The organism is Pseudomonas sp. WS 5027, from assembly GCF_012985695.1.
GTDB classification, from domain to species: domain Bacteria; phylum Pseudomonadota; class Gammaproteobacteria; order Pseudomonadales; family Pseudomonadaceae; genus Aquipseudomonas; species Aquipseudomonas hygromyciniae.
In genome coordinates this window covers 115,343-171,450 of the sequence record NZ_JAAQWU010000011.1, presented here as the reverse complement: position 1 = coordinate 171,450, position 56,108 = coordinate 115,343, and the positions used below count along the sequence as shown (strand labels likewise).

The 56,108-nt window shown below is 60.5% G+C and carries 55 protein-coding genes (2 of these 55 running past the window's edge); 31 read left to right on the top strand and 24 right to left on the bottom strand.

Features of this window, described 5'->3' with window-relative positions:
* The 5 genes from HBO09_RS15410 to HBO09_RS15390 form a co-directional block, all read left to right on the top strand.
* On the top strand, nt 1-446 hold the 3' portion of the coding sequence (locus tag HBO09_RS15410; protein WP_169993478.1) for a class I SAM-dependent methyltransferase. 211 nt of this gene lie to the left of the window's left edge; only the last 446 of its 657 coding nucleotides appear in the window; its start codon lies off the left edge, out of view; it ends in the stop codon at nt 444-446.
* A gap of 122 nt (nt 447-568) precedes the next feature.
* Entirely contained in the window at nt 569-1,702 is a 1,134-nt protein-coding gene (gene rnd / locus HBO09_RS15405) for a ribonuclease D (RefSeq protein ID WP_169993476.1), read from the top strand.
* The gene (locus tag HBO09_RS15400) at nt 1,699-1,992 is read left to right on the top strand and encodes a YcgL domain-containing protein (protein ID WP_169993474.1); all 294 of its coding nucleotides are present in this window, start codon (nt 1,699-1,701) and stop codon (nt 1,990-1,992) included. The genes rnd and HBO09_RS15400 overlap by 4 nt, the downstream gene beginning before the upstream one ends.
* A gap of 113 nt (nt 1,993-2,105) precedes the next feature.
* A complete protein-coding gene (locus HBO09_RS15395) occupies nt 2,106-3,038 on the top strand; it encodes a D-2-hydroxyacid dehydrogenase (protein WP_169993472.1) in 933 nt (310 codons plus the stop codon).
* Nucleotides 3,039-3,256: 218 nt separating this feature from the next.
* On the top strand, nt 3,257-6,568 hold the full coding sequence (locus tag HBO09_RS15390; RefSeq protein ID WP_169993470.1) for a hypothetical protein: 3,312 nt from the start codon (nt 3,257-3,259) through the stop codon (nt 6,566-6,568).
* 23 nt (nt 6,569-6,591) lie between these two features.
* On the opposite strand, the gene HBO09_RS15385 is transcribed toward HBO09_RS15390, so the two are convergent.
* Complete coding sequence (locus tag HBO09_RS15385; protein ID WP_169993468.1) at nt 6,592-7,191, bottom strand: nitroreductase family protein; 600 nt, start codon at nt 7,189-7,191, stop codon at nt 6,592-6,594.
* A 153-nt stretch (nt 7,192-7,344) separates the two neighbouring features.
* Here HBO09_RS15385 and HBO09_RS15380 point away from each other — a divergent pair, with 153 nt between their 5' ends.
* Both HBO09_RS15380 and HBO09_RS15375 read left to right on the top strand, forming a co-directional pair.
* Nucleotides 7,345-7,794, top strand: coding sequence for a YcgN family cysteine cluster protein (locus HBO09_RS15380; RefSeq protein WP_029292333.1), 450 nt, complete (start codon nt 7,345-7,347; stop codon nt 7,792-7,794).
* A 12-nt stretch (nt 7,795-7,806) separates the two neighbouring features.
* On the top strand, nt 7,807-9,039 hold the full coding sequence (locus HBO09_RS15375) for a hypothetical protein (protein ID WP_169993466.1): 1,233 nt from the start codon (nt 7,807-7,809) through the stop codon (nt 9,037-9,039).
* A gap of 109 nt (nt 9,040-9,148) precedes the next feature.
* Here HBO09_RS15375 and HBO09_RS15370 read toward each other — a convergent pair whose 3' ends face one another.
* From HBO09_RS15370 to HBO09_RS15355, 4 genes are all read right to left on the bottom strand, one after another.
* Nucleotides 9,149-9,490: a DUF2892 domain-containing protein gene (locus HBO09_RS15370; protein WP_169993464.1), complete on the bottom strand. Its 342-nt coding sequence runs from the start codon at nt 9,488-9,490 to the stop codon at nt 9,149-9,151.
* 69 nt (nt 9,491-9,559) lie between these two features.
* Nucleotides 9,560-10,027 carry an RNA methyltransferase gene (locus HBO09_RS15365; RefSeq protein ID WP_003210674.1) on the bottom strand — a complete coding sequence of 156 codons (468 nt, stop codon included), beginning with the start codon at nt 10,025-10,027 and terminating at the stop codon, nt 9,560-9,562.
* Nucleotides 10,028-10,259: 232 nt separating this feature from the next.
* Nucleotides 10,260-10,634 carry a YajD family HNH nuclease gene (locus HBO09_RS15360; protein ID WP_003210675.1) on the bottom strand — a complete coding sequence of 125 codons (375 nt, stop codon included), beginning with the start codon at nt 10,632-10,634 and terminating at the stop codon, nt 10,260-10,262.
* 71 nt (nt 10,635-10,705) lie between these two features.
* Nucleotides 10,706-11,392, bottom strand: coding sequence for a hypothetical protein (locus HBO09_RS15355; protein WP_070995103.1), 687 nt, complete (start codon nt 11,390-11,392; stop codon nt 10,706-10,708).
* Nucleotides 11,393-11,473: 81 nt separating this feature from the next.
* Between HBO09_RS15355 and HBO09_RS15350 the strand changes: the two genes are divergently transcribed.
* Entirely contained in the window at nt 11,474-11,764 is a 291-nt protein-coding gene (locus tag HBO09_RS15350; RefSeq protein ID WP_169993462.1) for a hypothetical protein, read from the top strand.
* On the opposite strand, the gene HBO09_RS15345 is transcribed toward HBO09_RS15350, so the two are convergent.
* Nucleotides 11,761-13,815: a S9 family peptidase gene (locus HBO09_RS15345; protein WP_169993460.1), complete on the bottom strand. Its 2,055-nt coding sequence runs from the start codon at nt 13,813-13,815 to the stop codon at nt 11,761-11,763. The genes HBO09_RS15350 and HBO09_RS15345 overlap by 4 nt on opposite strands.
* A gap of 90 nt (nt 13,816-13,905) precedes the next feature.
* Between HBO09_RS15345 and HBO09_RS15340 the strand changes: the two genes are divergently transcribed.
* Genes HBO09_RS15340 through HBO09_RS15330 form a run of 3 tightly spaced genes read left to right on the top strand, consistent with a single transcriptional unit; the run spans nt 13,906 to nt 15,731 of the window.
* Nucleotides 13,906-14,370: an MFS transporter gene (locus HBO09_RS15340; protein WP_262381238.1), complete on the top strand. Its 465-nt coding sequence runs from the start codon at nt 13,906-13,908 to the stop codon at nt 14,368-14,370.
* 30 nt (nt 14,371-14,400) lie between these two features.
* Complete coding sequence (locus tag HBO09_RS15335) at nt 14,401-15,177, top strand: class II glutamine amidotransferase (protein ID WP_029292340.1); 777 nt, start codon at nt 14,401-14,403, stop codon at nt 15,175-15,177.
* A gap of 11 nt (nt 15,178-15,188) precedes the next feature.
* Complete coding sequence (locus HBO09_RS15330; RefSeq protein ID WP_029292341.1) at nt 15,189-15,731, top strand: DUF2937 family protein; 543 nt, start codon at nt 15,189-15,191, stop codon at nt 15,729-15,731.
* Between the two features lie 268 nt (nt 15,732-15,999).
* On the opposite strand, the gene HBO09_RS15325 is transcribed toward HBO09_RS15330, so the two are convergent.
* On the bottom strand, nt 16,000-16,938 hold the full coding sequence (locus HBO09_RS15325; RefSeq protein WP_169993458.1) for a LysR family transcriptional regulator: 939 nt from the start codon (nt 16,936-16,938) through the stop codon (nt 16,000-16,002).
* Between the two features lie 178 nt (nt 16,939-17,116).
* On the opposite strand from HBO09_RS15325, the gene HBO09_RS15320 reads away from it, so the two are divergent.
* From HBO09_RS15320 to HBO09_RS15310, 3 genes are read left to right on the top strand one after another with little or no spacing between them, the layout of a single operon-like run.
* Nucleotides 17,117-17,860 (top strand): 5-oxoprolinase subunit PxpA, encoded by a 744-nt coding sequence (locus tag HBO09_RS15320; protein ID WP_169993456.1) that lies wholly within the window; start codon nt 17,117-17,119, stop codon nt 17,858-17,860.
* Complete coding sequence (locus tag HBO09_RS15315) at nt 17,857-18,561, top strand: allophanate hydrolase subunit 1 (protein WP_169993454.1); 705 nt, start codon at nt 17,857-17,859, stop codon at nt 18,559-18,561. The genes HBO09_RS15320 and HBO09_RS15315 overlap by 4 nt, the downstream gene beginning before the upstream one ends.
* Nucleotides 18,558-19,472, top strand: coding sequence for a biotin-dependent carboxyltransferase family protein (locus HBO09_RS15310; protein ID WP_169993452.1), 915 nt, complete (start codon nt 18,558-18,560; stop codon nt 19,470-19,472). The genes HBO09_RS15315 and HBO09_RS15310 overlap by 4 nt, the downstream gene beginning before the upstream one ends.
* Before the next feature lie 137 nt (nt 19,473-19,609).
* Here HBO09_RS15310 and HBO09_RS15305 read toward each other — a convergent pair whose 3' ends face one another.
* From HBO09_RS15305 to HBO09_RS15295, 3 genes are all read right to left on the bottom strand, one after another.
* Complete coding sequence (locus HBO09_RS15305) at nt 19,610-20,788, bottom strand: VWA domain-containing protein (protein ID WP_057441266.1); 1,179 nt, start codon at nt 20,786-20,788, stop codon at nt 19,610-19,612.
* A gap of 11 nt (nt 20,789-20,799) precedes the next feature.
* Entirely contained in the window at nt 20,800-21,645 is an 846-nt protein-coding gene (locus HBO09_RS15300) for a MoxR family ATPase (RefSeq protein WP_003189627.1), read from the bottom strand.
* A gap of 117 nt (nt 21,646-21,762) precedes the next feature.
* Nucleotides 21,763-22,839, bottom strand: a complete 1,077-nt coding sequence (locus tag HBO09_RS15295) for a DUF748 domain-containing protein (RefSeq protein WP_169993450.1) — start codon at nt 22,837-22,839, stop codon at nt 21,763-21,765.
* Nucleotides 22,840-22,962: 123 nt separating this feature from the next.
* Here HBO09_RS15295 and cysK point away from each other — a divergent pair, with 123 nt between their 5' ends.
* Both cysK and HBO09_RS15285 read left to right on the top strand, forming a co-directional pair.
* A complete protein-coding gene (cysK, locus tag HBO09_RS15290) occupies nt 22,963-23,937 on the top strand; it encodes a cysteine synthase A (protein WP_169993448.1) in 975 nt (324 codons plus the stop codon).
* Between the two features lie 302 nt (nt 23,938-24,239).
* The gene (locus tag HBO09_RS15285) at nt 24,240-25,178 is read left to right on the top strand and encodes an aspartyl/asparaginyl beta-hydroxylase domain-containing protein (protein ID WP_029292350.1); all 939 of its coding nucleotides are present in this window, start codon (nt 24,240-24,242) and stop codon (nt 25,176-25,178) included.
* 44 nt (nt 25,179-25,222) lie between these two features.
* On the opposite strand, the gene HBO09_RS15280 is transcribed toward HBO09_RS15285, so the two are convergent.
* Together HBO09_RS15280 and HBO09_RS15275 are read right to left on the bottom strand one after the other, a co-directional pair.
* Nucleotides 25,223-25,387 carry a hypothetical protein gene (locus HBO09_RS15280; RefSeq protein WP_169993446.1) on the bottom strand — a complete coding sequence of 55 codons (165 nt, stop codon included), beginning with the start codon at nt 25,385-25,387 and terminating at the stop codon, nt 25,223-25,225.
* 42 nt (nt 25,388-25,429) lie between these two features.
* The gene (locus tag HBO09_RS15275) at nt 25,430-25,978 is read right to left on the bottom strand and encodes a hypothetical protein (RefSeq protein ID WP_169993444.1); all 549 of its coding nucleotides are present in this window, start codon (nt 25,976-25,978) and stop codon (nt 25,430-25,432) included.
* Between the two features lie 445 nt (nt 25,979-26,423).
* Between HBO09_RS15275 and HBO09_RS15270 the strand changes: the two genes are divergently transcribed.
* The gene (locus tag HBO09_RS15270; RefSeq protein ID WP_169993442.1) at nt 26,424-27,284 is read left to right on the top strand and encodes a DMT family transporter; all 861 of its coding nucleotides are present in this window, start codon (nt 26,424-26,426) and stop codon (nt 27,282-27,284) included.
* A 30-nt stretch (nt 27,285-27,314) separates the two neighbouring features.
* Here HBO09_RS15270 and HBO09_RS15265 read toward each other — a convergent pair whose 3' ends face one another.
* Together HBO09_RS15265 and HBO09_RS15260 are read right to left on the bottom strand one after the other, a co-directional pair.
* The gene (locus HBO09_RS15265; protein ID WP_169993440.1) at nt 27,315-28,211 is read right to left on the bottom strand and encodes a DMT family transporter; all 897 of its coding nucleotides are present in this window, start codon (nt 28,209-28,211) and stop codon (nt 27,315-27,317) included.
* A gap of 71 nt (nt 28,212-28,282) precedes the next feature.
* Nucleotides 28,283-29,908 carry a methyl-accepting chemotaxis protein gene (locus tag HBO09_RS15260; protein WP_169993438.1) on the bottom strand — a complete coding sequence of 542 codons (1,626 nt, stop codon included), beginning with the start codon at nt 29,906-29,908 and terminating at the stop codon, nt 28,283-28,285.
* Nucleotides 29,909-30,308: 400 nt separating this feature from the next.
* Here HBO09_RS15260 and aceK point away from each other — a divergent pair, with 400 nt between their 5' ends.
* The 7 genes from aceK to HBO09_RS15225 all read left to right on the top strand — a co-directional run bounded on the left by aceK (nt 30,309) and on the right by HBO09_RS15225 (nt 41,523).
* Complete coding sequence (gene aceK, locus HBO09_RS15255; RefSeq protein ID WP_169993436.1) at nt 30,309-32,042, top strand: bifunctional isocitrate dehydrogenase kinase/phosphatase; 1,734 nt, start codon at nt 30,309-30,311, stop codon at nt 32,040-32,042.
* A 207-nt stretch (nt 32,043-32,249) separates the two neighbouring features.
* Complete coding sequence (gene hrpA, locus HBO09_RS15250) at nt 32,250-36,161, top strand: ATP-dependent RNA helicase HrpA (RefSeq protein WP_169993434.1); 3,912 nt, start codon at nt 32,250-32,252, stop codon at nt 36,159-36,161.
* Nucleotides 36,162-36,387: 226 nt separating this feature from the next.
* Entirely contained in the window at nt 36,388-37,509 is a 1,122-nt protein-coding gene (locus HBO09_RS15245) for a beta-ketoacyl-ACP synthase III (protein WP_029292357.1), read from the top strand.
* A gap of 212 nt (nt 37,510-37,721) precedes the next feature.
* Nucleotides 37,722-38,336, top strand: coding sequence for an RNA polymerase sigma factor (locus HBO09_RS15240; protein WP_169993432.1), 615 nt, complete (start codon nt 37,722-37,724; stop codon nt 38,334-38,336).
* Nucleotides 38,330-38,563 carry a zf-HC2 domain-containing protein gene (locus HBO09_RS15235; protein ID WP_169993430.1) on the top strand — a complete coding sequence of 78 codons (234 nt, stop codon included), beginning with the start codon at nt 38,330-38,332 and terminating at the stop codon, nt 38,561-38,563. Before HBO09_RS15240 ends, HBO09_RS15235 begins: the two co-directional genes overlap by 7 nt.
* 335 nt (nt 38,564-38,898) lie before the next feature.
* A complete protein-coding gene (locus tag HBO09_RS15230) occupies nt 38,899-40,233 on the top strand; it encodes an OprO/OprP family phosphate-selective porin (RefSeq protein ID WP_169993428.1) in 1,335 nt (444 codons plus the stop codon).
* A gap of 165 nt (nt 40,234-40,398) precedes the next feature.
* The gene (locus HBO09_RS15225) at nt 40,399-41,523 is read left to right on the top strand and encodes a GNAT family N-acetyltransferase (RefSeq protein WP_169993426.1); all 1,125 of its coding nucleotides are present in this window, start codon (nt 40,399-40,401) and stop codon (nt 41,521-41,523) included.
* Between the two features lie 147 nt (nt 41,524-41,670).
* Here HBO09_RS15225 and aqpZ read toward each other — a convergent pair whose 3' ends face one another.
* From aqpZ to HBO09_RS15200, 5 genes are all read right to left on the bottom strand, one after another.
* Nucleotides 41,671-42,372 (bottom strand): aquaporin Z, encoded by a 702-nt coding sequence (gene aqpZ, locus HBO09_RS15220; RefSeq protein WP_169993424.1) that lies wholly within the window; start codon nt 42,370-42,372, stop codon nt 41,671-41,673.
* A gap of 167 nt (nt 42,373-42,539) precedes the next feature.
* Nucleotides 42,540-44,372, bottom strand: a complete 1,833-nt coding sequence (locus HBO09_RS15215; RefSeq protein WP_169993422.1) for an ABC transporter ATP-binding protein — start codon at nt 44,370-44,372, stop codon at nt 42,540-42,542.
* Between the two features lie 83 nt (nt 44,373-44,455).
* Nucleotides 44,456-45,019: a peptidylprolyl isomerase gene (locus HBO09_RS15210; protein WP_169993420.1), complete on the bottom strand. Its 564-nt coding sequence runs from the start codon at nt 45,017-45,019 to the stop codon at nt 44,456-44,458.
* Nucleotides 45,020-45,022: 3 nt separating this feature from the next.
* Nucleotides 45,023-45,826 carry an alpha/beta hydrolase gene (locus tag HBO09_RS15205; protein WP_169993418.1) on the bottom strand — a complete coding sequence of 268 codons (804 nt, stop codon included), beginning with the start codon at nt 45,824-45,826 and terminating at the stop codon, nt 45,023-45,025.
* A 14-nt stretch (nt 45,827-45,840) separates the two neighbouring features.
* A complete protein-coding gene (locus tag HBO09_RS15200; protein WP_169993416.1) occupies nt 45,841-46,764 on the bottom strand; it encodes a LysR family transcriptional regulator in 924 nt (307 codons plus the stop codon).
* 49 nt (nt 46,765-46,813) lie between these two features.
* On the opposite strand from HBO09_RS15200, the gene HBO09_RS15195 reads away from it, so the two are divergent.
* The 3 genes from HBO09_RS15195 (at nt 46,814) to HBO09_RS15185 (ending at nt 48,955) form a co-directional block, all read left to right on the top strand.
* Nucleotides 46,814-47,128 (top strand): 3-phosphoglycerate kinase, encoded by a 315-nt coding sequence (locus tag HBO09_RS15195; protein WP_169993414.1) that lies wholly within the window; start codon nt 46,814-46,816, stop codon nt 47,126-47,128.
* Between the two features lie 151 nt (nt 47,129-47,279).
* A complete protein-coding gene (locus HBO09_RS15190; RefSeq protein WP_169993412.1) occupies nt 47,280-47,879 on the top strand; it encodes an FMN-dependent NADH-azoreductase in 600 nt (199 codons plus the stop codon).
* Nucleotides 47,880-48,082: 203 nt separating this feature from the next.
* Nucleotides 48,083-48,955, top strand: a complete 873-nt coding sequence (locus HBO09_RS15185) for a carboxylate/amino acid/amine transporter (RefSeq protein WP_169993634.1) — start codon at nt 48,083-48,085, stop codon at nt 48,953-48,955.
* Nucleotides 48,956-49,061: 106 nt separating this feature from the next.
* Here the strand turns inward: HBO09_RS15185 and HBO09_RS15180 are convergent, their stop codons facing one another.
* The gene (locus tag HBO09_RS15180; RefSeq protein WP_169993411.1) at nt 49,062-50,360 is read right to left on the bottom strand and encodes a mechanosensitive ion channel family protein; all 1,299 of its coding nucleotides are present in this window, start codon (nt 50,358-50,360) and stop codon (nt 49,062-49,064) included.
* Nucleotides 50,361-50,553: 193 nt separating this feature from the next.
* On the opposite strand from HBO09_RS15180, the gene HBO09_RS15175 reads away from it, so the two are divergent.
* The gene (locus tag HBO09_RS15175; RefSeq protein WP_029292371.1) at nt 50,554-51,900 is read left to right on the top strand and encodes a DEAD/DEAH box helicase; all 1,347 of its coding nucleotides are present in this window, start codon (nt 50,554-50,556) and stop codon (nt 51,898-51,900) included.
* 47 nt (nt 51,901-51,947) lie between these two features.
* Here the strand turns inward: HBO09_RS15175 and HBO09_RS15170 are convergent, their stop codons facing one another.
* Nucleotides 51,948-52,223 carry a hypothetical protein gene (locus tag HBO09_RS15170; RefSeq protein WP_169993409.1) on the bottom strand — a complete coding sequence of 92 codons (276 nt, stop codon included), beginning with the start codon at nt 52,221-52,223 and terminating at the stop codon, nt 51,948-51,950.
* 155 nt (nt 52,224-52,378) lie between these two features.
* Between HBO09_RS15170 and HBO09_RS15165 the strand changes: the two genes are divergently transcribed.
* On the top strand, nt 52,379-52,768 hold the full coding sequence (locus HBO09_RS15165; RefSeq protein ID WP_169993407.1) for a transcriptional regulator: 390 nt from the start codon (nt 52,379-52,381) through the stop codon (nt 52,766-52,768).
* A 27-nt stretch (nt 52,769-52,795) separates the two neighbouring features.
* Here the strand turns inward: HBO09_RS15165 and HBO09_RS15160 are convergent, their stop codons facing one another.
* The 3 genes from HBO09_RS15160 to HBO09_RS15150 form a co-directional block, all read right to left on the bottom strand.
* Nucleotides 52,796-53,662, bottom strand: a complete 867-nt coding sequence (locus HBO09_RS15160; RefSeq protein ID WP_169993632.1) for a DUF6279 family lipoprotein — start codon at nt 53,660-53,662, stop codon at nt 52,796-52,798.
* 66 nt (nt 53,663-53,728) lie between these two features.
* A complete protein-coding gene (locus HBO09_RS15155; protein WP_169993405.1) occupies nt 53,729-54,451 on the bottom strand; it encodes a TorF family putative porin in 723 nt (240 codons plus the stop codon).
* Nucleotides 54,452-54,668: 217 nt separating this feature from the next.
* Nucleotides 54,669-54,848, bottom strand: a complete 180-nt coding sequence (locus HBO09_RS15150; protein WP_007946007.1) for a hypothetical protein — start codon at nt 54,846-54,848, stop codon at nt 54,669-54,671.
* 333 nt (nt 54,849-55,181) lie between these two features.
* On the opposite strand from HBO09_RS15150, the gene HBO09_RS15145 reads away from it, so the two are divergent.
* Both HBO09_RS15145 and HBO09_RS15140 read left to right on the top strand, forming a co-directional pair.
* Complete coding sequence (locus tag HBO09_RS15145) at nt 55,182-56,018, top strand: S1-like domain-containing RNA-binding protein (RefSeq protein WP_029292380.1); 837 nt, start codon at nt 55,182-55,184, stop codon at nt 56,016-56,018.
* Between the two features lie 65 nt (nt 56,019-56,083).
* A protein-coding gene (locus HBO09_RS15140; protein WP_169993403.1) for a DUF2177 family protein crosses the window boundary here: on the top strand, nt 56,084-56,108 show its 5' end (the start). 383 nt of this gene lie beyond the right edge of the window; only the first 25 of its 408 coding nucleotides appear in the window; its start codon is at nt 56,084-56,086; its stop codon lies off the right edge, out of view.

The window sequence follows — 56,108 nt, the reverse complement described above, 5'->3', positions numbered from 1 at the left end:
CGGTGCTGGCCGAACACAGCAACCGCGTGATCCTCGCCTCGGACGCTTCCCAGGCCATGCTCGATCATGCGCAGAGCCATCATGGCGCGGCATTTTTGCGGCGGATCAAGACCTTTCAGGGCTCGGCATTTTCCATCGGCCTGTCGGCCAATGCGGTGGACTGCATTTTTTGCCTGGAATTGTTTCGCCACGTCCCCACAGCTGACGCGCGACTGGCGCTGTTACGCGAGTTTCACCGTGTCAGCCGCGACACGGTGATTGTCTCGGTAGACAGCGACAGCCGCCATCGTGAACGCCACCCGGCAGTCGCGGGGCAACCTTTACCGGCCCATCGCAGCGAGGTGGAAGCAGAGTTCCGCCAGGCGGGCTTCACTGTGCTTAGCCAGCAAGAGTTCATGCCCGGCTCGGCCTTGTGGCGGGTTTATGTGCTGCGTAAAAGAGGATAAGCCGCAACCGTCGGACTATTCTTTGTCTCCTGTCAGAGTTTTCATGATGGCTGGCACTCTGCGGGTGCTCGAAAGACCCTCAGGCGATATATACTGCGCGCCATTCTTCAAGGGAGAGCCGTGTGGCCATCGATATTCACTGGATCTGCGACAACGATAGCCTCGGCCAGCATTGCGCCGAATGGCAGCAGTTGCCATTCGTCGCCCTCGACACCGAATTCATGCGGGTCGACACCTTCTATCCCATCGCCGGGTTGATCCAGATCGGAGACGGTGTACGCGCTTATCTGATCGATCCCCTGACCATTGATAACTGGCAACCCCTGGCCGCGCTGCTGGAAAATCCAGCGGTGATCAAGGTGGTGCACGCCTGCAGCGAAGACCTGGAAGTGTTGCTGCGCCTGACCGGCAGCCTGCCAGTGCCATTGTTCGACACGCAACTGGCGGCGGCCTACTTGAACCTCGGCTTCTCCATGGGCTACTCGCGCCTGGTGCAAGCGGTGCTGGATATCGAGTTGCCCAAGGGCGAGACCCGTTCGGACTGGCTGCAGCGGCCATTATCCGAGACCCAGGTCAGTTACGCCGCCGAAGACGCGGTGCACCTGGCGCAAGTCTATACACGCCTGCGTCCGCGGCTGTCCGACGATAAGTACGCCTGGGTCCTGGAAGATGGCGCCGAACTGGTGGCCAACCTGCGCCGGGAAATCGACCCCTACGAGGTCTACCGCGACGCCAAGCTGGCTTGGAAACTGTCCCGGGCCCAGCTCGCCGTGTTGCGCGAACTGTGCGCCTGGCGCGAGCAGCAGGCCCGTGCCCGTGACCTGCCACGCAACCGCATCATCCGCGAACACTCGCTATGGCCCCTGGCCAAGTCGCAGCCGGATAACCTCGCTGCCCTGGGCAAAATCGAAGACATGCACCCGCGCACCGTGCGCCAGGACGGCGAGTTCCTGCTGGGCCTGATCAAGCGTGCCGCCAGTGTGCCGATGGACCAATGGCCGCCGGCCGTGCCAGAGCCGTTGCCGGTGGATGCCGCGGTGCTGATCAAGCAACTGCGCGCCCTGGGCCAGACCTTCGCCGAACGCCTGGACATGGCCCCGGAACTGATGCTGCGCAAGAAAACCCTGGAGGCGCTGGTCAAGAGCGGCTATCCCGATGGACCTTACCAATTGCCTGACTCGCTGCGTGGCTGGCGCCGCGAGTTGATGGGCCAGGCGCTGCTGGACAGCCTGGCCACTGCCGGAGAACAGCCTTGAAACATATTTGTTCCATCTATAGCAGCCCGAAACGCGCCGGCATGTACCTCTACGTGCTCAAGAGCGATGCCCTCGAGCGCGTGCCCGAAGGCCTGCTGACGGTGTTCGGCAAGCCGGTACACGCGTTCAGCCTGGTGCTGACGCCGGAGCGCAAGCTGCAGCAGGAGGATATCGCGACGGTCCTGGCCAACCTCGAAAAGCAGGGCTACCACCTGCAAATGCCACCGCCGGAAGACGAGTACATCGAACACCTGCCCGAAGAGTTGCTGCGCCGTAACGACCCGATGTGATCGACCCGTGTCCCGTTCGGGGCACGTTTGAATCGAATGACCTGGCGAGCCCCGAGCCCTGCAGTGAGTTTGCTGTCGGTGGCCGCCTGCACTGTTTTTGAAAGGTTTGAACCATGCGCGTTCTGATAGCAGAACAGGACCACCCGCTGTACGCCCGACTGCTGCGCGAAGCGGCGCCGGATATTGAAGTCCTGACCAGTGGCGACTCGGCTGAGTTGTCGCGCCTGGCCGCTGATTGCCCGGTGTGGCTGGGCCAGCCAGACCTGCTGGCAACCCTGCTGCGCCAGGGCCACCATCCGCAGTGGCTGCAATCGACCTGGGCCGGCATCACGCCGCTGCTGGCCGATGGCTTGCCACGGGATTATCGGCTGACCCGTGCCGTCGGCATTTTTGGCCAGGTGATGGCCGAGTACGTGCTCACCTATATGCTCGGTCACGAGCGTGAAGTACTGGCGCGCCTGGTGAGCCAGGTCGAGCGCAAGTGGGACAACCGCATGGGCCAGAGCCTGGCGGGGCGCAAGGTGCTGATTGTCGGCACCGGCGATATCGGCCAGAGCGTGGCGCAGTTCCTGCTGCCCTTTGGCGTGGAGTTGTACGGCATCGCCAGCCAAGCCCGGGAGCAGGCACCGTTTATCGAAGTGGCCGGGCCGGATCAACTGGGCCGTCTGGTAGGCGAGGTGGACTATGTGGTCAACCTGCTGCCCAACACGCCCAACACCCACGATCTGTACGACGCTGCGCTGTTCAAGCAGTTCAAGCCGACCGGGTTGTTTATCAACGTCGGCCGTGGCGTGGCGGTGGTGGATGCCGACCTGGTCGAGGCTTTGAAGGAAGGCCACCTGGCCGGTGCGGTTATCGATGTTTGCCGCCAGGAGCCACTGCCCCAGCGCCATCCGTTCTGGACCGCCTGGGGTTTGCTGCTGACGGGCCACAGCTCCGCGCCGACGTGCCCGCGCAGGATGGTGACGCTGTTTGTCGAAAACCTGCGGGCGTATCAGGCCCGGGAGGCACTGCGCGGCGAAGTCAGCTTCGAGCGTGGGTACTGAGGGACCTGGCCCACGCCCAGCCCGCGCGATGCGGGCCAGGGGCGTGGGCAAATGGCTGTTAACACTTATCCAATTTCACCCACGCCGAGGGTATGGGAGGCTCCTGTTTTCATCCTGAAAATGGCTCTCCCTCCATGGTTGATCTCACTGCTGTAACCAGGCAATTCTCCCAACCCCCTTCAGGCACCGTGCCGGTGCTCCTCCAGCCTGCGGGACCCGTGCGTGTCAAACGGGCCGCACCGCCCAGCACCGCGCTCAAGGCCGCCCTGGGCGAGAGACAGAACCTGCGTGCCGTCGCGCAACAACTCAACGCCATCGCCCTACGCCTGGGGGACCGTGCCACGGCACCGGCGATCCAGGCGGCACTGGCCTCCACTCCAGTGGACCTGCACCCCGACTCCTCGTCTCTGCGCCAAGACGGTGCCGCTGTCACCTTGGCCTCTTTCATCAGGGACCGGGGCCTGCACATGCCCGTCACGCACTTTCACCTCGACGCACTGGCCAGTGCGTTGAACCATAAAGTCCTGGAACACCCCTTGGCCGACTTTGCCGGCGGACTGTCCTGGCCCATTCCCATGAGTGCCGGCACCCAGCAAAAGCTTCTGGGCGCAGCCGTGACCTATTACCGTGACACCCGCTTGACCCCAGGGGTTCTGGAACACCTGAAGGGCGATTTGGCACTGTCTGACGAACAGTTGCGTGACCCGGTCAAGACCCTGGAATCGTTGATCGGCTCTGCACGCGCTCAAGCGCTGGGGCTGGCCATGCAAAACCAGCTGCAGGGCCTTGCGACGGACACCAGTGTCAATGAATTCGCGCTCACAGCCCTGCACCTGATGCTTGATCCCCAACCCCATCGCAACAAGGTCGCCGGTTACGATCTGGCGCACACGCGCCACTGGGGCCAACCGGCTGGCGCGGTTGTCGACGGGCTGCGTGAGCACCTGATCAGTCGCGCAAAAACCAGCCCTGAAATGGCCGGGGTCGGGGCCTATCTGTTACTGGCAAAAACGGCGCCGGAGTTTCTGATCAAGGAGATTCCCGCGAGCGTGACCTACGGCAGTCCGGCCTGGCTCAGCCTGTCGATCGCGGCGGCGACGATTGAAGCCCGTTCGCCTGGGAAGGTAGCGAACATGACCTTTGCACAGGTCATGTCCAGCGCTCAAAGTGCCGCGCGGCATAATCCGGCCATCACCGAACACGCGCAGAAACACGCGTTGATCGATTGGGGCATCGTCAACGGAGTGCTCGAAAACACAGACGATCAGCAGTACACCCCTGAGGCACTGGATTCGCTCCGAACCACCTTCAATCAATGGCAGAGCACACGGCTGCGTGCCTCTGAGTCATTGGATAAAGAGATCCCGACACGTAAGGATATCGCCAGGGCCCGGCTCATCGAGCGGTTTGGGGACTTGGGAGCGCTGTTCGAAGAGAAACTCATCTCGACCAACGGGCGGCTCGGGACCGGTGAGCAAGTTCGATTGGTGGGCCGCCATTCGTTGCTGGACATTGCCATGATGGATCTGGCCAACCCGGCACCGTTTTACTCAAGTGATAGCCGAATTCCTCTGGCGCAGTTGAATGCGAATCCACGGTTCGATGTGGGCCCTGCGTTCGATCAGCAATTTGCAGAGGCGATCGAGGAAAAAAAGAGCGCATTGCACACCACGGTCCGACAACTGATTGCTCAGTTGCCACTGGAGCACCGCAAGAACCTTGAATATGGCGCACTGACTTTCTATCAGGCGTCGTCCCACACCCTGGGGCTGGATTTCACCACCACCCTACCTGGGCCAAAAGTGCATACGCTGCTGGTAAGGGCTGAGCGAGACGGTGTTTCGACAGCCTATGAAATCGATTTGGGCAAAGGCCGGATTGAACCGGTCGACCTTGCCAAGGCCCAGGTCCAAAGCTTGCGTGTGGCCAATCGGGTATCTGAAACCAAGGTGTTCACACCCCGTGGCGATGACGTGCAGGGCTTGCGTGAACCCCGTCCACAGAGCGCGTTGGTCCCCCAGAGTTTTTCGACCAGCCGTACCCAACGTATCGCTGATGCCTTCGTTCAGCATCTTGAACTTGATGATCCCCAGATCAAGGAGCAGGCCAGGGGGCGCACGACGCTGGATGAGCAAATGGGCAGGGCGGCTCCGGTCGAGCAGTTCCTGCTGAACCTGATTCCATTGCGCTCGGCCATCGTCAACTTTCAGCAAGGCAACTACCGCGAGGGTGCTTTTGACCTGGTGCTGGATATCTTTGGGTTTCTCACTGCCGGGGCGGCGGCCAGTGGCAAGCTCGGCAGGTTGATTTCCAGTACAGCCAGCAGCGCCACCAAGGTTTTGCGCGGCGCCAAAATCATCGGCACCACCCTTGTCAATGCATTCAATCCCCTGGGCGGTTTGGGTGACCTGGCGGTGGGGGGCACGCTGTTGGCGAGCAAAGGCGGGCGCTTGCTGTTTGCCAAAGGGGTACTCGCTGTCAATAAGCTCAAGGGGGCGAACGGCAGCTATGATCTGTTGAAGGTCGCCAGCCGGCAGTACGATGCGGCGGCAACGGGCTCCCTGACGGTCGCGGGCCAGCGCATTGAGACCGGTGCTGTCCTGCAGAACGGCAAATGGTATGCCTTTGACGTCGACAAAATGCGCGCCTACGGGACCCCGCTCGAAGGCTTTACCCCCGGCACGAAGGCAACGAAGGGCATGCTTGCCCTGGCAGGCGCTGAGTCAGGCGCGCAGTTGAGCAATAAGGTGTTGGCCGAATTCAAGGTGGCGCCATCGATCATCGACGGGCTCTCAGGCAATAGTCGGGGTGTCTATACCACGGCCGACGGCCATTCTTCCTACATCCGCCATGTTGACCACAACGGTGAAGCCGCAGTCTATGAAGTTCGCCAGGTCACCCGCACTGAAGACGGGGCCGTCCAGGCACGGATCTATCACAATAATCGCCAGACGCCACTGCTGGTCCAGCATGTCCAGGGTGATCAGTGGCAACGCCTGGGGATTCGGGGCGGCAACCTACCTTCGGTCAAGGACGACCTGGGGCCTGTGATAGGTCAGGGCGGGGAGGGCATCGTCTACGAGAGCCTTGATGGCAAAAGTGTCTATAAAGACCTGGGCACTACCTCATTCAAGCCTCCTGCCGGTTTTCAAGACAGGGAGACCGAGTGTTTGAACATCTTTTACGGCGAGGGGTTTGCCACGACGATTTTTGAAGACGGGCACAAATACATAAAAATGGGCAAGATCGATGGCGTGGACCTGGCGCATATGCCCCAAGGCAGCCTGCCACCAACCGCTGGCTCGTTACTCGATGAGGCCATCGCGAAGATGGAGGCCAAGGATCTTTATCACAATGACTTGCAACTGAAGAACTTCATGTACAGCGCCAAAGACAACAAAGTCTACCCGGTGGATATGGATGCCATGATGGGCGAGCATGTCGTCGGGCCGGTAGCCAGCACCTACAACCGGCTAAAACAGGAACTGCGCCACGCCTACGCCGCTCTTGTCGAGAGGCGTAGGGACTGACCCTTCAGCAACTGCCGGTGCGATCAATCGTGGTGCGTGAAATCGCCGGCTGAAACCAGCTCGCTCAAAGGGCGCCGTGGGCTCGGGGCTTCCCGGGCCTGCAGGTAGTCGGCCAGGGTCGCCTTGTCCCCCAGCTTGCCCACGGCGATCGCCGCATGCAGTGCATAACCCTCGGGGATCTTCAGTTCCTTGCGAGTCAGTTCCTGATCGAAGCCGGCCATGCCATGGGTATGCCAGCCGCTGATGCTGGCTTGCAGCGCCAGGTGGCCCCAGGCTGAGCCGGTGTCAAAGGTGTGCCAGAGGGCCGGTGTCTCTTCGCTGGCGCCAGGTACGGCGAAGTGGGTTTTTGACGCGACGATCACCAGGGCCGACGCATGTTGCGCCCAGCCACGGTTGAATTCATTGAGCAGGCCAAGAAAGCGCTGCCAATCCGGCGTATCGCGACGGGCATAGAGAAAGCGCCAAGGCTGCGAGTTGTAAGCCGAAGGCGCCCAGCGCGCGGCCTCGAAGAAACTCAGCAGGGTTTGCTCCGGGATGCTTTCCCCGGTAAACGCACGCGGCGACCAACGTTCGGTGAATTGCGGGTGGATCGGATAATCGGCAACGCGTGCTTGAGTGCTCATAAGCGCATCCTGATGAAAAAAGCGGCCTTCAAAACTACTGCGCCGCTGTGTACCTGACAAGTCTTGCCCTACCGGCAGTCGTAAGCGCTTGGCCCCAGGGGGCTTGGGCACTAGACTGGCGGCCTTTTAACATACTGAAACTGATGTAGAGCCATGGCCGCCAAAGTCGAACCTTTCTGGATACGCAAAACCCTTGAGCACCTCGACCAGGAGGAATGGGAGTCGCTGTGCGACGGCTGTGGCCTGTGCTGCCTGCAAAAGCTCGAAGATGAAGACGACAACAGCGTCTATTACACGCGTATCGCCTGCAAACTGCTGGATCTGAAAACCTGCCAGTGCACCGACTACCCTAACCGTCGTGACTCGGTGCCCGACTGCATCCAGCTCACGCCGGGCCAGGCTGATCAGTTCAAATGGCTGCCGCCGACCTGCGGCTATCGTCTGGTGAGTGAGCGCAAGGACCTGCCGCTCTGGCACCACTTGGTCTGCGGTGATCGCGATGCCGTGCACCATGAACGCATTTCCCAGTCCGGCCGCATGCTCAGTGAAGGCAGCGTGCCCGAGGATGATTGGGAGGATTACCTGATTTTCCGCGCAGGCTGAAAAGGAGAGCGTATGACGGTCCAAGCCAAACTGGCGGTGAGCCTGCTGTTGTTGGGGTTGAGTGCGTCGGCGTGGTCGGCGAAAAAAGTCGACCTCGATTATCACGTCAAACTGTTGCCCCAGAGCGATCAGGCCGAAGTCCGTTTGAGCCTGTCCCAGGGCTCGGCGGTACGCAGCCTGGACTTCGATTTGGGACGCGACGGTGACTACAGCGACTTCAAGGCCGACGGCCAGTGGCAGGTCAGGCCAGACGCGGGGGCCAGCCGTGGCCTGTGGCAGCCGGGCGCCGACAAGGCTAGCCTGACCTACCGCGTGCGCTTGAGCCATGCGCGCAAGGCCGGCATCTACGAATCGCGCATGACCCCCGGTTGGGCGCTGTTTCGCGGCGAGGACCTGGTGCCGGCGGCCCGTCTTGATCAGCAGGACGGCGTGGAACTGGTGTCGCGGCTGACCTTCGAACTGCCGGCGGGGTGGAAAAGCGTCGAGACGCCCTGGCCGCGGATCGGCAAGCACAAATTCCGTATCGACAATGTGTCCCGCCTGTTCGACCGGCCTACCGGCTGGATGCTCGCCGGCAACCTGGGCAGCCGCCGGGTGCGCCTGGGCGAAACCGAAATCACCGTGACCTCGCCCAAGGGGCAGGCCATGCGGCGTATGGATGTGCTGACGTTACTGACGTTCGTCTGGCCTCAGGTACAAGCGGCGTTTCCAAGACACCCGGCCAAGCTGCTGGTGGTGGGCGCCAGCGACCCAATGCGCCGTGGCGCCTTCGCCGGACGCGACTCGGTGTACCTCAGTAGTCGCACGCCGCTGGTCAGCGAGAACGGCAGCAGCCCATTGATTCGTGAAGTGGTGCAAGCCATCGGCCGGTTCAACGACCATCAGGGCAGCGACTGGATCAGTGAAGGGCTTTCGGAGTATTACGCCATCGAGCTGCTGCGGCGTGCGGGGGGAATCAGCGATGAGCGTTACGCGGCGATCCAGTCCCGCTTGAGCAAGGACGGCAAGGGCGTGACCACGTTACGCGGCGAGCACGTCAGCGGTGCCACGGTGGCGCGGTCGGTGGTGGTGTTGCAGGAGCTGGATCGGGAAATTCGCCTGAAAACCCATAACAAGCGTTCGCTGGATGACCTGACACAGGCGCTGATGCGCCTGGACAGCATCAGTACCAAGGAGTTTGTACAGTTGGCGGAAAGCGTGATCGGCGAGTCTTCAGTGGTGCTCGACAGCAAGCTGCTGCACTGACCGGGCCCGTGTAGGCGCTGGCTTGCCAGCGATGCAGGCACCTCGGCCGATCAGATACACCGAGGTGATGCTATCGCTGGCAAGCCAGCTCCCACAGTTTGATTGGGGGTCAGCCGGTGGTTTTCTCGGCAGCCACTTCAGCCCGGGTCTTGAGGTTCTTCAACTCCTCGCCGGCGCGCTCGATCTTGGTCCGCACACTATTCATATCCTGACGGCTTTTTTCCAGCAGCGACTTGGCCGAGCTATGGCCGCTGATCCCGCGCGCCAATGCCACGCCGCCAATCGCCACCTGGATCAGGCCGAAAAAACCGCCCCGGCGAATGCCCTTGCCCATCATCACCACGCCACCGGCCAGGGAGCCAATGCGCTCCCAGCCCTGGACGTTCTGGGTCGGCTGGGTCTGGAACGGCGTCGATTCAATCACAGGGTTGAGGGTTCTGCTGTCGCTCATGGTCTGTCTCCAACAAAGGGCCATTGATATGCAACTGACTGTCGGCAGTTCAAGGATGTTCCCAAAAACTCAGTACTTGGGCCCCGAACGGGTGTTATTGCCCTTGGCCAGGCGGTCGTAGAGCACCACATTGACGGTGGCCGCCAGGTTCATGCAGCCGGTGGTCGGAATGTAGATCACGTCTTCGCACCAGTCGCGGATCTCTTTGTCGAGGGAGCCGTCTTCGGGGCCGAAGATATACAGCGCCCGATCAGGATGGGTGTATTCCGGCAGCGGCCGGGCGCCCTCTACCAGTTCCACGGCGACCGGGATGCAGCCCAGGGGCAGGATTTTCTTCAGATCGTCGATGCCGATCAGCGGGATATCGTGGTGGACCTTCTTGGTGTCGGTAATAAAGTCCCGGGCCCGCTCATAACGCTTACCGGTGTAGAACACCGAAGCCACCCCATAGCAGCCCGCGGCACGCATGACTGAGCCGACGTTTTCGGGGGATTTGGGGTTGTACAGACCGATGCAGCTGTAGCGTTTATTGCCCACGGGAGAGGGTGCCTTCGAGAAAAACCGCGATTATACGGGGATTGCTGTGGGAGGGCTTTAAATGGCTGGAGGCGCTTATATTGTGGCGAGGGGGCTTGTCCCCCGCTGGGCTGCGCAGCAGCCCTAAAACCATCCCCCAAGGAGTGCCTGATACACCCCATTCTGCCTGATTGGGGCTGCTGCGCAGCCCAGCGGGGGCGATACGGCGTCCCGGCAAGCCCCCTCGCCACAATCAGTCGTCCTTCTTCATCAACCCCGCCAGCGCCGCAAACGGGTTGTGCGTTGCCTTGGCAATGGTCGGACTGCTGGTGGAGCCTTCGCCGAAGTACTGTTGGTCGGTATAGCGCGAGTGCTCGTTGTCGTGGCAATACAGGCAGAGCAATTCCCAGTTGGAACCGTCCTGGGGATTGTCGTCATGGTTGTGGTTGCGGTGGTGCACGGTCAGTTCGCTGAGGCGCTTGCCAGCGAATTCACGGGCGCAGCGGCCACACACGTGGGGGTACATTTTCAGGGCTTTGTCGCGGTAGCCCATTTCCCGGTCGCGCTGGGCATCGGCGAGGATGCGGTCCAGCTTGGCGGTGTGGGAGGGCGGGTTGGTCGAGCTCATCATGGCTCCTGTTCATTTATTGGATAGGTCACGGGTGACGTTGATTCTAGCTGCTCGCCTGGCAATTTGCCTCAGCCCTTGAGCTTCTCGGCAATCCAGATGGTATGCCGGGTGCCCTTGTTGCCATGGGCAAAGACTTGCACTTCTTCGGCCTTGAAGCCGGCCTTGCGCAGCTTGTCGCTGAACTGCTTGTCGGCGCTGGCCGACCACACAGCCAGCACGCCCTTGGGGCGCAGGGCCTTGGCGCAGGCGCTGAGGCCGCCGGCGGAGTACAGCCAGCTGTTGGCTTTTTGCGTCAGACCTTCGGGGCCGTTGTCGACGTCGAGCATGATCGCATCAAAGCCCTGGGGCTCGGCTTGCAGGACTTTGGCCACGTCTTCCAGGCGGATCACGGTGCGCGGATCCTGCAACGGGTTGCCGGATTTTTCTCCAAGAGGGCCGCGATTCCATTCCACTACGCCCGGCACCAATTCTGCCACGACCACTTGCGCCGTCTTGCCCAGGTGCTTGAGCGCCGAGGCCAGGGTGAACCCCATGCCCAGACCGCCAATCAATACCCGCGAGCCGGGGCGCCCGGCAACTTTGCGACAGGGGATTTCTGCCAGGGCGTCTTCGGAACCGTGCATGCGGGTGTTCATCAATTGCCCGCCGTCACCACCCTGGATCTTGATCACAAAATCCTCGCCGTACTCGAACAGGCACAGGGCGCCGCCGTTGTCGGGGATGGGGGTGGTGTCGAGCAGCACGAAACGTTTCATGGAAATCTCATTGGGAAGGGCATTCTTGCGCGGTTGGGAGTAGCCTTGGGACTGATTAACAGTCAGGCCATGGAGCCATCGATGAAGTGCAGCATTCTAGCGGTCATTGTAGGGAGTGTGCTCACATTGGGTGCCGCACACGCCCAGCAGTTGCAACCCGTGCCGAACACACCGGCGACCACCACGGGTGCACCGGGTACTGCAACGCCGACCCCCTATCCGCAAGTCACACCGCCGACAGCGCCCAAGCCACAAGGGACCGGGGCGCCGTTGTTGCCGCCGATTGAAATGCCCAAGCCGCCCAAGGACCAGACCTTGCCCGGCTTGCAGCAAAACGACAGCAAGCCGAAGCCACCGGCGGCGGGTTCTTAAACCAACCCCAGGGCCTTGAACACAAAGGCGTATTCCAGGGCGACATCACGCAAGCCCTGGTAGCGCCCGCTCATGCCGCCATGGCCGGCCCCCAGCTCGGTCTTGAGCAGCAGCAGGTTGTCGTCGGTCTTGGTGGCGCGCAACTTGGCCACCCATTTGGCGGCTTCCCAGTACTGCACGCGGCTGTCGTTATAGCCGGCGATCACCAGCATCGCCGGGTAGGCCTGGGCGCTGACGTTTTCGTACGGCGCATAAGCCTTTATCCGCGTGTACACCTCGGGTTCCTGTGGGTTACCCCACTCGTCATATTCAGTGATGGTCAGTGGCAGGTCCGGGTCGAGCATGGTGTTGAGCACATCGACAAAGGGCACTTCGGCAATCGCCGCCTGGAACAGTTCCGGGCGCTGGTTGAGCACGGCACCGATCAACAGCCCGCCGGCGCTGCCGCCGCTGATGGCCAGTTGCTTGGAAGTGGTCAGGCCTTGGGCGATCAAGTGTTCGGCACAGGCAATAAAGTCGCTGAAGGTGTTTTGCTTGTGCTCCTGCTTGCCGGCGCGGTACCAGGCTTCGCCCAGCTCGCCGCCGCCACGCACGTGGGCAATGGCAAACGCCACGCCCCGGTCCAGCAGGCTCAAGCGTGCATGGGAGAACCACGGGTCCAGGCTTGAACCGTAGGCACCGTAGCCATACAGGTACAGCGGCGTTGGCTGGCCCACCTGATCGCGCTTGACCACCAGGCTGATCGGCACCTGGGTACCATCGGCAGACGTCGCCCACAGCCGCTGGCTGACATAGTCGTCAGCGTTGAACTCACCCAACACCGGGGTTTGCTTGAGCACCTGCTGTGCGCCGCTGGCCAGTTCCAACTGACGAACCTGCGCCGGGCGGTTCAGCGCTTCGTAACGCAGGCGGATCTTGTCGCTGTCGAACTCCAGGCTGTTTTGTACATACAGGCTGTAGGCAGCGTCTGGCAGCTCCACGCGATAGCTCGGCAGACCTTGTGGGTGCACGTCGATCACTGGCAGGCCGCCGATGCGCAGGCTCAGGGTCATGGCACGGGCATTGAGGGTCACGCCATCGAGCATGACCGCGTCATCGTGGGCAATCAGGTTGTGCCACTGCTCCTCGCTGGGCACGCTGCCGTTGTCCGCCGCCTGGAACAGCGCAAAGTTGATGCCGTCGCGGTTGCTGCGGATAAACCAGGTCCACTGGTCGTCCAGCTTGCCGTGGTCGACATCGTATTCATGGCCTTCAACCCGTGGCGCCAGGCAGGCAAACGGTTGTTGCGGCTGTTCGGCGTCCAGGGCCCAGATTTCACTGGTGGTCTTGCTGCCCAGGGCCAGGAGCAGTTGGCGCTCGGAACTGGAGCGGTAGCAATGCAGGAAGAAGCGGCCATCGGGCTCATGGAACACCTCTTCGGCAGCGGTACCGTCCAGGCGATAGCGATACAGCTTGTGTGGGCGATGGGTGTCGTCCAGTTCGCCGAAGAACAGCGTCAGGCTGTCGTTGGCCCAGGTCATGCTGCCGTCGCAATTTTCGAACGTCAGTTCGCTGACCTTTCCTGAAGACAACTCCTTCACGTACAGGGTGTAGATCTCTTCGCCATTGGTATCCAGGCTGTAGGCCAGGCGCTTATGGTCCGGGCTGATGCTGAAGGCACCGAGGGAGAAAAACCCGCCATTGGCCAGCACATTCGGGTCTAGCAGCAATTCTTCGGCACTTTCATCGATCTGCTGACTGTCATCGGCCGGGCGCGGGCAGCGGTAGTGGCGTGGGTATTCGTCACCGGCGGTGGTGCGCGTGTAGTACAGATATGGCCCCCAGGGCGAGGGCAGTGACAGATCGGTCTCGAGGATGCGCCCCTTGATCTCTTGAAACAGCGTTTCGCGCAGCTCTTTTTGATCATCGAGCTGTGCCTCTTGCCAGGCATTTTCGGCCTTGAGGTAGTCGAGCACCTCGCTGCTGTCGCGTTCCTGCAACCAGGCATACGGGTCCTGGCCTGGGGCGCTGCGGGCAATCGGGGCGGCAGTGATGTGGGTCGATGGAGGCATGGATCACTCTCTGTCTGGCAGTGGGCCGACGGCATTGCAGCCGTGGCACGGAAAAGCCGTTATCATACGGGCCTGTTTGCCTACCTTGCCATGGACACCATGACCGAGAACGACTATCTGACCGCTTGGGGCCTCTACGCCTTCGCCGCTTTGGGCTGCCTGCTGGTGTGGTTTCGCCTGACCCGCTGGATCTGGCGCTGGCTGCGCGAACCGCTGCGGTTGCTGATGGCGGTGCTGCTGTTGAGCCCGACCATTGTCGACCCGGTCAAGGAGCAGTTTGCCCCGGCCGTGGCCATCACCGCCCTGGATCTGTTGCTCAAAGTGGGCAATAACGCCTGGCGGGCGGTGTCCGATTTGCTGATGTACGCCATGATCGCCTTTGGCCTGTACCTGGTCTTTGTGCTGATCCGCTGGCCCATCGAGCGTGCCGCCAAGGCTCGTCGTGAGCACAAGGCCGCCGCTGCAGCAGCGCTCGCAGCCGAGCCTGAAGACGACGAACCCTATGGCCGTGCGCCGGCCCCTGTCAGTGGCATGCGGGTCGAGCCGCGTCTTTAACGTTGTAAGCCCTGCATCGAGAGTCCTGGCATGTGTGAATTATTGGGCATGAGTGCCAACGTACCGACCGATATCGTATTCAGCTTCACCGGGCTGATGCAGCGCGGTGGGCGCACCGGGCCGCATCGCGATGGCTGGGGCATTGCTTTCTATGAAGGCCGTGGCCTGCGCTTGTTCCAGGACCCGGCTGCCAGCAGCGAGTCTGAGGTGGCGCTGCTGGTGCAGCGTTATCCCATCAAGAGTGAAGTGGTGATTGGCCATATCCGCCAAGCCAACGTCGGCAAGGTGAGCCTGTCCAACACCCATCCGTTCGTGCGCGAACTGTGGGGGCGCAACTGGTGTTTTGCCCATAACGGCCAACTCGCCGACTTCACGCCCCAGGCCACGTTTTACCGGCCGGTGGGCGATACCGACAGCGAAGCGGCGTTCTGTGACCTGCTCAACCGTATTCGTGAGGCGTTTCCCGAGCCGGTGGATATCGAACAGGTGCTGCCGGACCTGATCGCCGCCTGCGCCGAATACCGCAGTAAAGGCGTGTTCAACTGCCTGCTCAGTGATGGTGATTGGCTGTTCTGCTACTGCTCGACCAAACTGGCACAGATCACCCGTCGCGCGCCCTTTGGCCCTGCGCGCCTGAAAGATGTCGACGTGATCGTCGACTTTCAGGCCGAAACCACGCCAAACGATGTGGTGACGGTGATTGCCACCGAACCCTTGACCGAAAACGAGACCTGGACCCGCTACGAACCGGGCCAGTGGAGCCTGTGGCGGCGCGGCGAATGCGTGCGCCAGGGTACAACCGCATAAGGACGTCGATTATGTTGCTCAGCTATCTACGCCTGGTGTTGTTTGCCATCGGCTTGTTGGTCGGGGTGCAAGTCCCGGGGTTTATCAACGATTACGCCAAGCGCGTCGAAGCCCATTTGATCGAGGCCCAGACCGGTCTGCGCGGTTTTGAAAGCACCGCGCAGCAGTTTTTCAATGGCGATTTGCAGGCATTGGTGGCGCATTACCGCGCCAGTGAGGATCCGGTGTTCCGCAGCGATGCCAACAGCCTTGGTACCTTGCTCGATCGCCAGGTCGCGCTAGACAAGCAATTCCAGGCCATGCAGGGGCCGTGGTACATCCGCGCCTTGCAGGTGGCAGTGGCCGCCGACCCGGATATCCGCAAGGAAACCTGGAATGGCTACAGCTACCAGATTCTCCTGACACCCGAAGCCATGGGCTGGGGCCTGGGCGGGGCGATGCTGTTGTCGTTCGGCCTGGAATGCCTGTTCCGCTTGATCGACTGGGTGGTACTGGGTGGCAAGCGTCTGCGCCAGAGCCGCCCGATTGAAGAGCGGGACCTCAAGGGTTTGTAAATCCAAATGTGGAATGGGGCTAGTGTAGGCACTGGCTTGCACCCTTGTGGCGAGCGGGCTTGCCCCGCGCTGGGCTGCGTAGCAGCCCCAATAAGCCCGCCGCGTTTCTTCAGATAAACCGCAATGGCCGGGTTTAGGGCTGCTTCGCAGCCCAGCGCGGGCGATGCGGCGTTCCGACAAGCCCGCTCGCCACAACAGCCCTATCTGCTTGGATTTACGCGTTGCGGCAAAAATGCTGCGGTTCACAGGTAAGCCAGCTCCCGCCGGTTCAATCGGGTTTCTTCAGCGAGGGTAGGTGGCTGAGCACCATGCGCTCTTCACCCACGTCCTCGGCATACCGCGCCACGACGCTCTGGCACAACGCAACAATCTCCTCCACCAACTCCACGCCCACCCGCCACGACACCACCACCTGTAGGTTCGGCAAGCGCTGCGCCATCGGCAGCATGACCAATTCGCCCCGCGCCAACTCTTCGCTGACCAGCACCGGCGGCAACGCGCCGATACCGAAGCCGTCGCGTAGCAAGCGGGTGATGGCCGACACCGAGTTCACACAGTTCATGCGCGGCGCCGCCACGCCATGGGCCTGCATCAGGCTCAACACGTCCTGGTGCGGGTGGGAGTTTTTCGAATAGGTGATGATCCGCTCCTGGGCCAGCTCGGCGAGGGAGGCGTAGTCGCGGTTGTAGATGGAATGGTTGGCGACGATCCAGCCCATGGGGTGGCTGGCCAGCTCCAGGCTGCGCACCGATTCCTGGCGTAGCAGGTCGGTTTGCAGGATCAGATCGAGAAAGCCTTTTTGCAGCTGATCGCAGAGGTTCAGTGCGGTATCGGCGACCAACTCGATTTCCACCAGGGGGAAGTGGTTCATCAGTTCGGTCACCAACGGGCTGAGCCAGGTATGGATCACCGTGTCCATCGCGCCGATGCGGATGCGTCCGACCTTGCTGCTGGTGGTTTCCAGCGACTGCTTGAGCCCCTGCATGGTGACCATCATCTGCTCGGCATAATCGAGCACCTTCATCCCATCCGGGGTCAGGCTCACACCTCGCGAGTCCCGCAGGAACAGTTTCACCCCCAGCTCGCTTTCCAGTACCGCAATGCGGCTGGAGATCGAGGCCTGGGTGGTGAACAGCTTCTCTGCGGTCAGCCGGAAGCTCTTGAGCCGGGCTACCCAGACGAAGGTTTCGAGGAACTTCAAATTCATGGGATCAACTTTTTCTTATGCATGGATCGGTTTTTATTAGTTGGACGCAACAGGGGCTGCGCGCCAAAAATCGGGCTGTCTCACGATAAGCGTCGTCGGGGCTCAGGACAACATCGTTGCGGGATCTTGGTAAAAGATCCCACACTACAAAAAAATAAAGCCTACAGGAGTCCTCACCGTGAGCCGCCTGCTATTGAATTGCGACATCGGCGAAAGTTTTGGCGCCTGGACCATGGGTCTGGATGCCGAGGTCATGCCATTTATCGATTGCGCCAACATTGCCTGCGGCTTCCATGCCGGCGACCCAGGCATCATGCGCAAGACCGTCGCCCTGGCATTGCAGCATGGCGTGCAGATCGGTGCGCACCCGGCCTATCAGGACCTGGCAGGCTTTGGCCGCCGCTCCATGGCGTATGCGCCTGAGGAAATCCAGGACCTGCTGCATTACCAGATCGGAGCCCTCGACGGTATCTGCCGGGCCCAGGGTGGTCGGGTCAGCTACGTCAAGCCCCATGGCGCGATGTACAACGACATGATGGCCAAGCCTGCACAGCTGCGCGCGGTGATCCAGGCCGTGGCGGCGTACGACGCCAGCCTGCCGTTGATGCTCATGGCCACCCGTGACAACCGCGCCGCCCAGGCACTGGGTGATGAGTATGGCGTGACCCTGTGGTTCGAAGCCTTTGCCGACCGCGCCTACGACAACGCCGGGCACCTGGTCTCGCGCCAGTTGCCGGGCGCGGTGCATCACGATGCGCAGGTCATCCTCCAGCAGGCCCTGACCATTGCCCGTGGTGAAACCCTGGTCGCCAGCGATGGCAGCCCCTTGCTGTTGCAGGCCGACACCCTCTGTGTGCATGGCGATAACGCCAGTTCGGTGGCAGCGGTGCAGCGCATTCGCCAGGCGTTGACGCCACCATGAAGCCACGGATTGAAGTAGTCGCCATTGATTGCCTGATGGTGCGCCTGTTTGATGTGATCGCCGAAGACAACATGCCCTGGATGCTTGCCGCCACGCGCCGGCTGCGCGAGGGTTTTGGCGTGGCGCTGGTGGACCTGGTGCCTTCCTACACGACCTTGATGGTGCATTACGACCTGCTGGCGCTGAATCCCACACAGGCCCGGGAGTTGATCGATCAGGCGCTTACCGACCTGCAGCCACAGGCCCAGGGCAGCGGGCACTGTCACGTGTTGCCGGTGTGGTACGACCTGAGCGTCGGCCCTGAACTGACCTTGCTCGCCCAGCGCAGCGGGCTTGCGGTCAGCGAGGTGATTCGCCACCACAGCCAGCATCAATACCAGGTCTTCGCCCTCGGTTTTGCCCCCGGTTTTGCCTTTATGGGCCTGGTGGAAGAACAGCTCGCCGCGCCACGCCTGAACACCCCGCGCAAACGCGTGGCGCCGGGCAGCGTCGGCATCGCCGAGCGGCAGACCGCAGCCTATCCAGTGGAGTCCCCTGGGGGCTGGAACCTGATCGGCCGCACCCCGGCCAAACTGTTCGACCGCGAGCGCGATGGCTACAGCCTCATGCAGCCAGGCGACAGTGTGCGTTTCGAAGCCATCGGCCGCGCTGAATTTATCAACCTGGGTGGCGATGACACGCCCTTGGAGGCCCAGGCATGAGCCGCTTGTTGATCGAGGCCAGCACCGCGCTGTGCCTGTTGCAGGACGCCGGGCGTTTTGGTGTGCGGCATTTGGGCGTGACCCAGGGCGGCGCGCTGGATTGGGTATCGATGTCCTGGGCCAACTGGCTGCTGGGCAACCCGCTGGATGCGCCGGTGGTGGAAATCACCCTGGGCGGTTTTACCGTGCTGGCTGAGGACTATTGTGTGCTGGCCCTGGCGGGCGCGGACCTGGGAGCGTTTATCGACGAGCGCGCCATCAGCCCGGGCCGCAGTTTCATTCTGCAAAAAGGCCAGCGTTTGCGCTTCACCCAACCACGCCGTGGTGCGCGGGCTTACCTGGCGGCGCCGGGAGGTTTTGATGCGCCCAAGGTGCTGGGCAGTTGTGCCAGCGTCGGACGCGAGGCCTTGGGCGGATTGGACGGGTTTGGCCGGGCCCTGGCTGAAGGCGCTACGCTTGCCTATTGCGGCACGAGCAGTCATTTGCGTGAGTTGCCTGTGGAGCAATTGCACCCAGCGTCGCCCCTGGACGTGATTCTCGGTGCGCAGATCGGCCAGTTCAGCGGCCAGAGCCTGTTCGATGCGTTTAACACCGAATGGGCCCTGGACAGCCGCGCCGATCGCATGGGCATGCGCTTGCTGGGCACGCCGCTGGCGTATCAGGGAGCGTCGCTGATCTCCGAAGGCATCCCATTGGGCGCGATCCAGGTACCGCCGGATGGGCAGCCGATTGTGTTGCTCAATGACCGCCAGACCATTGGCGGCTATCCGCGATTGGGCGCGTTGACGCCGTTGTCATTGGCGCGCCTGGCGCAATGCCTGCCGGGGGAGAAAGTGCGGTTGGCGCCGGTGATGCAGGAGACGGCGCATCGCGAGCATCTCAAGTATTTGCAGCGATTTGCGACGCCCTAGAGAACACTGCAAAACCAAATGTGGGAGCGGGCTTGCTCGCGATAGCAGTGGGTCAGTCACTGTTGTACTGACTGATACACCGCTATCGCGAGCAAGCCCGCTCCCACATTTGGATCTGCATCCAGGCAGAAAATGATTTATTTGGAAAGAAAACGCATCCCTTCTTCCAACCCGCGCAAGGTCAGCGGATACATCTGGTCCTCAATCAAATCCCGCACGATGTTGGTCGATGAGGTATAGCCCCAGGTATCTTTCGGATACGGGTTAATCCAGATCAGCTTCTTGTACTTCTCCATGAACCGCTGCATCCACACGTACCCCGGCTCTTCGTTCCAGTGCTCCACGCTGCCACCGGCCTGGGTGATTTCGTAAGGTGCCATGGCCGCGTCGCCGATAAAGATCACCTTGTAGTCGGCGCCGTACTTGTGCAGCAGGTCCTGGGTGGAGGTGCGCTCGGAAGTGCGGCGCATGTTGTTCTTCCACACGGATTCATAAATGAAGTTGTGGAAGTAGAAGTACTCCAGGTGCTTGAACTCGGTCTTGCAGGCCGAAAACAGCTCCTCGCAGGTCTTGACGTGGGCATCCATCGATCCGCCGATGTCGAACAGCAACAGCAACTTGACCGTGTTGCGTCGCTCCGGACGCATCTGGATATTCAGCAGGCCGGCGTCGCGGGCGGTGTGGTCGATGGTGCCGTCGATATCCAGCTCTTCGGCCGCACCCTGGCGCGCGAATTTGCGCAGGCGGCGCAGGGCCACCTTGATATTGCGGGTGCCCAGTTCTACCGAATCATCGAGGTTCTTGTACTCGCGTTGGTCCCAGACCTTGACCGCCTTGCCTTGGCGCTTGCCGGCATCGCCCACGCGAATGCCCTCGGGGTTGAAGCCGCCGGAGCCGAACGGGCTGGTGCCGCCGGTACCAATCCATTTGTTGCCGCCGGCGTGGCGTTCCTTTTGTTCTTCCAGGCGTTTTTTGAACTCTTCGATCAGCTTGTCCAGGCCGCCCAAAGATTGGATCTGCGCGCGCTCTTCATCGCTCAGCGAACGCTCGAACTCCTTGCGCAGCCAGTCTTCGGGAATCAGCGCCTGCAAGTGATCGTCGAGTTTTTCCAGGCCGTTGAAGTAGGCGCCGAAGGCACGATCGAACTTGTCGAAATGGCGCTCGTCCTTCACCAGGATCGCCCGGGACAAGTAATAGAACTCGTCCATGTCGGCGAAGGTCACCCGTTGTTTCAGGGCGTTGATCAGGTCCAGCAGTTCACGCACCGAGACCGGCACCTTGGCTGCACGCATTTCATTGAACAGGTTGAGCAGCATGGCAAAAGCCCTTATCGATTGCCGCGACGGCTCATGAACGCCAGGCGCTCAAGCAGTTGCACATCCTGCTCGTTTTTCACCAGGGCGCCGGCCAGTGGCGGGATGGCCTTGGTCGGATCACGCTCGCGCAGTACCGCTTCGCCGATATTGTCGGCCATCAGCAGCTTGAGCCAGTCCACCAGTTCGGAGGTGGAGGGTTTTTTCTTCAGGCCCGGCACCTTGCGCACGTCGAAGAACACATCCAGCGCTTCGCTGACCAGGTCTTTCTTGATGTCTGGGTAGTGCACGTCGACGATTTTCTGCAGGGTGGTGCGGTCGGGGAAGGCGATGTAGTGGAAGAAGCAGCGACGCAGGAACGCGTCGGGCAGCTCTTTCTCGTTGTTGGAGGTAATGATGATGATCGGGCGCTTCTTGGCCTTGATGGTCTCGTCGATTTCGTAGACGTAGAACTCCATCTTGTCGAGTTCTTGCAGCAGGTCGTTGGGGAATTCGATATCGGCTTTGTCGATCTCGTCGATCAGCAGGATCACCCGCTCTTCGGACTCGAAAGCCTCCCACAGCTTGCCCTTCTTGAGGTAGTTGCGCACGTCATGGACCTTGTCCACGCCCAACTGCGAATCGCGCAGGCGGCTGACCGCATCGTATTCATACAGGCCCTGGTGCGCCTTGGTGGTGGACTTGATGTGCCAGGTAATCAAGCGGGCCCCGAACGATTCGGCCAGTTGTTCGGCGAGCATGGTCTTACCGGTGCCCGGCTCGCCCTTGACCAGCAGCGGGCGCTCCAATGTGATGGCAGCGTTGACCGCCAGTTTCAGGTCATCGGTGGCAACGTAGGCCTGGGTGCCTTCGAACTTCATTTCTCAATCCTCGAACATGACGCCGGTAGTCAGCATGCCTGCGACTATAGCGCGCAGCCCCGGTGAGTGTGAACGCAGACGGGTTATTCAGTCTCTGAATGACCAGTCACACCAGGGTCAATTCGCGCTGGGCTTGGGTTGTTCGTAGCGGGCATTGAACGCCTGGACAAAACCATTGCGCAAAATCTGCAAAAACGCCTGGAACGCGCTGATATCTTGCTGGTGCACGCTGCCACTGAGCTCGACCCGTGTTGCGAACTGGTTTTTGCTCTGGTTCTTCAACACGGTTTCGCTGGCGCCGACCACGGCTTCCCAGATCGAGCGGAAAATCCCCTTGTCCTTGTTCTCCACATCCTGCTGCCAGTCGAAGACTTCCACGTCCCGCAGCAGTGGCTTGATATAACCGGTCAGTTGGGCTTTTTCGGCCTGGGCCTCGATGACCACGTCGCCGGTGCCGGCATTGAAGTCGAATTTGCCATAGGCCGAGGCGAAGTCGTTCATGCGCTTGAGCTGGATATCACGGGCGCGAAAGCGGAACTCGAAGTCTTCGAAATTGCTCAGCGGGTCGAAGGTCGCGCTGGATTCCAGCGGCGCATGCCCCAGCAACAGGGCCTTGCCGTCGAAGCGGGCATCGCGCTTGCCTTCGACGTCCACCACATTGGTCAGGTTATAGAGGCTGGCGTTGACCTGGGTGGCGCCGATATTGACCGGCGGCTTTGAATTGAAGTTGTGGAAGGCGATCTTGCCGTCGTCGATGCGCACTTCGTTGAGGGTAATGGGCAGCAGTTTGCCCAGCTGTGCCCGCCAGTCCGTGCCGCGACCGGTCTGGGACGCCTGTTTGTTGGGGCCGCCGTCGACGAAGTTGAGTTCTGGCTTGACGAACTGCACTTCGGCCACCACCGCATGGTCGTACCATAAGGAATGCCAGCTGACCGACAGATCGATCACCGGGGCCTTGACGAACGGTACGGGCACCTTGCCATCGACTTTGACGATCTGCAGGCCATTGATCCGGTACGCGCCGCGCCACAGCGCCAGGTCCACATCAGTCACCTGGCCACGGTAGTCGCCCATATCGGCGAGTTTGTCGTTGAGGTAGTTGCGCACCAGGTAGGGCAGGGCGATATCCAGTGCCACCAGCACGACCACCAGCCCGGCGACCGTCCATATCGGCCAACTGTAGCGACGCTTCATAGGTTTTCCTCCCTGTGTATAGGCGGTTGACTACGCAGGCAGCGGCAACGTTCCTCGACTGGACGCCTTGGAGTACGAGGCATACCCTTGTTGCCTTCTTGAAACCGCGTAAAGGACCCCGCCATGAGCCGCATTTTTGCAGATAACGCGCACTCCATCGGTAACACGCCCCTGGTTCAGATCAACCGCATCGCGCCCCGTGGCGTGACCATCCTGGCGAAGATCGAAGGGCGTAACCCTGGGTATTCGGTGAAGTGCCGGATCGGCGCGAACATGATCTGGGACGCGGAAAGCAGCGGCAAACTCAAGCGCGGCATGACCATCGTCGAGCCGACTTCAGGTAACACCGGGATTGGCCTGGCCTTTGTCGCCGCTGCCCGTGGCTACAAGTTGTTGCTGACCATGCCCGCGTCTATGAGCATCGAGCGACGCAAGGTGCTCAAGGCCCTGGGCGCCGAACTGGTGTTGACCGAGCCGGCTAAGGGCATGAAAGGCGCCATCGAAAAGGCCGGCGAAATCCTCGCCAGTGACCCGGCGACCTACTTTATGCCGGCCCAGTTCGACAACCCGGCCAACCCGGCCATCCATGAGAAAACCACTGGCCCGGAAATCTGGAACGACACCGATGGCGCCGTGGATGTACTGGTGGCGGGTGTGGGGACGGGTGGGACCATCACCGGTGTGTCGCGCTACATCAAGAACACCGCGGGCAAACCGATCCTCTCGGTGGCCGTGGAGCCCATCAGCTCGCCGGTGATTACCCAGGCGTTGGCCGGTGAGGAAATCAAGCCCAGCCCCCATAAGATCCAGGGCATCGGTGCAGGGTTTGTGCCGAAGAACCTCGACTTGTCGATGGTCGACCGGGTGGAGTTGGTCAGTGACGAGGAGTCCAAGGCCATGGCCCGGCGCTTGATGCAGGAAGAAGGCATCCTGTGCGGGATTTCCTGTGGTGCGGCGATGGCCGTGGCCGTGCGCCTGGCCGAGAAACCGGAAATGCAGGGCAAGACCATCGTGGTGATCCTGCCGGACTCCGGCGAGCGTTACCTGTCGAGCATGCTGTTCAGCGATCTGTTCACCGACCAGGAAAACCAGGCCTGACCCTGTAGGAGCGAGGCTTGCTCGCGAAGACCCTGAGGGCGGCACGTCTAACCAGAAGGCACGCGTACCGTTTTCATTCTTCGCCTGAATGCCCCTTGCAGACACGCTCGCTCCTATAGAAATCGGGTTGATCCAAATCAGCCCGGTTTGATGCCCTTTATGCATAATTGTTTGCTCGCCGCGCACCCCTTAAAACGTATTGTTGGATAACGCGGGTTTTTCCTCCGGCCTGGAGTGTTTATCATGGCCGGCTGCTATGTCGGGTTTCCCGCTGCCGGGAGGCTATTTCCAGGAGTTGCTGCATGACCTTTTCTTTGGCCGCCAAGCTGTCGGTGCTGCTGTTGTTTATCGGCAGTACGCTTTACGTGCATTTGCGCGGCAAGGCGCGTTTGCCGGTGCTGCGCCAGTTCGTCAACCATTCGGCGCTGTTCGCCCCGTATAACGCCTTGATGTACATCTTTTCGGCTGTGCCGTCCAAGCCTTACCTGGACCGCAGCAAGTTCCCGGAACTGGACGTGCTCAAGGACAACTGGGAAGTGATCCGCGACGAGGCCATGCATCTGTTCGACGAAGGCTATATCCGCGCCGCCGAGAAGAACAACGATGCCGGTTTCGGCTCGTTCTTCAAGAAGGGCTGGAAGCGCTTCTACCTCAAGTGGTACGACAAACCGCTGCCATCGGCCGAGTTGCTGTGCCCTAAAACCGTGGCCCTGGTCAGCAGCATCCCCAACGTCAAGGGCGCCATGTTTGCCCTGTTGCCGGGCGGCAGCCACCTCAATCCCCATCGCGACCCGTTTGCCGGGTCCCTACGCTATCACTTGGGGTTGTCGACGCCCAACTCCGACGACTGCCGTATTTTCGTCGATGGCCAGATCTACGCCTGGCGCGATGGCGAAGATGTGATGTTCGACGAAACCTACGTGCACTGGGTGAAGAACGAAACCGAGAAGACCCGGGTGATTCTGTTCTGCGATATCGAGCGCCCCCTGAGCAACCGATTGATGACCCGCATCAACCGCTGGGTCAGTGCCCAGTTGGGCCGTGCGACTGCGCCACAGAACCTGGACGACGAGCGCGTGGGCGGGATCAACCAGGCCTATGCGTGGAGCAAGAGCTTCAGCGATCGCTTCAGTGGTGTGGTCAAGCAGTGGAAACGCAAGCACCCCAAAGCTTATCGCGTCATGCGGCCGGTATTGGCGGCGGTGGTGGTGGGGGCGTTGGTGTATTGGTTGTTTGGCTGATGGGTTCAAAAAAACCGCTCGTATGAGCGGTTTTTTTATGACTTTTATTTTTCCGGGTGACCCGCCAAAAGGCTTGGTTCTTCAACGTTGCCGGTCATAGCCGCGTTGAGAAAACGGCGCTGATTGGCAGTCAGCACAGTGCTTTTAGGTTCCTGGCCGGCCTTGGACGACGCTTTTCGGGCGACGGGTTTTTTAATAAATTCTCCCATGCAGCCTCCACGATTGATCATTAATTGAACATGTTTGAGATGCTATTCGTTCTCTACCGCTATCACAAGCCTGCCCCGTGAATCGAAGTCAAAGCCCAGGTTTTGATAGAGGGGAATAGCCCCGGGTGCGGGCTCCTGAATTTCTATCCATTGGCTGCCAATCATTCTCGCGTAATGGTCGATGGCAATCATCGTCAGTGATGCTATGCGGCTTTTCAAAGGGTGGGATTTTCCAGGTCTTCCCTCCAGGCGGATGACCTTGATCCGCAATCGGCTTTGATTGGGATTGGCAAAGCACAGCCCACAGAGCACCTCGTCGTACCAGAGGGACAAATCGAACGCCATCGGTTCACGGCTTTTCCATGTCGCAACCTCGTCCCATGAGAAGTGAGAGTCTTCTGCCCAGTCCTGATAGGCAGCCAATGCTTGGCTGTCGATCAATTCAAAACGGACATGGGTCAAGTCGATCTCTGCGCCTTGGGCGTCGGTGTGTTTCAGGTTTTTGTACCACTGTTGAGTCGATGCATTCGCAAGGCGTAAAGCTTTGGATCGGTAGAGCTGGTAGCGCAAGGAGTCGCGTGTTTTTGGCATTGGCGGTCATGAGTCGAAAGCCTCCTGAAGAGGAGTACGTTGGTTTTTCCCAAGGCTAGAGGTGGTTTTTCAACTTGTCCTTACTGGCCTTTTGGCAAAGCCATTGCAAAGCGTGTCACCGGCTGGTTATAGTCGTCGCCAGGTGTTTCACAGCACCTTTAATCCCTTCAAAAAAGATCAGCCCATGCCTGCTTCCCCACGCATAGCGGTAGTCGATTCAGCGGTCAACGCTGCGGTCGTGCCGTGCGGGAATCAGCAGCCTGTGCAGATCAGTCATTACCCCCCACCTGTCAGTAGCACGCCGGTGTACGCAGTCGTATCACCGCCGGGCGTCGGCATTTCGGGCTGATCAGCAGATCGCTGTTGCCCGTTGCCCGCCTGTACCGAACCTACTGAATTTCAGCCTTGGCTGAGTTGGCTTTTTGCCTGACTACAGGTGTTCATCATGTCTGTGCTTTCGAAACAATCCGTGGCCGCGGCGGCCTCGACGAGTCTGTTTGTCCTGCTGTGGAGCAGCGGGGCGATTTTCTCCAAGTTGGGCCTGGCCCATGCATCACCCTTTGCCTTCCTGTTGATCCGCTTTGCCATTGCCCTGGCGGGCCTGGTGGTGCTGGTACCGATCCTCAAGCTGCGGTTGCCGCGTCCGGGCAAACCACTGTGGTATGCGGTGGCCACCGGGCTGGTGCTGCTGGGGGCCTATCAGATTTTCTATCTGTTGGCCCTGGACCTGAAGGTCACCCCCGGCGTGATGGCAACCATCATGGGGGTGCAACCGATCCTCACCGTGGTGTTGATGGAACGTCAGCGTTCATGGCGCCGGATGTTCGGCCTGGCGCTGGGGTTGGCGGGTCTGGTCATGGTGGTGTACCAGGGCATCGGCCTGGCCGGCATGTCCCTGGCCGGCATGCTGTTTGGCTTGTTGGCGCTGGCAAGCATGACCCTGGGCTCGATCATGCAGAAGCGCATTACCGACAACCCGTTGGGCACATTGCCAGTGCAGTACCTGGCAGGCTTGTCGTTGTGTGCGGTGTTCGTGCCGTTCCAACCCTTTCATTTCGAGCACAGCAGTCGCTTTTACCTGCCTGTGCTGTGGATGGGGCTGGTGGTGTCACTGTTGGCGACGCTGCTGCTGTACCGCCTGATCGCCCGGGGCAACCTGGTGAATGTCACCAGCCTGTTCTACCTGGTACCGGCAGTGACTGCGGTGATGGACTACCTGATCTTTGGCAATCGGCTGGCGCTGCTGAGTGTGCTGGGGATGGGCTTGATCATCATCGGCTTGGTGTTCGTCTTCCGTAAAGCCTGATACCCCGTGTAGGCGCCGGCTTGCCGGCGCCTACACGGTTTTGATCAGTTTCCCTGGGCGTAGCACCAGCCACAGCGCCCCCGCGATCAACATCCCGCCATATAGATGGGCCATGGACAGCGGCTCATCCAGCAACAACGCGCCCCATAACACGCCGAAGGGCGGAATCATGAAGGTGACGGTCATCGACTTTACCGGCCCGATGGATGTCAGCAAGCGGAAGTACAGGATGTAGGCAAACGCCGTGCAGAGCAGTCCCAGGCCCAGCAACGACAACCACACATTCCAGCCACCCCAACTGGCGGGCGGATGGCTGATGGCGCTCCAGCCAAACCATGGCAATAGAAACAACGTGGCACCGAGCATGCTGCCCAAGGCCGAAAGGCGGCTGTCCAGGCCTCCCTGTTGATCCAGCCAGCGGCGCGCCAGGAAGCCGGCGAAGCCGTAGCAGGTGGTCGCCAGCAGGCAGGCGAGGGCGCCCATCAGCAGTTCCAGGTCAAAGGCCACCGGCCCGGCTCGCGTGAGAATACCCACGCCGAACAGGCCCAGGCACACCCCGGCGATCTTCGAGGGGGTCAGCCGTTCATGGAAGAACAGCCCGCCGATCAACACGCCCATCAAGGGCGTGGTGGCGTTGAAAATGGCCGAGTAACCCGCCGGCAAGACCTGGGCCGCCACCGAATACATGGTCGCGGGGATCCCAGAGTTGATCACCCCCAGCAGCAGGACCGTCTTGAATTTGCCCTGGAAGTCCCAGCGCACCCTCAGCATCGCCAGGATCACCAGCAACCCGGCGGCGGCAATTGACACCCGGAAAAATGCTGTAGGAATCGTGCCGATTTCGGGGGCGATAATCCGCATGAACAGAAAGCTCGCGCCCCAGATGGCGGCCAGTACCAGCAGGTACAGGGTGTCGACAGGTCTCACGGACAACTCCTTTTTTATCAGGGCGAGAGTGTTGCCCAGGGACCTGCCTGACACAATCTTTTACGTATCAACTACACAATAAACCGCGTCACCAAACCATTGAGGTCCACTGCCAGGCGCGATAGCTCTTGGCTGGCGGCCGAGGTCTGGGTCGCACCGGCAGCGGTCTGGGTCGACAGGTCGCGGATGTTCACCAGGCTACGATCCACCTCCCGGGCCACCGACGCCTGTTGCTCGGCGGCGCTGGCGATCACCAGGTTGCGCTGGCTGATCTGCGAAATGGCGGCGGTGATTTTTTCCAGGGCGCTGCCTGCGCTGTTGGCCCGTTGCAATGTCTGGCTGGCGTGCTCGGCGCTGCTGGTGAGCGCGCCGACCGTGTCCTGAGTGCCTTGCTGGATACCGGTGATCATCTGCTCGATTTCTTCGGTGGAGTCCTGGGTCCGTTGGGCCAGGGAGCGGACCTCGTCGGCCACCACCGCAAAGCCCCGCCCGGCCTCGCCGGCGCGGGCGGCTTCAATGGCAGCGTTAAGCGCCAGCAGGTTGGTCTGCCCGGCAATCCCGCGTATCACTTCCAGTACTTTGCTGATGTCTTGCGCCTGCAACGCCAGGCCCTCGGCCTTGCCCGAGGCGTCGAGCACCTCGTTGACCAGGCTCTGGATCGAGCTGATGGTTTCGCTGATCTGATAATGCCCGTGCTTGCTGTCTTCATCGGACGCCTGGGACGCTTCGGCGCTGGAGACCGCATTGCCCGCCACCTCATCCACCGCCGCGCTCATTTGCGTGACGGCGGTGGCGGCCTGCTCGATTTCATCGTTCTGGGCTTGCAGGCCGCGAGTGCTTTGCTCCATCACCGAACTCATCTCTTCGGCCGCCGAGGCCAATTGCTGGGCGGATTCACTGATGCCGCGAATGGTTGCCTGCAACTGCTCCTGCATGCTGGCCAGGGCGCCCAGCAACTGCGCCGGTTCGTCCTTGCCCTGCACCTGGATCGGCTGGCTCAGGTCGCCGGCGGCAATCGTGCGTGCCGCGCGCAACGCCTGCTCCAGGGGCGTGGTGATACTACGGGTCAACAGCCAGGCCAGCAGCAACGTCGCGATCAGGGCAATCACGATGATTGCGCCGACGATCCACTGTGCGTTTTGGTACATCTGCGCTGCAGATTGCGCTGCCTCTTCCACGCCTTGCTGGTTGAAGTCGATCAAAGCGCCCAGGCTCTGGTTGAGGATCACGCCCTGGGGCGTCAACTTGTCGGTAAGCAGGGTCAGGGCCTGCATCTGGTGGTCCTGGTCCACTAGTTGGATCAATTGGTCGACGATGGTCATATAGCCCGACACGGTGGCCTTGAGCTGGTCGAGTAGCTGGCGCTCCTGATCATTGCTCAGCAGGGCCAGGTGCTTGTCCAGGCGTTCCTGCAACTGGCCGCGCTCCTTGCTGATCAAGCCTTTGCTGCGCTCGCGCACGGCCGACTCATCGGTGGTCAACAAGCGCAGCGCCTCCAGGCGGATCACCGCGACGTTGGCGGCGCTGTCGTGGATGTTCTCGATGCTCGGCATCCAGGCCGTCTCAATGATGGCGGCACTTTCGCGCAGCTTGGCCATCTGCCCCAGGCCAAACAACCCGACCAGCACCAGCAGGCTGGCCAAAACCGCAAAACTCAGACTGGCACGCAGGCCGATCCCTATATTCCTCAATGACATCTCAATGCTCCTTGGGCGATTTAAATCTGTTCCCGAGCCGGTCTTTTGACCTTGTTATCAGGGAAAAAGGCGGGCTGTATAGCAAAGTGACATCATTGAGGTAATCAGGGTTTCCCTTACGTTGGATCCAAACGGCTACAAGGCCGCAAAACCCACGCCGGCATGGGTTGCTCCCTCCTTTGGCGCCAGCGCCCGGCTTTTGCGGCCTTCAGATGAATCGATTAATCAGCGCGACGTGACTTTTTGGGTGTTTTATTGACCGGATGGTCGAATTAAAAAATCGTAAAAATTGTTTGCGGTGCACCCATCCGCGTGGCGTCGCCTGGCAAAAATTGTACTTCTCCTGCTCGCGGACTCTGGCTAATCTCAGGGCTTCCGAACGCCCGCAGAGGTCTCCGACATGCCGCAGCAAACGCCTGCCATCGACACCGCGCAGTCCATCGCACAGACGATCCTCGATGGCTTCGACGATTACCGTGAGCATTTTCGCCAGATCACCGACGGCGCCCGCGAGCGCTTCGAGAAGGCGCAGTGGCAAGAGGCGCAAACCGCCTCGGCGGCGCGGATCAATCTGTATGAAGAAAAGGTCGGTGAAGTCACCACACGCCTGCGGGCAGCCTTCGACGAAGGCGCGTTGCTGGATATCAAGTCCTGGCCACTGGTCAAGAGCGCCTATATCAGCCTGATCGACCTGCGCTTTGACGATGAACTGTCCGAGACCTGGTACAACTCGATCTTTTGCGGGCTGTTCAGCCACGACCTGATCAGCGACGGCTGCATGTTCATCCATACCACCCGCCCGAGCCTGCGTCGCGCCCGCGCCGCGCAAACCCGGACCTACAAGCCCCAGGGCCAACTGGCGGGCATGCTCGAGCAGATTTTCAGCGACTACCGCTTCAGCGAGCCCTACGCCGATCTGGCCGCCGACCTGCAGCGCCTCGAAGCGCAACTGCGCGAGAGCCTGCCGGATTGGGTCTGCAAGGACCCGGACCTCAACGTCGAGTTGTTTTCTTCGGTGCTCTATCGCAACAAGGGCGCGTACCTGGTGGGCCGCCTCTATACCCGCGATGAACAGTGGCCGCTGGTGATCCCGCTGTTGCACCGCGAAGGGCAGGGGATTCGCATCGACGCGCTGATTACCGACGAAGCCGATGTGTCGATCATCTTCTCGTTCACCCGCTCCTATTTCATGGTGGATGTGCCGGTACCGGCGGAATTCATCGGCTTTCTCAAACGCATCCTGCCGGGCAAGCACATCGCCGAGCTGTACACCTCCATCGGCTTCTACAAACACGGCAAGTCGGAGTTCTACCGGGCGTTGATCAACCACCTGGCCAGCACCGACGACCAGTTCATCATGGCCCCGGGCGTGCGTGGGATGGTCATGAGCGTGTTCACCCTGCCGGGGTTCAACACGGTATTCAAAATCATCAAGGACCGCTTCTCGCCGTCGAAAAACGTCAACCGTGCGACGGTGATCGAGAAGTACCGCCTGGTCAAAAGTGTCGACCGGGTCGGGCGCATGGCCGATACCCAGGAGTTCGCCGACTTCCGTTTCCCCTTGAGCAAATTCGAGCCGCAATGCCTGGCCGAATTGCTGGAAGTGGCTGCGGGCACGGTCGAGGTGGAAGGTGACACGGTGCTGATTCGCCACTGCTGGACCGAACGGCGCATGACCCCGCTCAACCTCTATCTGGAAAACGCCAACGAGGCCCAGGTGCGCGAAGCCCTCGAAGATTACGGCCTGGCAATCAAACAACTGGCGGCGGCGAACATCTTTCCCGGCGACATGCTGCTGAAGAACTTTGGCGTCACCCGCCATGGTCGCGTGGTGTTCTACGACTATGACGAGATCTGCTTCCTCACCGAAGCCAACTTCCGCCATATCCCGGCGCCGCGTACCCCGGAAGATGAAATGGCCTCCGAACCCTGGTATTCCATCGGCCCCCTGGACGTGTTCCCCGAGGAATTTCCGCCGTTCCTGTTTGCCGATGCCGGGCAACGGCGCTTGTTCGATGAGTTGCACGGTGAGCTGTACAACGCCGACTACTGGAAAGGCCTGCAAGAGGCGATTCGGGCGGGCAAAGTGATTGATGTGTTCCCGTATCGGCGCAAGGGCCTGGATAACGAATAGGGGCTAAACCCTGGGGGAGCTGTCGAACCCCGGCGAGGCTGCAATAGCGGTGGGTCAGGCAACATGGATGCTGGCAGTGCCGCCGTCATCGCAGCCTCGCTGGGGCTCGACAGCTCCTACAGGTGATTTACGCAGCCTTTAACGTTGTGTGCGCTTTTCTGCCACAATTGCCGGCCGTGCATAAATAGACGACCTGCAAAGTACCTGATGACTGACCAAGCGCCTGCTATCGACCAACTCCTGAAAAACCTCGATCACGCCATGCTCGCCGACCGCCACCGCTTGCGCCGGCAGTTGCTTGAGCTGCGCAAGAAGCCCGATGAGGAGAAGCTGGCGCAGTGGGTGGCGCGCATGCAGGCGTCCTGTGCCCAGGTCACGGCGCGTGCTGCCAGCGTGCCGCAGGTTCGTTATGACGACAGCCTGCCCATCGCCGCCAAGCGCGATGAAATCAAGGCTGCGCTGCAAAAGCACCAGGTGCTGATCATCGCGGGCGAGACCGGTTCGGGTAAAACCACGCAGTTGCCGAAGATCTGCCTGGAAATCGGTCGCGGCCAGTACGGCTTGATCGGCCATACCCAGCCCCGGCGTATCGCTGCGCGGAGTGTGGCGAGCCGGGTCGCGGAAGAATTGGCCACGCCGCTGGGAGCATTGGTCGGCTATCAGGTGCGGTTCGAGGACCAGAGCGACTCCAACACCCTGATCAAGCTGATGACCGACGGCATCCTGCTGGCCGAGACCCAGAACGACCGCTACCTCGAGCGCTACGACACGATCATCGTCGACGAAGCCCACGAGCGCAGCCTGAACATCGACTTCCTGCTCGGCTATCTGAAGACCCTGCTGCCACGTCGCCCGGACCTCAAAGTCATCATCACGTCGGCCACCATCGATCTGGAGCGCTTCTCCAAGCACTTCGACGATGCGCCGATTGTCGAGGTCTCGGGGCGTACGTTCCCGGTGGAAACCTGGTACCGCCCACTGACCCTGGAACAGGACGAAGAGGGCAACCGCGTCGAAGACGACTTGACCGTGGACCAGGCGATCCTCGCCACCCTCGATGAAATCGCCGCCTTTGAGCGCAGCGAGCGCAAGAGTCCGGGGGATGTGCTGGTGTTCCTGCCCGGTGAGCGCGAGATCCGCGATGCCGCCGATATGCTGCGCAAGGCCCAGCTCAAGCACACGGAAATCCTGCCGTTGTACGCGCGCTTGTCGCCGGCTGAACAGCAGCGCATTTTCCAGTCCCATCCGGGGCGGCGCGTGGTGCTGGCGACCAACGTCGCAGAAACCTCGCTGACCGTGCCGGGCATCCGCTATGTGATCGACAGTGGCACCGCACGCATCAGCCGCTACAGCTACCGCGCCAAGGTCCAGCGCCTGCCGATCGAGGCGATTTCCCAGGCCAGCGCCAACCAGCGTAAAGGCCGTTGCGGTCGAGTCGAGCCGGGCATTTGCGTGCGTCTGTACAGCGAAGAAGATTTTATCGGGCGTCCGGAATTTACCGATCCGGAAATCCTGCGTACCAACCTGGCGGCAGTGATCCTGCAGATGCTGCACCTGCGCCTGGGCGAAATCACCGACTTCCCGTTTATCGAGCCACCAGATGGCAAGGCCATCAGCGACGGCTTCAACCTGCTGCAGGAACTCTCTGCGGTGGACCGCAACAGCCAACTGACGCCCCTGGGCCGGCAACTGGCGCGCCTGCCGGTGGACCCGCGCATGGGCCGCATGTTGCTGGAAGCGGCCAAGCTCGGCAGTTTGCAGGAAGTGCTGATCGTCGCCAGTGCCATGTCGATCCAGGACCCGCGCGAGCGCCCACCGGAGCGCCAGCAAGCGGCCGACCAGGCCCACGCGCAATGGAAGGATCCCGATTCGGACTTCGCCGGGTTGGTCAACCTGTGGCGCGGCTTTGAAGAGCAGCGCCAAGAATTGACCGCCAGCCCGTTGCGCAACTGGTGTCGCAAGAATTTTCTCAATTACCTGCGCTTGCGCGAGTGGCGTGATTCCCACCGCCAGTTGAGCCTGATCTGCCGTGACATGCAGTTGACGGTCAACAAGGAGCCGGCGGATTTCCCGAAACTGCACAAGGCGGTGTTGTCCGGCCTGCTGAGCCAGATCGGCCAGAAGACCGAAGATGGCGACTATCTGGGGGCCCGTCAGCGGCGCTTCTGGATTCACCCGTCATCGGGGATCGGCAAGAAGCGCCCTCAATGGTTGATGACCGCCGAGCTGGTGGAAACCACCAAGCTGTATGCGCGCATGGTGGCCAAGATCGATGCCGATTGGATCGAGCCTCTGGCCGGGCATTTGATCAAGAAAAACCACTTCGAACCCCATTGGGAGAAGAAGCGCGGCCAGGTCGTGGCCTTCGAGCAGATCACCCTGTTCGGCCTGATTGTGGTGGGGCGTCGGCCAGTGCATTACGGCCCGGTGGACCCGGTGGTGTCCCGCGAGCTGTTTATCCGTGAAGGCCTGGTGCGTGGTGAGATCCAGTCCCGGGCCAAGTGCCTGGCCGCCAACCAGCAGTTGCTGGAGCAACTGGACGAACTGGAAGCCAAGGCCCGGCGCCGCGATATCCTGGCTGACGAAGAAACCCTATACGCCTTCTATGACGCACGCCTGCCAGCGGAGATCCACCAGACGGCGACCTTCGACAGTTGGTACAAGATCACCAGCCAGAAAGATCCGCAGCTGTTGATCATGCGCGAAGAAGACGTGCTGGCGCGCGAAGCCAGTGAAGTCACCGCTGCCCATTACCCGGACACCTTGCACCTGGGCGACCTGGCCCTGGCCTTGAGTTATCACTTCGAACCCAATCATCCGCGTGACGGCGTGACCTTGCGGGTGCCCGCCCCATTGTTGCCGGCCTTGCCCGCCGAGCGCCTGGAGTGGCTGGTGCCGGGGCTGATCGAGGCCAAGTGCATTGCCCTGGTGCGCAACCTGCCCAAGGCCCTGCGCAAGAACTTCGTGCCGGTGCCGGACTTCGTCAAGGCTGCGCTGCAACGTATCGAATTTGCCCAGGGCTCGCTGCCCCAGGCGCTGGGGCGTGAACTGTTGCGCATGACCGGTGCGCGAGTCAGCGACGAAGCCTGGAGCGAAGCCGCGCAGCAGGTGGAAAACCATCTGAAAATGAACCTGGAAGTGGTTGACGCCCAGGGCAAGTTCCTCGGCGAGGGCCGCGATCTGGCAGCGCTGACTGCGCGCTTTGTCGAAGCCAGCCAGGCCGCCCTGGCGGTGCCGCAGACTGCCAAAAGCCAGCTGCCGGTGGAAGCCAAGGTCTTCGCCGCCGTGGCCGAGACCACCCAGCAAAAGATTGCCGGGCTGTCGATGACGGTGTATCCGGCGTTGGTGGAGGAAAACGGTACGGTCAAGGAAGGGCGTTTCTCCACCGCCGCCGAAGCCGAATTCCAGCATCGCCGGGCCTTGCAGCGGCTGTTGATGCAGCAACTGGCCGAGCCGGCAAAATTCCTGCGCGGCAAGTTGCCCGGTCTTACCGAGCTGGGGCTGATGTACCGCGAGCTGGGGCGTATCGACGCCCTGGTGGAAGATATTCTGTTGGCCAGCCTCGACAGCTGCGTGCTGGAAGGCGAGGCCAGTCTGCCCCGGGATGGCGCGGGCCTGGCAGCCCTGGCCGAGCGCAAGCGTGGTAGCTGGACCGAGCACGCCGAACGCTTGGCGCGCCTGACCCTGGAAGTATTGAAACTGTGGCACGGCCTGCAAAAGCGCTTCAAGGGCAAGATCGATCTGGCCCAGGCCGTGGCACTCAACGATATCAAGCAGCAACTGAGCAACCTGGTGTACCCAGGCTTTGTGCGCGAAACCCCTGCGCAATGGTTCAAGGAACTGCCGCGCTATCTCAAGGCCATCGAGCTACGCCTGGAAAAACTGCCCAGCCAGGTGCAGAAGGATCGGGTCTGGAGCGGTGAGTTGAGCGGCCTGTGGAGCCAGTACCAGACGCGCCTGAACAAGCACGCCCAGGAAGGCAAGCGCGATCCGCAGCTGGAGCTTTACCGCTGGTGGCTGGAGGAATACCGGGTGTCGTTGTTTGCCCAGCAGTTGGGCACCAAGGCACCGATTTCCGACAAGCGCTTGAGCAAACAGTGGAGCCAGGTCGAGCCTTGACCTGCAATACCGGGGGCAGGTGCACGCGTGACAGGCGCCAAACCCCCCGGTTTATGGCAAACTTCGCCGCTATAAATGCCAGGATCGTCTAGATTGGCTGTATCAGCCTCGACGCGCCGGGACAAAGCGTTTCCCCGTTTGATGTCCGCACGGCGGACTAGAGCGACTTACGGTTTGGTACGAAGGTACCAATCCCTTCTGCCTGAACAGATTTAGAGGAACGACCGTGCATAACGTCGTCATCAGCGGCACAGGCCTGTACACCCCGGCCAACAGCATCTCCAACGAAGAGCTGGTGCAGTCTTTCAATGCTTACGTTCAACAGTTCAATGCCGACAACGCCGTGGCTATCGAGCAGGGTGACGTTCAGGCGTTGACCGAATCCAGCGCCGCCTTTATCGAAAAGGCTTCGGGCATCAAGAGCCGGTTTGTCATGGACAAGGAAGGCATTCTTGACCCCACGCGCATGACCCCGCGCTTGCCCGAGCGCTCCAACGACGAGTGGTCGATCCTCTGCCAGATGGCCGTGGGCGCCGCCGAGCAAGCCCTGCAGCGTGCCGGCAAGACCGCCGCCGATATCGACGGGGTGATCGTTGCCTGCTCCAACCTGCAGCGGGCTTATCCGGCCATCGCCATCGAAGTCCAGGAAGCCCTGGGCATCCAAGGGTTCGGTTTTGACATGAACGTGGCCTGTTCTTCGGCGACCTTCGGCATTCAGAACGCCTGCAACAGCATCCAACTGGGCCAGGCCCGGGCGATCCTGATGGTCAACCCGGAGATCTGCACCGGCCACCTGAATTTCCGTGACCGCGACAGCCACTTCATCTTTGGCGATGCGGCGACCGCCGTGATTCTGGAGCGTGCCGACCTGGCCACTTCCGAGCACCAATTCGACGTTGTCAGCACCAAGTTGTTGACCAAGTTCTCCAATACCATCCGCAACAACTTCGGCTTTCTCAACCGCGCTGCGGAAGAGGGCATTGGGGCGCCAGATAAACTTTTCGTGCAGGAAGGCCGCAAAGTCTTCCGCGATGTCTGCCCGATGGTTGCCGAGTTGATCGGCCAGCATCTGGTTGAAAACCAGTTGAGCGTGACCGACGTGAAGCGCTTCTGGCTGCACCAGGCCAACCTGAGCATGAACCACCTGATCGTCAAGAAACTGCTGGGCCGTGAAGCCGAGATTGAAGAAGCACCGGTGATCCTCGATACCTACGCCAACACCAGCTCGGCGGGCTCGGTGATCGCATTCCACACCTACCAGGACGACCTGCCCAAGGGCGCGCTGGCGGTACTCAGCTCGTTTGGCGCCGGGTATTCGATTGGCAGCGTGATCCTGCGCAAGCGCTGATTGAGGACTGTTGTGCAGAGGGGCTTGTCGTGGCAATGAGGGGCTTATTGTGGCGAGGGGGCTTGTCCCCCGCTGGGCTGCGCAGCAGCCCCAAAACCAGCCCCTCGGTCTGCCTGACACTGCACAGTGGGTTTTATTGGGGCTGCTGCGCAGCCCAGCGGGGGACAAGCCCCCTCGCCACAACGGCTCCCCTCAACACAGTGAGATTCTGAATGGCAGCAGCCGACGACGCGCACCTGCTTGAACGCCTGCTCAAGGGCGAGCAGCGGGCCTATAAGGAATTAGTCACCCAGTATCAGAGCGCCATGCGTGCGGTGGCCTACGCCATCGTTGGCCAGCGCCATGCCGACGAAGTGGTCCAGGACGCCTGGCTCTCGGTGGTGCGCAGCCTTGCCCGGTTTGAAGGGCGCTCCAGCCTCAAGACCTGGCTGCTGACCATCACCGCCAACTCGGCCAAGGGGCGCTACAAGCAGAACCGTCGGGAAGTGTTGCTCGACGACTTGCCGTCGCCCCACGGGACCATTGGTGATGAGCGCTTTGCTGCTGGCGACGAGCATTGGTTGATCGCGCCCTTTGCCTGGCACCAGGACACCCCCGAGGCGCTGCTCACCGAAAACGAGTTACGTGAATGCCTGGAACACACGCTGCTCAGTCTTTCCGAGCTGCAAAGCAGCGTGCTGTTGCTGCGCGAGCGCCAGGGCCTGGAGTTGGAGGAGATTTGTAATCTTCTGGAAATCTCGCTCTCCAATGTGCGAGTACTGCTGCATCGGGCGCGGCTAAAAGTCTTCGCTACGGTGGAGCATTTCGAGGAAACCGGTGAATGTTGACCTGCAAAGAACAAGTGGCGCGTTCCAGCGATTATCTCGATGGGCAACTGACCTTTCGTGAGCGCCTGCTGATGCGCCATCACCTGATGTTCTGCGCCAATTGCCGGCGCTTCATTCGCCAGATGCGGCTGATGCAAGCCACGTTGCACATCCTGCCCGAACCCGAGGTGCCGGATGCCGAAGGGTTGGCCGAACGCCTGGCCGCGGAGCGTAAACGCAACTCCTGACCCAGAGCCTTCTACGGCACTCCATGCCCGCAACGTCGCCGTCGCGGGCTTTTTTGTGTCGGCGAAAAGCTCTGCGCGGAAAAACATTGCAGGTTTGTAAGTTTTTTTCACCTTTTTTTCACCTGACATTTCTCGTACTTTTTCCGCTCAAGCCCACGGCGGCTATAGCTTTGCGCTTATTCCCAGTGGTTGTAAGAAAGTTCCCTTGTAATAAAATATTTATCTTCTAGCAACTTGCCTGAAATATCCCCTCGCCAAGATCCCCTCCCAACACCAGCGGGGCAGAACCCGTGTGTTTTCCAACGCAAAAGACCACCAATTAGGGGAATTCTTCGATGATCCGTAAGCACTTCGCCGGTTTCGCGGCCAGCGCCCTGGCCCTGGCCGTTACCGCCCAGGCTTTCGCTGGTACTGTCACTACTGACGGCGCCGATATCGTTGTCAAAACCAAGGGCGGCCTTGAGGTTGCTACTACCGACCAGAACTTCAGCTTCAAGCTGGGTGGTCGCCTGCAAGCCGATTACGGCTCATTTGACGGCTTCTACACCAAGAACGGTGACTCGGGCGACGCCGCTTACTTCCGTCGCGCCTTCCTGGAACTGGGTGGCACCGTCTACAAGGATTTCAAATACCAGCTCAACTACGACTTCTCCCACAACTCGGGTAACTCCGACGACGGTTACTTCGACGAAGCGTCCATGTCCTATGTGGGCTTCAAGCCGGTAACCATTCGCGTCGGTCGTTTTGACCCGGATTTCGGTCTGGAAAAAGCCACCAGCTCCAAGTGGATCACCGCCATGGAGCGTAACTCGGCTTACGAGGTTGCGGACTGGGTCAACACCCACGAAAACGGCATGGGCATCCAGGTCAGCGGCACTGCGGCTGACATGTTCTACGGCTCGGCCAGCCTGGCCTCCAAGGACATCAACGACGAAGACGGCAAGGGCGTGAAGCAATTCAACGGCCGTATCGTGTTGGCACCGATGAACAAAGGCGGCGACGTCCTGCACTTCGGCTTGAACGTGGCAGCACGTGACCTGAACGATGCAGCCTTCGACTCGCGGATTCGTCCTCGTCTCGGCGCTCGTGGCGTGGCCACCACCGGTGGTAACGATGCCGGCTCCAACGGCAACCGCGCTACCTTCGGCGGCGGTGTGGGCTTGAACGCCAGCAACCTGACCGCAGTCGGCGCCTATGACACCGACACCGTGTTCGGTGGTGAGTTTGCCTTCGCAACCGGCCCATTCTCGGTACAGGCTGAAGCCCTGAGCCGCAAGATGAAAGCTGACAGCAATGCCTACCAGGACGTGAAAACCAGCGGTTTCTACGGCCAACTGGCGTACACCCTGACCGGCGAGTCCCGTGCCTACAAGCTTGACGGCGGCAAGTTCGACGCGATCAAGCCCGAGAACAAGCAATTCGGTGCCTGGGAAGTGTTCTACCGCTACGACAACATCAAGGTTGACGACAAGAACATCGTCGTCAGCAGCGCTACCCGCGAAACCGGCGACGCCAAGGCCAACGTGAACACCCTGGGTGTGAACTGGTACGCCAACGAAGCGGTCAAGCTGTCGCTGAACTACAGCAAGGTCAGCACCGACAAGATCACCAACGCCAATGGCGATGACAGCGGTGATTCCATCGTCGGTCGTGTGCAGTACGTGTTCTAAGCAACGGTAATACCGCTCCACCGCGCTCTTTCTTCATCCGTTAAAGCGCGATCCTCTTTTTCACCCCGCCGATTGGCGGGGTTTTTTTTTGCTGCCCGCGCGGGCGGCGGGTTCTGTCAGAATGGCCTGAATATCGTGAGTGAGCGTTTACCGTCGGGGAATGGCATGCCGTTGAAACGTTTGAATAGCCTGTCCGAAATATCGCCTGATGAATGGAACGCGCTGGTCCCCGAGGATCAGCCGTTTCTGCGCCATGCTTTTCTCAGTGCGCTGGAGGACAGTGCCAGCCTTGGCCGGCATTCTGGCTGGCAGCCGGAGCACTTGCTGCATTACGAGGGTGAGCGGCTGGTCGCGGCACTGCCCAGCTATCGCAAATGGCACTCCTATGGCGAATACGTGTTTGACCATGGCTGGGCGGACGCCTGCGCGCGCGCCGGCATCGATTACTACCCCAAGCTGCTGACAGCCGTGCCCTTTAGTCCGGTCAGCGGGCCACGCTTGCTGGCGGCCAATGGCGCGGATGGCCTGGAGCTGCTCCAGAGCCTGCCGGGTTATCTGGAGATCGAAGGGCTTTCCAGTGCCCACATCAACTTCACCGATACCATGGCCGACGCGGCCTTGGGCCAGCAACCTGACTGGCTGGAACGCCTGGGTTGCCAGTTCCACTGGCAGAACCGTGGTTATCGCGACTTTCAGGACTTCCTCGACGCCCTGAGTTCGCGCAAGCGCAAACAGATGCGCAAGGAGCGCGAGCAAGTAGCGGGGCAGGGGATCGAGTTCGAGTGGCTGCAAGGCCATGAGTTGAGCGAGGCCCATTGGGATTTTGTCTACGCTTGCTACGCCAACACCTACGCCGTGCGCCGGCAGTCGCCGTACCTGACGCGGGCGTTTTTCAGCCTGTTGGCCGAACGCATGCCGCAGGCGATACGGGTGGTGCTGGCCAAGCAAGAGGCGCGGCCGGTGGCCATGGCGTTCAGTCTGGTCGGCGGTGACAGCCTATATGGCCGCTACTGGGGCTGCCTGGGCGAGTTCGACCGGCTGCATTTCGAGACTTGCTTCTATCAAGGCATGGACTACGCGATCGCCAATGGCCTGCAGCGTTTCGATGCGGGTGCCCAGGGCGAGCACAAGTTGATCCGTGGGTTTGAGCCGGTGATTACCCATTCCTGGCATTACTTGCGCCATCCGGGCTTGAAAACCGCCGTGGCGGATTTCCTTGAGCGTGAGCGGGTGGGGATTCTGGCGTATGCCGAAGAGGCGCGCTCGGCGTTGCCGTATCGGCAGCAATAACGCTCAGGGAATTCAACCTGTTCCCCCTGTAGGAGCGAGCTTGCTCGCGAAGAACTCAAGTACACCGCGTTCATTCTGGATAAACGCGGCGCCCTCAGGTTCTTCGCGAGCAAGCTCGCTCCTACAGGGTGGATCGACGTGGGTGGATCAGGCGGTTTGTTCCTTGCCCAACCAACGGTAGGTGATACCACCGATCACCGCGCCAAGGATCGGCGCCAGCCAGAACAGCCACAGTTGCTGGATCGCCCAGCCGCCGACAATCAACGCAGGGCCGGTGCTGCGGGCCGGGTTGACCGAGGTGTTGGTGACCGGGATGGAGATCAGGTGGATCAGCGTCAGCCCCAGGCCAATGGCGATGGGTGCCAAACCCGCCGGGGCACGACGGTCAGTGGCGCCGAGGATGATCAGCAGGAACATCGCGGTCATCACCAGTTCGGTGACAAACCCCGCCGCCATTGAATACCCGCCTGGCGAATGCTCACCGTAGCCGTTTGACGCTAGCCCTGAAGCCAGTTCAAAACCCGGTTTGCCGCTGGCAATGAAGTACAGCAACGCTGCTGCCACCACGCCGCCAATGACTTGCGCGACGATATACGCAGGCAGCTCCTTGACCGGAAACCGGCCGCCGACAACCAGGCCCACGGTGACTGCCGGGTTGAGGTGACAGCCGCTGATATGGCCAATGGCAAACGCCATCGTCAGGACCGTCAGTCCAAATGCCAGGGAGACCCCCAGTAGACCAATTCCGACATCGGGGAACGCTGCGGCCAGAACCGCACTCCCGCAACCACCCAACACCAGCCAAAACGTACCTAGCCCTTCTGTAACGGAACGTTTGAACAGAGACATGAACGCGTCCTTCTAAATCAACTGGTCGGTGAGGCTTCCCTGCAGTCTGATGTCAGGGCCCTCCCTGGGCCCTGATTGCAGTACAGCAGGATTGTGATACACGGCCAGTGAGATAGAAAAAACTGTCAGAATTGTTCGGAATTGATAACGCGGTTAGTAGTCCAGAATCAGTCGATACCGACGAATCCTCCGGTCTGGTGCTGCCACAATCGTGAGTACAGGCCGCCGTGTGCCAGCAACTGAGCGTGGCTGCCCGTCTCGGCGATCTGGCCTTTTTCCAGGACCACCAACCTGTCCATTCGAGCAATCGTGGACAGGCGGTGGGCGATGGCGATGACCGTCTTGCCTTGCATCAGGGTTTCCAGGCTTTCCTGGATGGCCGCTTCCACTTCCGAGTCCAGGGCCGAAGTCGCTTCGTCCATGATCAGGATCGGCGCGTCCTTGAGCAGGACCCGGGCGATTGCGATGCGTTGGCGTTGCCCGCCGGAGAGTTTCACCCCGCGCTCACCCACATGGGCGTCCAGGCCGATGCGGCCCTCGGAGTCCGACAGCAGCGGGATAAATTCATCGGCACGCGCCTTGCGTATGGCTTCCCAAAGTTCTTGGTCGGTGGCGTCGGGTTTGCCATACAGCAGGTTGTCGCGGATCGAACGGTGCAGCAGCGAGGTGTCCTGGGTAATCATGCCGATGCGTTCGCGCAGGCTTTCCTGGGCTACTTCGGCGATGTTCTGGCCGTCGATCAGGATGCGCCCGCCTTGTAGGTCGTAGAGGCGCAGCAGCAGGTTGACCAGGGTCGACTTGCCGGCACCGGAAGGGCCGATCAGGCCGATCTTTTCCCCTGGCTTGATCGCCAGGTTCAGGCCACCGATGATGCCGCTGCTCTTGCCGTAGTGGAAATCCACCTGTTCAAAGCGCACTTCGCCGTGGGGCACATGCAGGCGCGGGGCGTTTTCGCGGTCGATCACCGCCAGTGGCTGGGCGATGGTTTTCAGGCCGTCCTGGACCATGCCGATGTTCTCGAAAATGCCGTTGACCACCCACATGATCCAACCCGACATATTGACGATGCGGATCACCAGGCCGGTGGCCAGGGCAATGGCGCCCACCGAGATCAGCGACTGCGTCCACAACCACAGGGCCAGGCCGGTGGTGGTGACGATGAGCAGGCCGTTCATGCTGGTGATAACCACGTCCATGCTGGTGACTACGCGGCTGGCCAACTGGGTTTTTTCGGTCTGCTCGATGATCGCTTCCTTGGCGTACTCCTGCTCGGACTGGGTGTGGGCGAACAGCTTCAAGGTGGTGATATTGGTGTAGCCATCGACGATGCGCCCCATCAATTTGGAGCGCGCCTCGGAGGAAATCACCGAGCGTTCCTTGACCCGTGGCACGAAGTAGCGCAGCGCCAGGCTGTAGGCAATGATCCAGGTGACCAGCGGGATCATCAGGCGCCAGTCGGCCTCGGCAAACAGCACCAGGGAGCTGATGGCGTAGATTGCCACGTGCCAGATGGCATCGACGGCGGCGACGGCCGAGTCGCGCAGCGAGTTGCCGGTCTGCATGATGCGTTGGGCAATGCGCCCGGCAAAATCGTTCTGGAAGAAGTTCAGGCTCTGCTTGAGCACGTAACTGTGGTTCTGCCAGCGGATCAGGCTGGTCATGCCGGGGCTGATGGTCTGGTGCACCAGCAGGTCGTGCAGGGCACCGAATATCGGGCGCAGCAGCAGGGCGACCACGGCCATCCAGATCAACTCGGTGGCATGGGTCTGGAAGAAATTGGCCGGCGGCGTGCCTTGGGCCAGGTCGATGATGCGGCTCAGGTAGCTGAACAGCGCCACTTCGATCAACGCGCCAATCAGGCCCACCACCAGCAGCGCGGCAAAGCACGGCCACACCTGGCGCAGGTAATAGAGGTAGAAGGGCAGGACTTTATCGGGAGGTGCCGCGCTGGGAGCGTCGCGGAAGATATCGATCAGTTGTTCAAAACGACGATAGAGCATTAGGTCTGACGCCCGCTGGGCGGGCTCTCCTTTTCAAATACACGCGCCGCCTTGTGGGCGGCACGCGGAACTCCCTGTGGACCTTAGTCGATGCGCTTGGCCGACTTGATCAGGACAGGATCGATAGGCACGTTTTGCATGCCTTGCTTAGTAGTGGTTTGCGAGTTGACGATGATATCGACCACGTCCATGCCCTTGACCACTTTGGCAAATACCGCGTAGCCAGCATCACGGCCTGGGTCGAGGAAGGCGTTGTCGGCTACGTTGATGAAGAACTGGCTGGTGGCCGAATTCGGGTTGCTGGTACGCGCCATGGACAAGGTGCCACGCACGTTGTGCAGGCCGTTGCTGGCTTCGTTCTTGATCGGCGGTTCAGTAGGTTTTTGCAACATTTGCTGGGTGAATCCGCCACCTTGCACCATAAAGCCCGGGATCACCCGGTGAAAAATGGTGTTGGTGTAGAAGCCCTTGTCGACATAGGCCAGGAAGTTCTTGGTACTGATCGGCGCCTTGACCGGATCCAGCTCGATTTCGATCTCGCCATTGGTAGTGGTGATCAATACGTGTGGTGCCTTGGCCGGCGTGGCCGCCATCAGGTTGGCAGCAAACAGAACAGAACCGGCAAAAACGGCGATTTTTTTCAGCATGGGTCAGTGATCCTGGGAAGTGGTTTCGACTGTCTTGAGAAAATCGAGCAGGGTTGTATTGAAGGTTTCGGGTTGGTCCAGCGGTGTGGCGTGGCGCGAATCCTCGATCACCACCAACCGCGCATCGGGCAGCAGTTTTACATAGATTTGTTTCTGTGCCACCGGGGTGTAGTCATGGTCGGCGCTGATGACCAGGGTTGGACAGGTGATTTTCGAAAGTCGTTCCTGCACGCCCCAGCCCACAATCGCGTCGAAGCTTTTGAGGTAAGCACGTTTGTCGTTTCGTGCCCAGCGCTCGGCCATCTTGCGCCGCAGGTCGGCCTGTTCGGGTTTGGGGAACAGCCTGTCACCGAGGGCCTTGCCGATGGTCTTCAAGCTCAGCACACGTGCCAGGCTCCAGCGCTTGGCCCATTGCCAATAATCATCGGCACTGCGCACCTTGACCTCGGGTGCGCTGTTGACGATGCACAGGCTCTTGAGCAGATGCGGTTGGTCGACCGCCAGTTGAAAGGCGATCATCCCGCCCATCGACAGGCCCACCACATGGGCGGCGGGCAGTTGCAGGTGTTCGATCAATGCCACCAGGTCGGCGGTAAAACCAGCGATGCTGTAGCGCTCCCGGGGCTTGTCGGAGCGGCCGTGACCGCGCACATCCAGCAGCACCAAGCGGTAATGCCGGGACAATACCGGTATTTGCAGTTCCCAATCCTGGCAACTGGAGCCCAGGCCGTGGATCAGGATCAGCGGCTCGCCGTGGCCGTATTCCTCGTAATGCAGGGTGCAACCTTCATGTTCGAAATAGGCCATGGGTGAACTCCGTTTCAGGCTTGCCGGGGCGCGGCAAAAGGTGCGTCCAGCGGTGCGGTGTCGAAGGTGCGCAGCAGTTCGACGAGAATCTGCGTGGCCGGGCCCAGGGGCTTGTCCTTGTTCGAGTACAGGTAGAACGTCGGGTGGCGGCTGCCGCCTTGCTCCAGGGGCAGTTGCTTGAGTACGCCTTCTTTAAGCTCGCGCTCGATCATGTGCCGCGGCAGCCAGGCAAACCCCAGGCCGCTGCCGACGAACGTAGCGGCAGTGGCCAGGCTGCCCACGGTCCAGCGCTGTTCGGCGCCGAGCCAGCCGACGTCCCTTGGTTGCTGGCGCCCGGAGTCGCGGATCACCACTTGCATCTGGCTTTCCAGGTCCTGGAAGCTCAATTCGCGGTTAAGCCGGTGCAATGGGTGTTCGGGGTGGGCCACGGCGACAAATTCCACATCGCTCATTTCCGTGCCCAGGTAGCCAGGAATGCTGAAGCCGCTGATCGCCAGGTCGGCGACGCCTTCAATCAGCAGTTCCTCGACACCCGACAGCACTTCTTCACGCAGGCGCACGCGGCAGCCACGGCTTTGCGGCATAAAGGCGGTGAGGGCGCGCACTAGGCGGGCGTTGGGGTAGGCGGCATCGACCACCAGGCGCACTTCGGCTTCCCAACCCTGTTCCATATGATGGGCCAGGTCTTCCAACTGGCTGGCGTTTTTCACCAGTTGCCGGGAGCGGCGCAACAGCACTTCGCCGGCGTCGGTGAGCACGGCCTTGCGCCCATCGATGCGCAGCAGGGGCACGCCCAACTGGTCTTGCATGCGGGCTACGGTGTAGCTCACCGAGGATTGCGAGCGGTGCAGTACTTCGGCCGCCTGGGCGAAGCCGCCATGGTCGACCACGGCTTGCAACGTGCGCCATTGATCAAGGGTCACGCGGGGCGCTTTCAAGATGAGCTCCTCTTGTCCTAAGCTGGCGGTCCTTATTGGAGACTGCCGAATGAGAAAATTCTGTTGTGTAGTGCTGGCACTGTTGCCGCTGAGCGCGTTTGCCTATCCGATCGACGTGTCAAAATCGATCAAGGGGGTCAGCATCGATTACAAGGCGTCCGATGTGGACAGTGAGATCAGCTCCATCCAACTCAGTAACTTCGGCAGCAACGATGCTGCGTGCAGGGTCGCATTTACCAATGGTCCGGAGCCTGCGCGGGTACGCAATGTCACGGTTCCCGCCGGCAAAAGCACCAACACCACGGTCAAGTTCAGCCGCGCGATCATCAAGATGCGCATCAAACTGACCTGCGAGCCCAAATAACGCAGAAGCGGGGCACGGCCATCGCCAGGCTCCGCTTATAAACAACTTAATAGATGGGTTATAGCAGTTTTTTACGCTTTTTTATCGAATGGGCTCTGTTTAACCTTCACTCCATCGACTTACAGCAATTACAGATGGAGCCTACAAAGCCATGTCCAATGTTCTGATCATCGAAAGCAGCGCCCGCCAACAGGATTCCATCTCTCGCCAGTTGACCCAACAGTTCATCAGCCAATGGCAGGCCGCCCACCCGGCCGATCAGATCAGCGTGCGCGACCTGGCGGTCAACCCGGTACCGCACCTGGACGCCAACCTGTTGGGCGGCTGGATGAAGCCGGTCGAGCAGCGCAATGCCGATGAGCAGGCTTCCCTGGACCGTTCCAACCAACTGACCGACGAACTGCTGGCCGCCGACGTGCTGGTAATGGCCGCGCCGATGTACAACTTTGCCATCCCCAGCACCCTCAAAGCCTGGCTTGACCATGTATTGCGGGCCGGCGTGACGTTCAAGTACACCGCCACCGGGCCCCAAGGTCTGCTGACCGGCAAGCGCGCCTTTGTGTTGACCGCCCGTGGCGGTATCCACACCGGCGCGAGCAGCGATCACCAGGAACCGTATCTGCGTCAGGTCATGGGTTTTATCGGTATCCATGACGTCACCTTCATTCATGCCGAAGGGGTGAACCTGGGTGGGGACTTCCAGGAAAAGGGTATGAACCACGCCAAGGCCCTGCTGGCACAGGTTGCCTGAAGCGTTAATCGCCAGATAATCGCGTGGTGTTTATATAACTCCACGCAACCCTTCAAGTACGCGTATCGAACCTCCCTTTGCACTTGTTGCTCCTGAGTGCTCCTGCCCGACTGCCGCTTTAGCGAGGTCGGGTTTTTTTTGCCCCGAGTTTCGCCTCGCCGGGAAAAACGCTAATGTCGCGCCCATTCAAATACGAGGCGACCATGGGCTATTTACTGATTGTCACGCTGATCCAGGCGTTTTCCTTCAGCCTGATCGGCGAATACCTGGCCGGTCATGTCGACAGCTATTTCGCCGTGCTGGTGCGTGTGCTGCTGGCTGGGCTGGTGTTTATCCCGCTGACCCGCTGGCGCTCGGTGGAGCCCGCGTTCATGCGCGGCATGCTGCTGATCGGCGCGTTGCAGTTTGGCGTGACGTATGTGTGCCTGTACTTGAGCTTTCGCGTGTTGACGGTGCCGGAGGTGTTGCTGTTCACCATCCTTACGCCGTTGCATGTGACGCTGATTGAAGACGCGCTGAACCGGCGTTTCAACCCGTGGGCACTGATTGCCGCGCTGGTTGCTGTGGCAGGTGCGGCAGTGATCCGCTTTGACCAGATCAGCCCGGACTTCTTCATGGGCTTCTTGTTGCTGCAACTGGCCAACTTCACCTACGCCGCCGGGCAAGTGCTGTACCGACGCCTGGTGGCGCGTCATCCAAGCGACTTGCCGCATTATCGGCGCTTTGGCTATTTCTACCTGGGGGCATTGGCCGTGGTATTGCCGGCGTTCCTGCTGTTCGGCAAGGCCAACTTCTTGCCCGAAGCGCCGTTGCAGTGGGGGGTATTGGTGTTTCTGGGGCTGGTCAGTACCGCGTTGGGCTTGTACTGGTGGAACAAGGGCGCCTGCCTGGTCAACGGCGGCACGTTGGCGGTAATGAACAATCTGCATGTGCCGGTGGGGTTATTGCTGAACCTGCTGATCTGGAATCAGCATGAGCCGTTGGGGCGGCTGTTCCTGGGCGGGGCGGTGATCGTAGCGGCGGTGTGGATCAGCCGGTTGGGCGTGCGCCCGGCTGTGGGGCTTGCCAACCGGTGATGAGTGTTGTGGGAGCGGGCTTGCTCGCGAATGCGGCGGGTCAGAGCCAGATATGCTGACTGACATGCCGCATTCGCGAGCAAGCCCGCTCCCACAAGGGTTCAGCTTATAGCGCGGCTTTTTCGGGGGCTGGCAAATGGCTGGCACCCAACACCGCCGGCAACACCCCGGCCCGCAGGTCATTGCCACTTGGCTGCTGGTACAGGCTCAGGCCAAACTCCGGCAACACTGCCAATAGGTAGTCAAAAATATCCCCCTGGATGCGCTCGTAATCCGCCCACGCCGTGGTGCGGGTAAAGCAGTAGATTTCCAGGGGCACGCCCTGGGAGGTGGTCTGCATCTGGCGCACCATGCAGGTCATGTTCGGCTGGATATCCGGATGGCTCTTGAGGTACGCCAGGGCGTAGGCACGGAAGGTTCCCAGGTTGGTCATCCGTCGGCGGTTGGCCGAGAGTTGCGCGCTGTGGCCCTGGGCTTCGTTCCAGGCCTTCAATTCTGCCTGTTTGCGGCTGATGTAGTCGGTCAGCAGGTGGACCTGGGTCATGCGCATTTCTTCATCGTCGCGCAGGAAGCGCACGCCGGCCGCGTCGATAAACAGGCTGCGCTTGATCCGCCGCCCGCCCGAGGCCTGCATGCCGCGCCAGTTCTTGAACGATTCGGACATCAGGCGCCAGGTGGGGATCGAGACGATGGTCTTGTCGAAATTCTGCACCTTGACCGTATGCAAGGTGATATCCACCACATCGCCATCGGCACCGACCTGGGGCATTTCAATCCAGTCGCCGACCCGCAGCATGTCGTTGCTGGTCAATTGCACGCTGGCGACAAACGACAGCAGTGTGTCCTTGTACACCAACAGGATCACCGCCGACATCGCACCCAGGCCGGACAACAGTAACAGCGGCGAGCGGTCGATCAGCGTGGCGACGATGATGATCGCGCCAAACACGAACAACACCATTTTCGCCAATTGCACATAGCCCTTGATCGAGCGCGTGCGTGCATGTTCGGTGCGGGCGTAGATATCCAGCAGGGCGTTGAGCAGGGCGCTCATGGCTAGGACCTGGAACAGGATGGTGAACGCCAGCGCCACGTTGCCGATGAACAACGCGGCGTTTTTACTCAGTTCCGGCACCAGGTGCAGGCCGAACTGGATCACCAGGGACGGCGTCATCTGTGCCAGGCGATGGAAGACTTTGTTGTGCCGCAGGTCATTGAGCCAGTGCAGCGCCGGCTGGCGCCCGAGCAGTTTGACGGTGTGCAGGATGAGGTAGCGAGCCACCCGTCCGACAATCAGGGCCACGACCAGCAGCACCAGCAAGGCGATGCTTGAATGCAGCAGCGGATGTTGGTCCAGGGCACCCCAGAGGTCTTGGACGTTGAGCCAGAGCTGTTTGATATCCATGGTTAAACGCGATTCTTCTGTAAGACATGACGGGGCGATTAGAGCATTTAAGTGCTGCAAAGTTGTGCAGGCAGACAAATCACCTGACAAAAAACCATCTGATTGGCCCACTTCGCGTAAAGAGACTCGGCCTGAGCGCCCGAAACCGTTACCCTATGCAGCTGATTTTTTGTATTTCTTCGAGGTAGCACCCGTGTTTTCCCAATTCGCCCTGCACGAACGCCTGCTCAAAGCCGTGGCCGAGCTTAAATTTGTCGAGCCTACGCCTGTGCAAGCAGCGGCCATCCCGCTCGCGCTCCAAGGGCGTGACCTGCGGGTGACGGCTCAAACCGGGAGCGGCAAGACCGCTGCTTTCGTCCTGCCGATCCTTAACCGTCTGATCGGCCCGGCCAAGATCCGCGTCAGCATCAAGACCCTGATCCTGTTGCCTACCCGCGAACTGGCCCAGCAGACCTTGAAGGAAGTGGAGCGCTTCTCGCAGTTCACCTTCATCAAATCCGGCCTGATCACTGGCGGTGAAGACTTCAAGGTGCAGGCCGCGATGCTGCGCAAGGTCCCGGATATCCTGATCGGCACCCCTGGGCGGATGATCGAGCAACTGAACGCCGGCAACCTGGACCTCAAGGAAGTCGAAGTGCTGGTGCTCGACGAAGCTGACCGCATGCTCGACATGGGGTTTGCCGACGACGTACAGCGCCTGGTCGAAGAGTGTGTCAACCGCCAGCAGACCATGCTGTTCTCCGCCACCACTGGCGGTTCGACCCTGCGCGAGATGGTCGCCAAGGTCCTGAACAACCCTGAGCACCTGCAGGTCAACAACGTCAGCGACCTGAACTCGACTACCCGTCAGCAGATCATCACCGCTGATCACAATGTGCACAAAGAGCAGATTCTCAACTGGCTGCTGGCCAACGAGACCTATCAGAAGGCCATTGTGTTCACCAACACCCGAGCCATGGCCGACCGGATCTACGGGCGCCTGGTGGCTCAGGAGTACAAGGCGTTTGTCTTGCACGGTGAGAAGGACCAGAAGGACCGCAAGCTGGCCATCGACCGCCTCAAGCAGGGCGGCGTGAAGATCCTGGTGGCCACCGACGTCGCCGCGCGCGGCCTGGACGTCGAAGGCCTGGATATGGTGATCAACTTCGATATGCCGCGCAGCGGCGACGAATATGTGCACCGTATCGGCCGTACCGGGCGTGCGGGCAACGATGGCCTGGCCATTTCGCTGATCTGCCATGGCGACTGGAACCTGATGTCGAGCATCGAACGCTACCTCAAGCAGTCGTTCGAGCGCCGTACCATCAAGGAAGTCAAAGGTACCTACACCGGGCCGAAGAAGGTCAAGGCCTCGGGTAAGGCCGTGGGCGTGAAGAAGAAAAAGGTCGACGCCAAGGGCGACAAGAAGAAGGCCGGCGCCAAGTCGCCGACCAAGCGCAAGATCGCCAACCGGCCGAAGACCGACAATCTGTCGTTGGTCAGCAAGGACGGCATGGCGCCGCTCAAGCGCCGCAAGCCAGAAGCACCGGCAGCCGAGTAATACGGCGGCGCACAAAAAAACCGGACAATGTCCGGTTTTTTTTGCCTTCAGTTCTTTGCCTTGGCCGCTGCTTCCTTCAATTCCTTGAGTCGTGCCTCGATCAACTGGCACTTGTCGGGAAACTTCGAACTTTCGGTATCCAGGTCCATTTGCTGCAGTTCATCGTTGATTTCCTTGGCCTTGGTCGGGTTCTGCTGGGTGAGGGTGCTGACTTCCTTGGCCAGTTGCTCACGTTTTTCCGTGGCCTCTTCCGGGGTGCAGGCCCAGGCGGGCAGAGCGCTTAACAGGGTGGCGGCGACAGCCAGTTGCATCAGGGTTTTCATGGAGCGGACCTCCTTGGTGGTGATACCCGGTTGAGGGCGCGCGCGCCCGTAAAGTTCAGTGCAATCACGCTCGTCCATCCGGCTGAACGGCGCCAGCACCCGCGTGTCACAACTTTTGAGGGCGACTAATCAGTTCGCCTGCCGGAGGAATCAGGATGAGCACTTACAACTGGGATCTGATCGAACGTCTGTTACACGAAGTGCAGAATGGCGAGGGCAGCTTTGCCCCACGCAAGTATGCCGAGCAGGAAGCCGCCGAGAAGGCCACGGCCGGCGACTTCAACGGTGACCTCGATGCGCTGAAAAAGACCGCTGCCGACTACGAGGCGCTCTTGTTCAAGCGCGGCTTTATCGAGTCCCGTCCAGAGGATCAGGGCGGCAACGGTGAGAACTTCATTTTGACGGTCCTGGGCGCCCGTTTGCTGGCGCTGATCGACAGTTCCATTCCGGGTAACGATCACCCGCGCCAGGTTTTGGACGAGCAGGTCGATGCGCTGGATCCGGCGACGTTCGAGGTCGTGGCCTCCAAAGCGCAAATCGCCTGAGCCGACGCAAACTGCCAAAGCAGTCGCCTAGGTCGCGCTGCCCTTGAGGCACTTGAGGGACTGGAAGTCGCTGCGCACCTTATCGATCCTCTGCACCAGCTTCTGTCGTTGCTGGACCGTGCTTTCGGCCATCAAATCCACCAGCAGGCTGCGGGCCGCCGCTTCGGTCTGGGCATAGGCCTGGCGATAGTCCGCGGTCCACAGGCTTTCACGGTCCACCAGCAGTTGCTCCATCTTGCCCGGGAAGTCGCTGCTGGCCCGTTGATTGACTGCCGCGATGAACTGCGCCTGCCAATGGGCGCGGTTGCCGATCCATTGCTGGTTCTGCGCACCGAGGGCGGTGGACCAGGCCTGCACACGCTGCTGCTGGCTGGCGCTCAACGGGCCGAGCCAGGCATCCAGGCGTTTGCTCATGCGCTCGCTACGGTCTTTGATCTGCTGCTCCAGGGGCGGCTTGAGGTATTCGTCCTGGCGTTTACGCAGGTCTTTGGTCAGTGCTTGATCCATCGCCCGTACCTGCTGCTCATCCAGCCCGCGCAGCAACTCGATGGCGGATGGGGTGATCTGCCGGGCGACCTCGGCGATTGCCTGCTTGGCTTCAAGGGTGCGGGTTTGCAGGGCGGCATCACTGACTTGATGGTTGTCGACCATCTGTTGCAGGCGGTCGAGCCAGTCCAGGTAGCCGGGCAATTGGGTGGTGCAGTGCCAGGCGAGGTGGTCCTTGAGGGTGTCGTTGAACCAGCTTTTCTGCCCGGCGTTCATGTCCAGGTAGTCATTGAGGGTCCAGGGGATGATCACGTCGAGGTTGCGATAGGCCAGGCCCACGCGGTTACAGCCGGAAAGCAGGACGCTCAGGGCCAGCAAGGCCACCAGGATTCTTAACCGACACAGCATGGGCGAGTCCTTGCGCAGACCAGGGATGTTCATCTGAACTCGCCGGGGGCGTGACAGTTCAGCCCATCAATAAAACGACCGCTCGGCCTTCAGGGTCAACAGGCCATCACATTGCGAATTGTGTCCGGAGTAGGCCGAGCAGTCGCTGCCGCTGAGGCTGGAGTCGCTGTAGATCAGGTCCAGGTCGACGCCCATCCACGGTCGGGAGAATTTCACCGACCAGTCGCTGAAACTGCGAATCGAGCCGCCTTCGACCGATGCTGGGGCGCCTAACTGATGAGTGGTGTACTTCATGCTCACGCCAATGCCGAACGGCTGGGTGCCGCCCAGGTCGGCAAACAGGGTGCTGTCGCGACGATCGGGATCGTTGCCCAATGACACGCCAAACCGATTGCCCAGCAAGTTCAGGCCGCCGTAGAACTCCTGGCTGTCGAGGGGGCTCAGCTTGGGGTAGCTGTAGTGGATCATCCCCAGTTCATAGCCCAGGGTCTGGTCGAACGGGCGCTTGAAGCCCATGTAGGAGTCGACTTCCAGTTTACTGGCGGGCGACAGCCCCATGCTCGGCGAAAACTGGCCGAAATACAGACCGCTGGCGTGGCTCAGGTCGAGGCCACCGTGGAACGAGTTGCTGCTCGCAGAGGTGGGTTTGACCAGGCCTTGGGCCATGCTGCGGCTGGGCGTGGTCCCCAGTTTCAAGTCGAAGTCGCCCAGTTCACGCTGGAAAACCTGCGCGTCGGCGAGAGGGCTGGCGAGCAGGGCGCTGACCAGGAAAATGCAGGGCTTGAGCAAGCGTCACTCCATGAAAAGCGAGGAGCAGTAACAGAAGGAATCGGGCAAACGCCCGTTCTAGACGTGTGCAAGCATACCGGCGAAAGTCAGGGGGTGAGGCCCGTTCGTCGATTGGCAGGGTTGAATGTGTGTTGGGGGGAGGGTGCTGGCTCTAGTCCTAGCGCCTTGATAGGCAAGGCGCTTAGGGACCAGGTGGGGTGCGTAGGCGGCTTTGCGCTTACTTCTTGCCCAGGGTGATCTGCTTGGACGGGCCGAAAGTCTGGCCGCTCACGCCCTTGGCGATCTGCTGGATTTCGCCACCGGACTTGAGGAACGCGGCGATTTGGTTGTTGATCGATTCGCTGGTTTCAACGGCGGGAGCGGGCTTTGCTTTGCTGTTGGATGCTTTTACGCGCATGGCGGCCACTAACCTGTAGAAAATTAACTTGGCCAGGCATCGTACATGAAATGCTTGACAATTGCTTGGTAAATATCTCCCAGGAATAAGCTGCGTTATTGTAAATACCTAAGTTGGTCTTTGGCTGAGGGCCCTAACTCGCTGTTTTAAATAGAAACCCGAGGGGAAAACCGCACCTGGCCATCGATGCCAGCCTGTGGCCTGACCTGACGAGCGGAGCGATTGGCTAAAATCCCCTGGCAAACCCGCGATTTTTCAGGGTTGCGCGCCTGGACACGGGACCGCCGCCTTCAACTCGGGTAGAATGCCGCCCACGCAATGAGGGTATTGGAAATGGCTTTAGTCGGGCGCTACAACAGTTTGCAAGTGGTTAAACACACTAACTTTGGTTTGTATCTGGACGGTGAGCAAGAGGGCGAAATCCTCTTGCCCAATCGTTATATTCCCAAAGATATTCCCAGTGAAGATGAAGACTGGCTTAACGTTTTTATTTATCTGGACAGCGATGACAAACTTATCGCCACCACTGAAAAACCAAAAGTACAGGTGGGCGAGTTTGCCAGCCTGAAAGTGGTCGAAGTCAATAGCATCGGGGTGTTCCTCGACTGGGGTCTACCCAAGGACTTGCTGCTGCCTTACTCCGAAGAAAAGCGCCAACTGACCGCCGGTGAATACTGCGTGGTGCATGTCTACCTCGACAAGCACACCAAGCGCATCACGGCCACCGCGCGCCTGGACCGTTACCTGGACAAGACCCCGGCCAACTACACCGTGGGCCAGGAAGTCGACTTGCTGGTTGCCGAAGCCACTGATATGGGGTTCAAGGCAATCATCAACAACAAGCACTGGGGCCTGATCCACAAGAACGAAGTGTTCAAGTTCCTGCGTCCGGGCAAGGAAGAGAAGGGTTTCATCAAGGAAATCCGCGCCGACGGCAATATCAGCCTGAGCCTGCAACCGGTCGGCGAACAAGCGGCGTCCAGCCTGAACTCGAAGATCCTCGCCAAGTTGCGTGAAAACAACGGCAGCTTGCCGGTCAGCGACAAGAGCGACCCGACCGTGATCAGCAACTTGTTCGGCGTGAGCAAGGGCAACTTCAAGAAGGCTATTGGTGCGCTGTACAAGCAGGGTCAGATCGTGATTCATGCCGACCGCATTGAACTAAGCTGATCGCTCCTGCTCTTGTGTAGGAGTCGCTATCGCCGGCAAGCCGGCTCCTACAGTAGGTTGTCGCCATGGGCAAAAAAGTCGTGTTTGCTT

Bases quoted from the DNA above. Each gene is read 5' to 3' on its own strand.
- HBO09_RS15395 (WP_169993472.1), top strand. From the start codon at position 2,106: ATGCGCGTTCTGATAGCAGAACAGGACCACCCGCTGTACGCCCGACTG.
- HBO09_RS15230 (WP_169993428.1), top strand. From the start codon at position 38,899: ATGATCCGTAAGCACTTCGCCGGTTTCGCGGCCAGCGCCCTGGCCCTG.
- HBO09_RS15275 (WP_169993444.1), bottom strand. From the start codon at position 25,978: ATGCCAAAAACACGCGACTCCTTGCGCTACCAGCTCTACCGATCCAAA.
- HBO09_RS15345 (WP_169993460.1), bottom strand. From the start codon at position 13,815: ATGCCTCCATCGACCCACATCACTGCCGCCCCGATTGCCCGCAGCGCC.
- HBO09_RS15340 (WP_262381238.1), top strand. From the start codon at position 13,906: ATGGACACCATGACCGAGAACGACTATCTGACCGCTTGGGGCCTCTAC.
- HBO09_RS15310 (WP_169993452.1), top strand. From the start codon at position 18,558: ATGAGCCGCTTGTTGATCGAGGCCAGCACCGCGCTGTGCCTGTTGCAG.
- HBO09_RS15295 (WP_169993450.1), bottom strand. From the start codon at position 22,839: ATGAAGCGTCGCTACAGTTGGCCGATATGGACGGTCGCCGGGCTGGTG.
- HBO09_RS15205 (WP_169993418.1), bottom strand. From the start codon at position 45,826: ATGGCCTATTTCGAACATGAAGGTTGCACCCTGCATTACGAGGAATAC.
- HBO09_RS15315 (WP_169993454.1), top strand. From the start codon at position 17,857: ATGAAGCCACGGATTGAAGTAGTCGCCATTGATTGCCTGATGGTGCGC.
- HBO09_RS15300 (WP_003189627.1), bottom strand. From the start codon at position 21,645: ATGAAGTTCGAAGGCACCCAGGCCTACGTTGCCACCGATGACCTGAAA.
- HBO09_RS15280 (WP_169993446.1), bottom strand. From the start codon at position 25,387: ATGGGAGAATTTATTAAAAAACCCGTCGCCCGAAAAGCGTCGTCCAAG.
- HBO09_RS15325 (WP_169993458.1), bottom strand. From the start codon at position 16,938: ATGAATTTGAAGTTCCTCGAAACCTTCGTCTGGGTAGCCCGGCTCAAG.
- HBO09_RS15170 (WP_169993409.1), bottom strand. From the start codon at position 52,223: ATGAAAACCCTGATGCAACTGGCTGTCGCCGCCACCCTGTTAAGCGCT.
- hrpA (WP_169993434.1), top strand. From the start codon at position 32,250: ATGACTGACCAAGCGCCTGCTATCGACCAACTCCTGAAAAACCTCGAT.
- HBO09_RS15195 (WP_169993414.1), top strand. From the start codon at position 46,814: ATGAGAAAATTCTGTTGTGTAGTGCTGGCACTGTTGCCGCTGAGCGCG.
- aceK (WP_169993436.1), top strand. From the start codon at position 30,309: ATGCCGCAGCAAACGCCTGCCATCGACACCGCGCAGTCCATCGCACAG.
- HBO09_RS15235 (WP_169993430.1), top strand. From the start codon at position 38,330: ATGTTGACCTGCAAAGAACAAGTGGCGCGTTCCAGCGATTATCTCGAT.
- HBO09_RS15355 (WP_070995103.1), bottom strand. From the start codon at position 11,392: ATGAAACGTTTCGTGCTGCTCGACACCACCCCCATCCCCGACAACGGC.
- HBO09_RS15225 (WP_169993426.1), top strand. From the start codon at position 40,399: ATGCCGTTGAAACGTTTGAATAGCCTGTCCGAAATATCGCCTGATGAA.
- HBO09_RS15180 (WP_169993411.1), bottom strand. From the start codon at position 50,360: ATGGATATCAAACAGCTCTGGCTCAACGTCCAAGACCTCTGGGGTGCC.
- HBO09_RS15145 (WP_029292380.1), top strand. From the start codon at position 55,182: ATGGCTTTAGTCGGGCGCTACAACAGTTTGCAAGTGGTTAAACACACT.
- HBO09_RS15375 (WP_169993466.1), top strand. From the start codon at position 7,807: ATGACGGTCCAAGCCAAACTGGCGGTGAGCCTGCTGTTGTTGGGGTTG.
- HBO09_RS15285 (WP_029292350.1), top strand. From the start codon at position 24,240: ATGACCTTTTCTTTGGCCGCCAAGCTGTCGGTGCTGCTGTTGTTTATC.
- HBO09_RS15240 (WP_169993432.1), top strand. From the start codon at position 37,722: ATGGCAGCAGCCGACGACGCGCACCTGCTTGAACGCCTGCTCAAGGGC.
- HBO09_RS15190 (WP_169993412.1), top strand. From the start codon at position 47,280: ATGTCCAATGTTCTGATCATCGAAAGCAGCGCCCGCCAACAGGATTCC.
- HBO09_RS15380 (WP_029292333.1), top strand. From the start codon at position 7,345: ATGGCCGCCAAAGTCGAACCTTTCTGGATACGCAAAACCCTTGAGCAC.
- HBO09_RS15360 (WP_003210675.1), bottom strand. From the start codon at position 10,634: ATGAGCTCGACCAACCCGCCCTCCCACACCGCCAAGCTGGACCGCATC.
- cysK (WP_169993448.1), top strand. From the start codon at position 22,963: ATGAGCCGCATTTTTGCAGATAACGCGCACTCCATCGGTAACACGCCC.
- HBO09_RS15385 (WP_169993468.1), bottom strand. From the start codon at position 7,191: ATGAGCACTCAAGCACGCGTTGCCGATTATCCGATCCACCCGCAATTC.
- HBO09_RS15185 (WP_169993634.1), top strand. From the start codon at position 48,083: ATGGGCTATTTACTGATTGTCACGCTGATCCAGGCGTTTTCCTTCAGC.
- HBO09_RS15150 (WP_007946007.1), bottom strand. From the start codon at position 54,848: ATGCGCGTAAAAGCATCCAACAGCAAAGCAAAGCCCGCTCCCGCCGTT.
- HBO09_RS15165 (WP_169993407.1), top strand. From the start codon at position 52,379: ATGAGCACTTACAACTGGGATCTGATCGAACGTCTGTTACACGAAGTG.
- HBO09_RS15305 (WP_057441266.1), bottom strand. From the start codon at position 20,788: ATGCTGCTCAACCTGTTCAATGAAATGCGTGCAGCCAAGGTGCCGGTC.
- HBO09_RS15260 (WP_169993438.1), bottom strand. From the start codon at position 29,908: ATGTCATTGAGGAATATAGGGATCGGCCTGCGTGCCAGTCTGAGTTTT.
- HBO09_RS15330 (WP_029292341.1), top strand. From the start codon at position 15,189: ATGTTGCTCAGCTATCTACGCCTGGTGTTGTTTGCCATCGGCTTGTTG.
- HBO09_RS15370 (WP_169993464.1), bottom strand. From the start codon at position 9,490: ATGAGCGACAGCAGAACCCTCAACCCTGTGATTGAATCGACGCCGTTC.
- HBO09_RS15215 (WP_169993422.1), bottom strand. From the start codon at position 44,372: ATGCTCTATCGTCGTTTTGAACAACTGATCGATATCTTCCGCGACGCT.
- aqpZ (WP_169993424.1), bottom strand. From the start codon at position 42,372: ATGTCTCTGTTCAAACGTTCCGTTACAGAAGGGCTAGGTACGTTTTGG.
- HBO09_RS15270 (WP_169993442.1), top strand. From the start codon at position 26,424: ATGTCTGTGCTTTCGAAACAATCCGTGGCCGCGGCGGCCTCGACGAGT.
- HBO09_RS15350 (WP_169993462.1), top strand. From the start codon at position 11,474: ATGAAGTGCAGCATTCTAGCGGTCATTGTAGGGAGTGTGCTCACATTG.
- HBO09_RS15335 (WP_029292340.1), top strand. From the start codon at position 14,401: ATGTGTGAATTATTGGGCATGAGTGCCAACGTACCGACCGATATCGTA.
- HBO09_RS15210 (WP_169993420.1), bottom strand. From the start codon at position 45,019: ATGCTGAAAAAAATCGCCGTTTTTGCCGGTTCTGTTCTGTTTGCTGCC.
- HBO09_RS15160 (WP_169993632.1), bottom strand. From the start codon at position 53,662: ATGCTGTGTCGGTTAAGAATCCTGGTGGCCTTGCTGGCCCTGAGCGTC.